Origin of the sequence: Pantoea sp. 22096 (assembly GCF_052045955.1) — a bacterium.
GTDB classification, from domain to species: Bacteria; Pseudomonadota; Gammaproteobacteria; order Enterobacterales; family Enterobacteriaceae; genus Pantoea; species Pantoea alfalfae.
This window is the reverse complement of the sequence record NZ_JBQEPW010000001.1, coordinates 344724-402394: the sequence shown is the minus strand read 5'-3', so window position 1 is coordinate 402394 and position 57671 is coordinate 344724. Positions and strand designations below refer to the sequence as shown.

38 protein-coding genes and 1 tRNA gene (2 of these 39 cut by a window edge) are annotated in these 57671 nt (G+C 57.2%); 19 read left to right on the top strand and 20 right to left on the bottom strand.

The window, feature by feature from the left end; translation table 11 throughout:
* The 3 genes from ACTJKZ_RS01775 to ACTJKZ_RS01765 form a co-directional block, all read right to left on the bottom strand.
* Nucleotides 1–296, bottom strand: the 5' portion of a protein-coding gene (locus tag ACTJKZ_RS01775; protein ID WP_161732210.1) for an amino acid permease. The gene continues 1171 nt to the left of window position 1, outside the view; only the first 296 of its 1467 coding nucleotides appear in the window; it begins with the start codon at nt 294–296; its stop codon lies off the left edge, out of view.
* Between the two features lie 117 nt (nt 297–413).
* Nucleotides 414–1280: a DNA-binding transcriptional regulator YeiE gene (yieE, locus tag ACTJKZ_RS01770; protein WP_222925215.1), complete on the bottom strand. Its 867-nt coding sequence runs from the start codon at nt 1278–1280 to the stop codon at nt 414–416.
* A gap of 9 nt (nt 1281–1289) precedes the next feature.
* The gene (locus ACTJKZ_RS01765) at nt 1290–1664 is read right to left on the bottom strand and encodes a YkvA family protein (protein WP_440829135.1); all 375 of its coding nucleotides are present in this window, start codon (nt 1662–1664) and stop codon (nt 1290–1292) included.
* 106 nt (nt 1665–1770) lie between these two features.
* Between ACTJKZ_RS01765 and ACTJKZ_RS01760 the strand changes: the two genes are divergently transcribed.
* Together ACTJKZ_RS01760 and nfo are read left to right on the top strand one after the other, a co-directional pair.
* A complete protein-coding gene (locus ACTJKZ_RS01760; RefSeq protein ID WP_161732206.1) occupies nt 1771–2826 on the top strand; it encodes a YeiH family protein in 1056 nt (351 codons plus the stop codon).
* A 51-nt stretch (nt 2827–2877) separates the two neighbouring features.
* Entirely contained in the window at nt 2878–3723 is an 846-nt protein-coding gene (gene nfo, locus ACTJKZ_RS01755; protein WP_440829134.1) for a deoxyribonuclease IV, read from the top strand.
* 462 nt (nt 3724–4185) lie between these two features.
* Here the strand turns inward: nfo and fruA are convergent, their stop codons facing one another.
* The 4 genes from fruA to ACTJKZ_RS01735 form a co-directional block, all read right to left on the bottom strand.
* Nucleotides 4186–5898, bottom strand: coding sequence for a PTS fructose transporter subunit IIBC (gene fruA, locus ACTJKZ_RS01750; protein WP_260058893.1), 1713 nt, complete (start codon nt 5896–5898; stop codon nt 4186–4188).
* Nucleotides 5899–5914: 16 nt separating this feature from the next.
* Entirely contained in the window at nt 5915–6853 is a 939-nt protein-coding gene (gene fruK, locus ACTJKZ_RS01745) for a 1-phosphofructokinase (protein ID WP_161732200.1), read from the bottom strand.
* Nucleotides 6850–7980 (bottom strand): fused PTS fructose transporter subunit IIA/HPr protein, encoded by a 1131-nt coding sequence (fruB, locus tag ACTJKZ_RS01740; RefSeq protein WP_222925210.1) that lies wholly within the window; start codon nt 7978–7980, stop codon nt 6850–6852. Before fruB ends, fruK begins: the two co-directional genes overlap by 4 nt.
* A gap of 272 nt (nt 7981–8252) precedes the next feature.
* Nucleotides 8253–8507 (bottom strand): YkgJ family cysteine cluster protein, encoded by a 255-nt coding sequence (locus ACTJKZ_RS01735; RefSeq protein WP_090959387.1) that lies wholly within the window; start codon nt 8505–8507, stop codon nt 8253–8255.
* Nucleotides 8508–8670: 163 nt separating this feature from the next.
* Here ACTJKZ_RS01735 and yeiP point away from each other — a divergent pair, with 163 nt between their 5' ends.
* The 9 genes from yeiP (at nt 8671) to yejF (ending at nt 19497) form a co-directional block, all read left to right on the top strand.
* A complete protein-coding gene (gene yeiP, locus ACTJKZ_RS01730) occupies nt 8671–9243 on the top strand; it encodes an elongation factor P-like protein YeiP (protein WP_003854146.1) in 573 nt (190 codons plus the stop codon).
* A 75-nt stretch (nt 9244–9318) separates the two neighbouring features.
* Nucleotides 9319–10287, top strand: coding sequence for a CobW family GTP-binding protein (locus ACTJKZ_RS01725; protein WP_253419343.1), 969 nt, complete (start codon nt 9319–9321; stop codon nt 10285–10287).
* A gap of 45 nt (nt 10288–10332) precedes the next feature.
* Entirely contained in the window at nt 10333–11040 is a 708-nt protein-coding gene (locus ACTJKZ_RS01720; RefSeq protein WP_161732194.1) for a phosphatase PAP2 family protein, read from the top strand.
* Between the two features lie 513 nt (nt 11041–11553).
* Nucleotides 11554–12129 (top strand): bifunctional murein DD-endopeptidase/murein LD-carboxypeptidase, encoded by a 576-nt coding sequence (gene mepS / locus ACTJKZ_RS01715; RefSeq protein ID WP_013358530.1) that lies wholly within the window; start codon nt 11554–11556, stop codon nt 12127–12129.
* 222 nt (nt 12130–12351) lie between these two features.
* Nucleotides 12352–13914, top strand: coding sequence for a cyclic di-GMP phosphodiesterase (locus tag ACTJKZ_RS01710; RefSeq protein WP_222925208.1), 1563 nt, complete (start codon nt 12352–12354; stop codon nt 13912–13914).
* Between the two features lie 44 nt (nt 13915–13958).
* Nucleotides 13959–15767, top strand: a complete 1809-nt coding sequence (locus tag ACTJKZ_RS01705) for an extracellular solute-binding protein (RefSeq protein WP_440829133.1) — start codon at nt 13959–13961, stop codon at nt 15765–15767.
* 11 nt (nt 15768–15778) lie between these two features.
* The gene (locus ACTJKZ_RS01700) at nt 15779–16873 is read left to right on the top strand and encodes a microcin C ABC transporter permease YejB (RefSeq protein ID WP_253419354.1); all 1095 of its coding nucleotides are present in this window, start codon (nt 15779–15781) and stop codon (nt 16871–16873) included.
* Nucleotides 16870–17892: an ABC transporter permease gene (locus tag ACTJKZ_RS01695; RefSeq protein ID WP_161732188.1), complete on the top strand. Its 1023-nt coding sequence runs from the start codon at nt 16870–16872 to the stop codon at nt 17890–17892. Before ACTJKZ_RS01700 ends, ACTJKZ_RS01695 begins: the two co-directional genes overlap by 4 nt.
* On the top strand, nt 17893–19497 hold the full coding sequence (gene yejF, locus ACTJKZ_RS01690) for a microcin C ABC transporter ATP-binding protein YejF (RefSeq protein ID WP_222925204.1): 1605 nt from the start codon (nt 17893–17895) through the stop codon (nt 19495–19497).
* Here the strand turns inward: yejF and ACTJKZ_RS01685 are convergent.
* The 3 genes from ACTJKZ_RS01685 to rsuA all read right to left on the bottom strand — a co-directional run bounded on the left by ACTJKZ_RS01685 (nt 19484) and on the right by rsuA (nt 22061).
* Nucleotides 19484–19804, bottom strand: coding sequence for a hypothetical protein (locus ACTJKZ_RS01685; RefSeq protein ID WP_098052788.1), 321 nt, complete (start codon nt 19802–19804; stop codon nt 19484–19486). The genes yejF and ACTJKZ_RS01685 overlap by 14 nt on opposite strands.
* Before the next feature lie 291 nt (nt 19805–20095).
* On the bottom strand, nt 20096–21292 hold the full coding sequence (locus tag ACTJKZ_RS01680; RefSeq protein WP_161732183.1) for a Bcr/CflA family multidrug efflux MFS transporter: 1197 nt from the start codon (nt 21290–21292) through the stop codon (nt 20096–20098).
* Nucleotides 21293–21341: 49 nt separating this feature from the next.
* Entirely contained in the window at nt 21342–22061 is a 720-nt protein-coding gene (gene rsuA / locus ACTJKZ_RS01675) for a 16S rRNA pseudouridine(516) synthase RsuA (RefSeq protein WP_161732182.1), read from the bottom strand.
* A 155-nt stretch (nt 22062–22216) separates the two neighbouring features.
* On the opposite strand from rsuA, the gene ACTJKZ_RS01670 reads away from it, so the two are divergent.
* Together ACTJKZ_RS01670 and rplY are read left to right on the top strand one after the other, a co-directional pair.
* A complete protein-coding gene (locus ACTJKZ_RS01670; protein WP_253419366.1) occupies nt 22217–23971 on the top strand; it encodes a DEAD/DEAH box helicase in 1755 nt (584 codons plus the stop codon).
* Nucleotides 23972–24134: 163 nt separating this feature from the next.
* Nucleotides 24135–24419 (top strand): 50S ribosomal protein L25, encoded by a 285-nt coding sequence (gene rplY, locus ACTJKZ_RS01665; protein ID WP_013358540.1) that lies wholly within the window; start codon nt 24135–24137, stop codon nt 24417–24419.
* A 120-nt stretch (nt 24420–24539) separates the two neighbouring features.
* Here rplY and yejK read toward each other — a convergent pair whose 3' ends face one another.
* Nucleotides 24540–25544, bottom strand: a complete 1005-nt coding sequence (gene yejK, locus ACTJKZ_RS01660; RefSeq protein ID WP_161732180.1) for a nucleoid-associated protein YejK — start codon at nt 25542–25544, stop codon at nt 24540–24542.
* Between the two features lie 158 nt (nt 25545–25702).
* Between yejK and ACTJKZ_RS01655 the strand changes: the two genes are divergently transcribed.
* The 5 genes from ACTJKZ_RS01655 (at nt 25703) to ACTJKZ_RS01635 (ending at nt 29289) form a co-directional block, all read left to right on the top strand.
* Nucleotides 25703–25930, top strand: a complete 228-nt coding sequence (locus ACTJKZ_RS01655; RefSeq protein ID WP_010248348.1) for a YejL family protein — start codon at nt 25703–25705, stop codon at nt 25928–25930.
* A 22-nt stretch (nt 25931–25952) separates the two neighbouring features.
* Nucleotides 25953–27707 (top strand): LPS biosynthesis-modulating metalloenzyme YejM, encoded by a 1755-nt coding sequence (gene yejM, locus ACTJKZ_RS01650; protein ID WP_161732179.1) that lies wholly within the window; start codon nt 25953–25955, stop codon nt 27705–27707.
* 73 nt (nt 27708–27780) lie between these two features.
* Nucleotides 27781–27857, top strand: a tRNA-Pro gene (locus ACTJKZ_RS01645).
* A 439-nt stretch (nt 27858–28296) separates the two neighbouring features.
* Complete coding sequence (locus ACTJKZ_RS01640) at nt 28297–28500, top strand: hypothetical protein (protein WP_161732178.1); 204 nt, start codon at nt 28297–28299, stop codon at nt 28498–28500.
* A 72-nt stretch (nt 28501–28572) separates the two neighbouring features.
* Entirely contained in the window at nt 28573–29289 is a 717-nt protein-coding gene (locus tag ACTJKZ_RS01635) for a 4'-phosphopantetheinyl transferase family protein (protein WP_253419372.1), read from the top strand.
* A 156-nt stretch (nt 29290–29445) separates the two neighbouring features.
* Here ACTJKZ_RS01635 and ACTJKZ_RS01630 read toward each other — a convergent pair whose 3' ends face one another.
* The 3 genes from ACTJKZ_RS01630 to apbE all read right to left on the bottom strand — a co-directional run bounded on the left by ACTJKZ_RS01630 (nt 29446) and on the right by apbE (nt 32881).
* Nucleotides 29446–31098: a multidrug ABC transporter permease/ATP-binding protein gene (locus ACTJKZ_RS01630; protein ID WP_161732176.1), complete on the bottom strand. Its 1653-nt coding sequence runs from the start codon at nt 31096–31098 to the stop codon at nt 29446–29448.
* 95 nt (nt 31099–31193) lie between these two features.
* Nucleotides 31194–31835: a DNA oxidative demethylase AlkB gene (gene alkB, locus ACTJKZ_RS01625; protein WP_222925202.1), complete on the bottom strand. Its 642-nt coding sequence runs from the start codon at nt 31833–31835 to the stop codon at nt 31194–31196.
* Nucleotides 31835–32881: an FAD:protein FMN transferase ApbE gene (gene apbE / locus ACTJKZ_RS01620; protein ID WP_440829132.1), complete on the bottom strand. Its 1047-nt coding sequence runs from the start codon at nt 32879–32881 to the stop codon at nt 31835–31837. The genes alkB and apbE overlap by 1 nt, the downstream gene beginning before the upstream one ends.
* Before the next feature lie 432 nt (nt 32882–33313).
* Here apbE and ACTJKZ_RS01615 point away from each other — a divergent pair, with 432 nt between their 5' ends.
* The gene (locus ACTJKZ_RS01615; RefSeq protein ID WP_150010500.1) at nt 33314–33508 is read left to right on the top strand and encodes a hypothetical protein; all 195 of its coding nucleotides are present in this window, start codon (nt 33314–33316) and stop codon (nt 33506–33508) included.
* 26 nt (nt 33509–33534) lie between these two features.
* Here the strand turns inward: ACTJKZ_RS01615 and ompC are convergent, their stop codons facing one another.
* From ompC to ACTJKZ_RS01585, 6 genes are all read right to left on the bottom strand, one after another.
* Complete coding sequence (gene ompC / locus ACTJKZ_RS01610; protein ID WP_161732173.1) at nt 33535–34653, bottom strand: porin OmpC; 1119 nt, start codon at nt 34651–34653, stop codon at nt 33535–33537.
* Nucleotides 34654–35251: 598 nt separating this feature from the next.
* Nucleotides 35252–36421 carry an HlyD family efflux transporter periplasmic adaptor subunit gene (locus ACTJKZ_RS01605; RefSeq protein ID WP_161732172.1) on the bottom strand — a complete coding sequence of 390 codons (1170 nt, stop codon included), beginning with the start codon at nt 36419–36421 and terminating at the stop codon, nt 35252–35254.
* On the bottom strand, nt 36418–38562 hold the full coding sequence (locus tag ACTJKZ_RS01600) for a type I secretion system permease/ATPase (protein WP_440829131.1): 2145 nt from the start codon (nt 38560–38562) through the stop codon (nt 36418–36420). Before ACTJKZ_RS01600 ends, ACTJKZ_RS01605 begins: the two co-directional genes overlap by 4 nt.
* A gap of 16 nt (nt 38563–38578) precedes the next feature.
* Complete coding sequence (locus ACTJKZ_RS01595) at nt 38579–39934, bottom strand: TolC family outer membrane protein (RefSeq protein WP_222925462.1); 1356 nt, start codon at nt 39932–39934, stop codon at nt 38579–38581.
* A 304-nt stretch (nt 39935–40238) separates the two neighbouring features.
* Nucleotides 40239–42155, bottom strand: a complete 1917-nt coding sequence (locus tag ACTJKZ_RS01590) for an Ig-like domain-containing protein (protein ID WP_440829130.1) — start codon at nt 42153–42155, stop codon at nt 40239–40241.
* Nucleotides 42156–42500: 345 nt separating this feature from the next.
* Nucleotides 42501–57671, bottom strand: the 3' portion of a protein-coding gene (locus ACTJKZ_RS01585) for an Ig-like domain-containing protein (RefSeq protein WP_440829129.1). 2832 nt of this gene lie beyond the right edge of the window; only the last 15171 of its 18003 coding nucleotides appear in the window; the start codon falls outside the window, past its right edge — the gene reads right to left on this strand; the stop codon is at nt 42501–42503.

Sequence of the window (57671 nt, the reverse complement as noted above, 5' to 3'; positions counted from 1 at the left end):
CCGAGTGCGAAACCAAAGCCCTCCTCGACATATTTTGCGCCGTAGGTGGCGAAAGAACCGGATACGGGCATGAAGGCAGCCAGCTCACCGAGACTGGTCATCAGGAAGTAGACCATCAGGCCGATCAGCATGTAGGAGAGCAGTGCCCCGCCAGGGCCAGCCTGAGCAATCGTTGCGCCGGAAGCGACAAACAGGCCGGTACCGATGGAGCCGCCGATGGCGATCATCGTAAGATGACGGGCTTTTAACGCACGTCGTAATGCAGGTTGTTGTGTTGTTTTTGAGTCATTATGCATGTGTTAACGCTACGCTGGGTAAAAATGAGGCGCGATTGTAGCAGCCAGACCGCCTCTGTATAGCTGATGCCATGCTGTTATAAGTTAAGTTCATGATCGCGCCCGAATTATTAGCAATCACTCACGGCAATAGGACAAAAAGCGCGTCAGTGCCTTTGAAATATGCTTCTGCCGGTGATGGATGCGATAGAGCGTCCGGGTCAGACGCGGCAACGGAATCGTCAGTTCTGTCAGCGTGCCCGCCTCCAGCAGATCGGCAATTACCCGGCGCGACAGGCAGCTGATCCCCATGCCGTGCCGCACTGCATGCTTGATCGCTTCTGAGTTGCCGAGCTCCATACCCAGCTGAAAACTCGGCAGGTGTGACAGCAGCAGATAATCGACGATTTCCCGGGTGCCGGAGCCACGTTCACGCAGAATCCACGGCGCTTCTGCCAGGGTTTTCAGCGTCACCGACTGTTGCAGAATCGCGGCATCGGGCGCGGCAAATACCACCAGCTCATCTTCCAGCCAGGGTTCGCTGACCAGTTCGGTCATATGGCACGGCCCTTCAATCAGGCCGACATCCACGCGGAAATCGGAAACCGCCTGAATCACATCCTGACTGTTACCGACGCTCAGCTCCAGCGGCAGACCAGGAAAGTCACGACGATAGGCCGCCATCATGCCCGGCAGCAGATAGTTACCAATAGTGCTGCTGGCGAAGATGCGGATCGCGCCGTTATCCTCTTTGAATAGCTGCTCAATTTCGCCCGCCTGCTCCAGCAGCCCGACCGCACGCGGATAGAGCAGTCGCCCATGCTCATTCAGCACCAGCCGTTTGCCGACCCGATCAAACAACTGCACCCCGAGCTGACTTTCCAGATCGGCCAGCGCCGCGCTGACCGCCGACTGTGACAGCGCCAGCAGTTGCGACGCCTGAGTAGTGGAACCGCTTTTCAGCACTTCGGTAAACACTTCGATTTGCCGCAGCGTAATGTGCATCGTCGCCTCTTAACTCAGTGAATGCCTGACAAGGTAAATAATTAACGCCAGCCAGATCAGCCCAACCACGACCAGCCAGCCTGCCATCTTTTTGCCGCGCGAACGCTGAGACTGTGCGCGTTCGCTGCTGCTGATGCGCACCTCTTGTGGCAGCAGCCGCAACAGAATCATGATGCCCGTGGGAATAATCACCGCGTCATCCAGCAGACCAACAAACGCGATCACATCCGGGATGAGATCGATCGGGCTGACCCCATAAGCAACCAGTCCCAGCATGCCCAGCTTGTTCCACCAGGGTGTGCGCGGATCGCGAAAGGCGAACCACAGCACGAACACATCTCTTTTGATCAGCGTCGCCCAGCGGCGCAGACGCGAAACTATCATGATCACTGCCTTATCGTTTATTCTGGTCAATTATAAATATATTATCAATTTCACTTTTAAGCCAGTCGCCCTCATGATCATGACTCAACGACGAGGAGTGACCATCATGACCGAACTGAGCATCCCTAAAACGCATCATCCCGTTACGCTCTGGTTCCCTGGTCTGCTGCTGACGGCTGCGATTGCCGGGGCAGCCAGCTGGCTGGCGCAGCAACCGGCGATTGCAGCAGCAGGGCTGGGTTCACTGACCCTGGCGATTATGCTGGGGATTCTGGTTGGCAACAGCGTCTATACACCGCTGGCGTCGCGCTGCGACAGTGGCGTGGTGCTGGCTAAACAGAAGCTGCTGCGACTGGGGATCATCCTGTTTGGCTTCCGCATTACCTTACAACAGATTGCTGACGTCGGTTTAAGCGGCATCCTGATTGATGCGCTGACGCTGAGCAGCACCTTTTTTGTGACCTGCCTGCTGGGCATCCGGCTGCTGAAGCTGGATCGCGATACCGTCTGGCTGATTGGCGCAGGCAGCAGTATCTGTGGGGCTGCGGCCGTACTGGCGACCGAGCCGGTGGTGAAAGCGGCGTCGTCAAAAGTTGCCGTGGCTATCGCGACCGTGGTGCTGTTCGGCACCCTGGCCATCTTTATCTATCCGCTGATGTGGCCGCTGGCGCATCACCTGTTTCCGGGGCTGAGTGCCGCGCAGTTTGGGGTCTTCACCGGTTCCACTATTCATGAAGTCGCGCAGGTGGTAGCCGCCGGGCACAGCATCAGCCCGGAGGCTGAGAACAGCGCCGTGATTGCCAAAATGCTGCGGGTAATGATGCTGGCGCCGTTCCTGCTCTGCCTGAGTGCGGTAATCCGCGGCAAACGCAACGCGAGCAAAGCGCGTCAGCCAGTGACCTTTCCCTGGTTCGCCCTGCTGTTTATCGCGGTCGCGCTGTTTAACTCGCTGCAGCTGTTGCCTGCGGCGTTGGTGGCCACGCTGAATGAGCTGGCGGGTCTGCTGCTGGCGATGGCGATGGCCGCGCTGGGCTTAACCACCCGTTTCGGGGCATTGCGTGAGGCGGGCGTTAAACCGCTGTTGCTGGGCGCGCTGGTGTTTGTCTGGTTGATTGCGGGCGGCGGCACCATCAATCTGCTGGTGCAACATTTCATGGGCTAGCGGCATCGGGTATCATGCCGTTTCACCCGTGCATAGCCCCAGGAGAAAGGCATGAAATATATTGGCGCACACGTGAGTGCGGCAGGTGGTGTGGATCAGGCCGTGATCCGCGCCCATGAAATAGAAGCCACCGCCTTCGCCCTCTTTACTAAAAATCAGCGTCAGTGGAAGGCCGCCCCGCTCTCCACAGAGGTGATTGATGCTTTTCGCGCCGCCTGCGAGACGTACAAATTCAGTTCGCAGCAAATCCTGCCGCACGACAGTTTTCTGATTAACCTCGGTCACCCGGTTGAAGAGGCGCTGGAGAAATCCCGCGCGGCCTTTATTGATGAACTGCAACGTTGTGACCAGCTCGGCCTGACACTCCTGAACTTCCATCCCGGCAGCCATCTGCATCAGATTGATGAAGAAGCGTGCCTGAAGCGGATTGCGGAGTCGATCAACATCGCGCTCGATCAGACACAGAACGTGACTGCCGTCATTGAGAATACCGCGGGTCAGGGCAGTAACCTGGGTTTCCGCTTCGAGCATCTCGCCACTATTATTGAGCATGTCGAAGATAAGTCGCGCGTCGGCGTCTGCATTGATACCTGCCATGCGTTTGCCGGCGGTTATGACCTGCGCACCGAAGCGGACTGCGAAGCGACCTTTGCAGAGTTTGAGCGTATTGTCGGCTTTAACTATCTGCGCGGCATGCACCTGAACGATGCCAAAAGCGCCTTTGACAGTCGCGTTGACCGCCATCACAGTCTGGGTGAAGGGAATATCGGTAAAACGGCGTTTAGCTGGCTGATGAAAGATCCGCGGTTTGATGGTATCCCGTTGATTCTTGAAACTATTAATCCTGATATCTGGAAAGATGAGATTGCCTGGCTGAAAGCCGAACAGCAGGGATAGAAAAAGGGAGCCAGCTGGCTCCCTGAGATTTTTGACAAAGTCTGGCCTGGTTGCTGTAAGACTGAGCTTGCACAGGGAACACGGTCAGATCGGAAAGACGCAAAATCCGTCATCCATGACACGCTCGGCCCGCGCGATTACGCACCTCATCCCTGAGGTGCGCCCGTTGCCGGGCCAACGCGTTGCGTTGTTCAAAAACGCCTGGCGTTTTTATCCGGGCGGCGGGACGCTTTCCTCCTCTGACCGTGTTCCCTGAGTTTTAGCTAATTCATCGCTGCCAGATGCACCCTGATAAGAATTTGTGAGTAGTCTGAGGAAGCCAGCTGGCTCCCTGGCCCGCGATGCTTTACTCCAGTCGTATGCTCCCGTCGCTTTAATTTCGGGAACCGTCTGTAAAAACAAACAGGGAGCCATCCGGCTCCCTGTTTGTTTTTACTTCAGCAGATTATGCACTTCAGCACATCAGGCTTTCGCCAGCTGCTCTTCCGGACGTTTCAGAACCGCATAGCTCAGACCTGCAATCGCGGTGCCGATGATAATCGCCATCAGATAACCGATAACCGGCGTAATTGCGCCAGGGATCAGCAGGACGAACAGTCCACCGTGCGGTGCCATCAGTTTTGCGCCAATCGCCATGGAGATCGCGCCGGTAACCGCGCCACCGACGATGCAGCAAGGCAGTACGCGCATCGGGTCACGGGCAGCGAACGGAATCGCACCTTCAGAGATAAAGCAGAGACCCAGAACCAGTGCCGCTTTACCGCCTTCCTGCTGACCTTTGTTGAATTTACGACGGGCAACCAGCGTAGCCAGACCCATCGCCAGCGGTGGCACCATACCGGCGGCCATGATGGCGGCCATCGGTGCATACGTCTGCGAACTCAGTAAGCCGACACCAAATGCGTAAGCCACCTTGTTCACCGGCCCACCCATATCGGTACACATCATGCCGCCCAGAATGGCACCCAGCAGGACTGCATTCGCCGTACCCATGTTGGCCAGCCAGTGCGTCAGGCCATTCATGATGCCCGCAACCGGTTTGCCCACTACGTAGATCATCAGCAGGCCGGTGATCAGGCTGGCGAACAGCGGAATAATCAGTATCGGTTTCAGCGCTTCCATACTCTGCGGCAGTTTAACTTTGCCGCTGATCAGCTTCGCCGCATAACCTGCAATGAAGCCCGCGATGATACCGCCTAAGAAGCCCGCATTGATGCTGGTGGCGATCATACCGCCAATCAGACCAGGCGTCAGACCCGGACGGTCAGCGATGGAGAAGGCGATAAAGCCGGCCAGCACCGGAACCATCAGGGCGAAGGCGCTGCCACCACCGATTTGCATCAGTGCAGCGGCAAGGGTGCCCTGCTCTTTAAAGGCTGTGATACCAAAAGCGAACGACAGGGCGATGCTCAGACCACCCGCGACCACCATCGGCAGCATGTAAGAAACACCGGTCAGCAGGTGACGATAAGCCCCTGCTCCGCCTTTCTTCTCTTCTTCACTGCTATTGCTCTGCCCGGCCGCTGCCGCTTTGTACGGCTTCGCTTCTGCTACTGCTTTATCCAGTTCCTGCGCGGTTTTCTTCAGCGCCAGACCGGTTGAGGTGCGGTACATTGGCTTACCAGCAAATTTCGCCAGATCGACTTCGATATCAGCAGCGACGATCACCAGATCGGCAGCTGCCACTTCTTCCGGGGTAATCGCATTACCGGCACCCACGGAACCGCGCGTTTCAACTTTCACCCACCAGCCGCGACGGGTCGCTTCAGCCTGAATGGCTTCGGCAGCCATAAAGGTGTGTGCCACGCCGGTCGGACAGGCGGTAACGGCAACCACGCGTTTCGGCGCGCCATTCTGAGCCGGTGCCGCAGCCGATGCGCCAGCCGGTGTGGCCACCGCAGCGGTTGCCTGCCAGGTTTTGGCTTCGGCTTTCGCCCGGTTCAGGAAAGTTTCCGGCTCGCGAACTGCCAGCTGGATATCGCCCAGCCAGACCGCTTTGCCGTTCAGCGCCGCATCGTCCGGCACGTTTTTGCCCAGCACGATCGCCAGTTCCGCGTCGGCAGGGTTATCAGTCAGAGTCAGGCCCGCAGCAGGTGCGGCAGCAGCCAGACGTTGTTGCGCCATATAAGCGGAAGCCAGTCCCAGTACAGGGTCTTTAATCAGCAGCGTTTTCATTATCGCTCTCCTGCTGTCAGTTAACGGGTTGTAAGTCGACGCGCGCCATCATTGCGGCCAACTGAGTACGATCGGAAACGCCAACATTGCTCTGGCTGACGGCCATCGCCGCCACGGCCGTCGCAAGACGCAGCGTGTGTTCGCTGGATTCGCGCATCAGCAGGCCATAAATCAGGCCGCCAACCATGGAATCACCTGCACCCACGGTGCTGACGACTTCACACACCGGCGGTTTAGCAATCCATTCACCAGAGGCGTTGACCCACAGCGCACCTTCTGCGCCCAGCGAAATCACCACATGGGCGATGCCCTGCTCGCGCAGTTCGTGCGCCGCACCAATCACATCCTGCAGCGTTGGCAGTTTGCGACCAGCCCAGATTTCCAGCTCACGACGGTTAGGTTTAACCAGCCACGGTGCGGCTTTCAGGCCTGCCACCAGCGCCTCGCGGCTGCTGTCAAAGATGATGCATGGGCAGTGGGTGCGCAGTTCGGTCATCCAGCGGGTAAAGGCATCGTGATCGACACCTTCCGGCAGGCTGCCGCTGACGCAGACCATATCGAACTGGCCCAGCCAGGTCAGCGAGTCGCTCGTAAAACGATCCCAGTCCTGAGCGGTGACCTGAAAACCGGAGAAATTCAGATCGGTCACGTCGCCGGTCTGTTCAGTGAGTTTAACGTTGATACGGGTACGGCCTGGCACCACCTGGAAACGGTTAGCAATGCCCAGCTCGCTGAACAGTTGCTGGAAGCCATCCTGATTCTCTTTACCCAGGAAGCCACCCACGGTGACATCGATACCCAGATCTTTCAGGACCTTCGCAACGTTGATGCCCTTGCCCGCAGCATGCAGCCCGGTGGTTTTCACCAGGTTGACTTCACCGCGTTCAATTTCAGGGGTATATCCCACCAGATCATATGCCGGATTCAGCGTGATGGTGGCGACGCGTCTGCTCATGATGCCCCCTCACCCAGACCGCTGGTGATCGCTTCTTCAATCGCGTTCAGCGCCTGCTGTGCATCGTCACCGCTGGCGGTGAAGCGCAGGCGATGGCCTTTTTTCACGCCCAGCGCAACCACTTTCATCAGGCTGCGGCCATTGGCAGGTTTACCGCTGCCGTCGAGGTTGGTCACAGTGATGTCGCTGTTGAACTGCTTGATTACGCTAACCAGTGCGGTACCCGGACGGGCATGCAGGCCATGTTCGTTACGGATGGTGTATTCGGCGGTCAGTACCTCAGCCTGCTCATCCACTTCGCTGGTCAGCAGCGCGTAGACGCCTGCCGCATCGGCTTTCAGCAGACGATCGGCTTTGCCCTGCTGTAGTAATGCGCTGAGGTAACCCAGCACTTCCAGCGGACGCTCATCGGTTGCCGACACGCTGATTAGCAGCGCAGCCTGTTCGCCCTGATGCTCGAAGGCATGTTCAGCGCGGCTGATGGCCACGCCACTGCGCAGGTTGCCGAGGCTGCTGTCGCTGAGCCAGATGCCCTGTCCCAGGTTCAGCGGCGTCGTTGAGACCACGTCTGCGACGTAGCTGGCATCCACCACGCCCGCGGACTGCAGCCGACCGGCGTTCATCGCCTGGAGGGTGATCAGATCGCTGGCGGCGACGTTGAGCGTAATTAATGAAGTGTCGAAGCTGAATTCAGCGGCTTGTTTCTCGCCCATCAGCAACGCACGAAGGTCTTCAGCAGAGGCAGTTTTAAGCTGTTCGGCAATGGAGTCATCGCTCAGAACGTGCGTCAGCTGACGCAGCAGCGCCAGATGTTCATCTGACTTAGCAGCAATACCGATAGCGACATAGGCGGTCTGATCGTCGCCCCAGGCAATGCCCTGCGGGAACTGGAACACCTGAACACCGGTTTTCAGCACCAGATCGCGGGTATCGGTGGTGCCATGCGGGATAGCGATGCCGTTGCCAAGGAAGGTGGAGGTCTGCTGTTCGCGCGCCAGCATGCCGTTGACGTAGCCTTCCGTCACATTGCCAGCCGCGGTTAACGCGGCAGCAACCTGACGAATGGCCTCTTCTTTGTTCTGGGCGCTGGCTCCGGTATGGATGGCCTGCAATTCGAGCTGGAACATAATTCTCCTCGCTTGCTGAGATTGAATCGTTTCAGCCAGTGGGGATTTTTTTACGCCATGCTGTTGAAAACAGGTGGCGCAGTCACCGCTGAAACGTTTCAGGGATTGTGGTACAGCAATTTTCCCGAGGCAAGAAAATGCGCAAATGGCGTAACAGATTTTTGACGTTACGCACATTTCGGGGTGGTTAAGGGGAATAAAAAGTGAACAGGCTGACGCAGATGCTGTAAACCAGAGATGAGTGGACCAGAAAGTTCAGCAGCGTCAGCGCCTCAGGGCGCGGTATCTGCTTCGAGTTGCAGCAGATAGGTCATCGCCTGATGGCGCGAATCGCCGCACATGCTGTGTGCAGGTTGCAGACCTGCGCAGACGGCTGGACGCAGGGGTGAGCCAAACAGTTTGCAGCGAAGTGTGTCATCAAGCTGAACACAGGGCGTGTTGGCGGGCTTGCCGTCAGGCATGCCAGGAATCGGCGAGGAGATCGAAGGTGCTGTGCAACAGGCACCGCACTGGCTACGGCATTGCATGCTGTGCTCCGGCAGAGAAAGTCGCGGCGACAATAGCAGTCCACCACACTAATTGCCATGAAAGCCGCGGTCTGACACAAAATTTCGCATCCACGATATTGCCAGTTTTCACCGGCGCGAGTAACGTTGCGCGCACTTCACTCTCAAGATAGCGAGAACAGCAATGCCAAAAGCCAACGAAATTAAAAAAGGGATGGCCGTCACGCACAACGGTAAACTGCTGCTGGTTAAGGATATTGATGTCCAGAGCCCCAGCGCACGCGGTGCCGCCACCCTGTATAAAATGCGCTTTACCGATGTCCGCACCGGTTTAAAAGTCGAAGAGCGCTTCAAGGGCGACGAGATTATTGATGCGATTTCGCTCAGCCGCCGCAGCGTGACCTTCTCTTATATAGATGGTGACGAATACATCTTTATGGATGATGAGGATTACACCCCTTACTCCTTTAAACAGGAGCAGATTGAAGAAGAGCTCCTGTTTATCCCTGAAGGCGGCATCCCAGGCATTCACGTACTGACGATGGAAGGTCAGGTGCTGGCGCTGGAACTGCCACAAACCGTAGACATGGAAATCGTGGATACCTCACCCGGCATTAAAGGCGCTTCCGCCAGCGCCCGAACGAAACCGGCCGGTATGAGCACGGGTCTCTCTATCCAGGTGCCGGAATACCTCAGCAACGGTGATCGCATCCGCATTCATATTGCTGAACGCCGCTACATGGGCCGTGCAGACTAACCACTCAACTGCTGCCAGTCGTGATAGTGTTATAGTATTACATTACCACGCTATTCTCAGGCAGGAGCAGGCCCCATGACGCGCGTTAATCTGATTACCGGTTTTCTGGGCAGCGGCAAAACTACGCTGCTCTGCCATCTGCTGGCAGCCAGACCGCCCGAAGAGAAGTGGGCGGTGCTGGTCAATGAGTTTGGCGAGATTGGGATCGACGGTGCACTGCTGGCCGATCGCGGTGCCACCCTGAAAGAGATCCCCGGCGGCTGTCTCTGTTGCGTTAATGGCCTGCCGATGCAGGTCGGGCTGAATATTTTGCTGAAGAGCAAACCGGATCGGCTGCTGATTGAGCCAACCGGCTTGGGTCATCCGCGTCAGGTGTTGCAGATGTTAAGTGCGCCGGTTTATCAGGCGTGGCTGCAACTTAATGCGACCCTGACGCTGCTGGATGCCCGTCAGCTGTCCGATCCTCGCATCCTTGCCAATGAAAACTTCCGCGATCAGCTCGCTGCTGCCGATATGATTATCGCCAACAAGCGCGATTGCTGGGGTGAGGAGGACCGTCAGCGCCTGGCTGACTGGCAGCAGCAGATGCAGCCTCTGCGTCCATTAATACAGACAGAATTTGGTCAGATCCCCCTTTCCCTGCTTGATACGCCTTATCAGCCACGCGATCTTCCCCTGCCGCATCATCATCATCCGTCTAACCCGACCAGCGGCCTCGCGGCGTTACGACTGGACGGCGAAGCGCGCTGGCGCCGGGCGCTGAACCACGGTCAGGGTTACAGCGCCTGCGGCTGGATTTTTGATGCTGATACGCGGTTTGACAGCAGTGCGCTGCTGGAATGGGTACGCCAGGCACCGGTTGATCGCATTAAAGGTGTGATGCGCACGAAAGAAGGCACTCTGCGTATCAATCGTCAGGCAAATGAGCTGCAGAGTGAAACACTCCCCTCACCGCCATCCGATAGCCGCATTGAGATCATTCATTTTCAACAGGCTGACTGGAATCGACTACAATCGGCATTGTTGAAGTGCCGTTTACGCTGACAGAGGTATTGTCGGCGGTTATTTTTAATAATAATGAGTTTAACTATGCGCGTAACTCGCCTTATTACTATCCTGCTGCTTAATGCACTGGGCGTGATGCTATTTCTGTCATGGTATCTGCCGCCAGAACATGGCTTCTGGTTCGGCGTCGATAAATCTATATTCTATGGCTTTAACAATCAGATGGTGAGCCATCCGCTGTTCGCACTGATCGTCGCTATCACCAATTTTCGTGGATTTGATGCGGTGTCATTGCTGGCAATGGGCCTGCTTTATCTGTCGATCTGGCGACGTGAAACGCCACACGCGCGGCGGCGGATGCTGGCTATCGGTATCACTATGCTGCTTACCGCTGTAGTACTTAATCAGCTGGGCCACCTGTTGCCGGTGAAGCACTCCAGTCCGACGCTGTTCTTCGAGAATGTGCATCGCGTCAGCGAACTCACCGGTATTCCCGCTAAAGATGCCTCGAAAGACAGCTTCCCTGGCGACCACGGTATGATGCTGATTATTTTCGCCTGCTTTATCTGGCGTTATTTTGGTTTTAGCCGCTTCTTAATTGCCACGGCTATTGTGGTGATATTTTCACTGCCGCGCGTCATGGCGGGTGCACACTGGTTTACCGATATTGCCGTCGGTTCAATGTCAGTGATATTAGTGGGTCTGAGCTGGTGGCTATTAACGCCAGCCAGTGACGTGCTGGTAAACTGGTTTTATCGCAAATTACCGGGGAAATATAAGCCCGTGACGTAAATGTTAAGCGCGGACGATTTAATCGGCCTGGTCCTGACCGTCCGCGCTTATAAAAAACAGCCCACCACTATTAGCCTGCTAATTAAATTGACGAAAAGAAAAGGTTATGACCCTGCTGGCTGGTTAAACAGTCACCAATATTCTCTGTCAATAAAGAAAACGCTAAAAACAGAAGCTATGCCCTGAATTGACGCCCCTTTCGCTGCCTGTTCTCATCATCATTTCACCACAATTGTTGCTAAAGTAGTCAGGGTGTTACGGTTTGATTTCACATCAAAAAAACCTATATAAAATTGATTAAAAGCACTCGCCACGGCGTCTGTAATCAGTTAACCTCAGTCGCAGTGAGGCTACAGCGGCAGAAAATTCGGATTTTTTACCGTAAAAATGTGTCCATTAACACATTTTAGTAATTAAGGATTTGTCTTAGGCTGTTTCGCTTATTAATCTCCCTGTTTTGTCATCTGGCTGGCGACAATTTTGTCGTAAGGAAATCGAAGGAAAACCCGAATAATGGTCAAGTCTCAACCAATACTGAGATATATTTTGCGGATCGTGCCCGCACTGGCGCTGGCCACACTCCTCTCAGCTTGTAGCAGTACCCATAGCAGTCAAAACGCGAATAACGAGAATCATGAAGTTAACAACCACAATGGTTTTTTACTTCAGGCGTCTCAGGATGAGTTTGAAGAAATGGTGCGTAACGTCGACGTTAAGTCGCGCATCATGGAACAATACGCCGTCTGGAAAGGTGTGCGCTATCGCCTCGGTGGCGATACCAAACGCGGAATCGATTGTTCCGCCTTTGTACAACGCACCTTCCGCGATCAGTTTGGCTTAGAATTACCGCGCTCGACCTCTGAGCAGCAGGACACCGGTAAAGAGATTACCCGCAGTAAACTGCGTCCTGGCGATCTGGTAATGTTCCGTGCCGGCTCAACAGGCCGTCATGTGGGTATTTATCTGGGTAACGACAATTTTGTTCATGCCTCCACCAGCAGTGGCGTCATGATCTCCAGTCTCAATGATGACTACTGGAAAAAGCGTTACCGTGAAGGACGCCGTGTATTAAGTCGTAACCCGACCTGATTATCACTTTCGATCTTCTCTCAGCCAGAGAACATGAAACGCTGCTTACGCAGCGTTTTTTTTCGTGCCTTATTTTTAGCACCAGCCGCTATATAAGATAAAAGCATTGTATTTCAGATTAATAACGAGACATTTCGGACACTCTCGTTATATTCTCGGTCGCTTAAACCGAAGCAGTCGTGTGCAATAACATAATAATAATTTGATCAGGGGAAGTTCCTCATGCCACTGTCGGGGGCGCTAAGGCGCCATGCCACCTATCCTCGCCGAATCGCATGGAGTAGCGCGATGGTCGGTGGCGTATTCTTTCTTCTGTTTGCCGCCCTGTCATTTCACCAGACCTGGCAGAAGCGCGAACGACAGCACCAGCAACTGCTGGAGAACAGCCGAACAGCACTACAGCAAACACTCTCCAGTCTGCTCATCAGCACCCTCAGTCCTCTGCTTCCGTTCACCCACACTGCCTGTCATACCATTAATCGTGAACTGACATCGCGCGCCGCGTTTGCCGGTAATCTCCGCGCCATCCTGCTGGTTAACAATGGCAATGCCTTTTGCTCGTCGGCCACCGGCAGTTTTAGTCTGCCGCTTAATGTTATCGCACCCAATAGTGATACCTCACGCGATATTGATCTGCAGCTCATGTCAGGCACGCCGCTTCAGCCAAATAAACCGGCGCTGGGATTGTGGATTAAAAATCCTGGCCGTCAGCAGTCAGGTGTCTTCGCGACGCTGAATATCAGCCTGGCTCCCTACCAGCTGCAGATCTCCGGGCATCCGGAAATTACTGGTATGGCGCTGATGGCGCAAAAGAGTGCCTTAACCAGCTGGCAGCCTGGCGTGATGAAAAATAAAAGTCTGCCGCCGCCGCTGTATCAGCAGGCGCTGACAGGCTATCCGCTGGAGTTTGTGTTGTTCGGTTCGGTTCTGGCGTTCAGTGATTATCAGAATATCCTGCTGTGCAGCCTGCTGCTGTCACTGCTGGTTTCCGGCGGCTGCTGGCTGCTGTTATCTGTTTATCAGCGTCCGGGGAAAGAGCTGATTCGGGGCATGAAGCGCGGCGAGTTTCATGTTGAATATCAGCCGCTGGTTACTTCCCATGATGGTCAGCCTTATGGTATGGAAGCGTTACTGCGCTGGACCCATCCGACCGAAGGCCCGATCCCGCCCGATGTGTTTATTCAGTATGCCGAGTCGCAGAACCTTATTATTCCTCTGACCCGGCATCTGTTTCAGCTGGTTTCACGTGATGCTCATCAACTGTGTCATACCATTCCCCGTCATGCCTGCCTCAGCCTTAACATCTCTGCGTTGCATCTGGCTGACAGCGGTTTCCGGCAGGATGTGCTGCGCTGGCTTGATACCATGCCTGCGGCTCACTTTAATTACGTGTTTGAGATTACCGAGCGCGCCATGGTGCGAGATGAAAACGTCGGAGAACTGTTTGACTGGCTGCATCAGCAGCATATCAACATTGCTATTGATGATTTTGGTACCGGCCACAGTGCGCTGATCTATCTGGAACGTTATGCGTTTGATTACCTGAAAATCGATCGTGGCTTTGTCCAGCGCATCGGCACAGAAACCCTGACCTCGCCGGTGCTGGACACCGTGCTGCAACTGGCGAAGAAGCTGAATCTGAAAAGTGTGGCGGAAGGGGTAGAAACCGGCGAACAGGCCGCCTGGCTGATCCATCGAGGTGTAACCCATCTGCAGGGTTATATCTTCAGCCGTCCGCTGCGACCAGAAACACTGATAGACTATTTCCGGCGTCATAACGCCTGAGACTCTCTGGCCCAAATCGCGCCGGATATTTAACAGGAGAGAGCATGCTTTTTCGCTTAGGATTTCTGCTGCTGTGCGGCCTGTTCAGCGCCCCACTGCTGGCGGCCACGGTCCTGCAAACGTTCGCCTTCACCCAGGCGGGCGAAGCGAAATATCCGCCCGGCTTCAGCCATTACGATTACGCCGATCCCCGCGCGCCTAAAGGCGGTAGCATCACTATGGCGGTAGTGGGCACTTATGACAACTTTAACCGTTACGCCTCGCGCGGCAATCCGGGCATTAACACCGGCACGCTTTATGACGGGCTTTACACCAGCTCAGACGATGAACCGGGCAGTTATTATCCGCTGATTGCTGAATCAGCACGCTACGCCAGCGATTTTACCTGGATTGAGATCCGCCTGAATCCCCGCGCCCGGTTTCATGACGGCACGCCAGTCACCGCCCGCGACGTAGCGTTCACTTTTCAGAAGTTTATGACCGAGGGCGTGCCTCAGTTCCGCGTCGCCTATCGTGGCGTGACCGTCAGGGCGCTGGACGATATCACGGTCCGCATCGAGGCACAGAAACCGGATAAAGATCTGCTGCTTGGATTACTGACGCTACCGGTTATCCCCGAGTCGTTCTGGCGCGATAAGAAGTTTAACGAGCCGTTAAGCGCACCGCCGCTTTCCAGTGGGCCTTATCGCATCACGCGCTGGAAGCTGGGCCAGTTTATTGAGTTCAGCCGGGTAAAAGATTACTGGGCTGCCGATCTGCCGGTGAATCGTGGACGCTTTAATTTTGATCGCATGCGCTATGACTACTATCTGGATGACAATGTTGCGTTCGAAGCCTTTAAAGCGGGTGGCTACGATCTGCGTGAAGAGACATCGGCGAAGAAATGGGCGACCCAGTATCGTGGCCGCAATTTCGACGATGGCAGCATTGTAAAAGAAACCACGCCCAATGAAGCCGCTATCGATACCCGCTGGCTGGCATTCAACAACGAAAAACCGCTGTTCCACGATCGCCGGGTGCGCCAGGCGTTGTCACTGATGTTTGATTTCGAGTGGATGAATAAAGCGCTCTATTACGGTGCCTGGCAGCGTGCCAGCAGCTATTTCCAGAATACAGAGTATGCTGCCCACGGGGTGCCGGATGCACAGCAACGGGCGCTGCTCGAACCCTGGCGCGCGCAGCTGCCTCCTGCGCTGTTCAGCCAGCCTTACCTGCCACACAAAACCGATGGCAGCGGCTATGATCGCGCCAGTCTGTTAAACGCGTTTGAGCTCCTGAAACAGGCGGGCTGGCAGATCAAAAATCGCCGACTGGTTAACAATAAAACCGGTCAGCCGTTTACGGTCGAACTGCTGCTGCGCGGTGGCACCAGTACCGAATGGGCATTACCGTTGCAGCACAACCTTGCGCGGCTTGGCATTACGCTGAACCTGCGGCAGATCGACAGCTCACAGTACCTGCGGCGCTGGCGTGAAGGCGACTATGACATGATTGCCACCGTTTACGGGGCGATGCCGATCCCGACTTCCAGTCTGCAGATCCTCTGGCAGTCCGACTACATCACCTCGTCGTGGAATACCGCACGGGTCAACGATCCTATCGTCGATCACTTTGTGAAACAGATTGTCGCGCATCAGGGCGACCCTGCCGCGTTGCGGCCGCTGGCACAGGCGCTGGATCGGGTGCTGCTGTGGAATGCGTATATGATCCCGATGTGGTACAACGCTGAACAGCGGCTGGCGTACTGGGATAAGTTTTCTCACCCTGTCCGCAAGCCTGCCTACAGCACCGGGCTGGAAAACTGGTGGTACGACACTAACAAAGCCGGACGCCTGCCGGCCAGCAAACGCTAAGGAGATGACCGTTGGCCGCATACTTTCTGCGCAGATTGCTGCTGATTATCCCGACCTTATGGGCGATTATCACGCTCAACTTCTTTATTGTGCAAATCGCGCCCGGCGGACCTGTCGACCAGGCGCTGGCAAATATTGAGTTTGGTCAGACAACTGGCCTGCCCGGCAGCGGCGCGGAGAGCGCCAGTTCACGCGCCAGCATCAGTCATATTAATCCTGCTGATAATCAGTACCGTGGCGCGCGCGGGCTGGATCCCGAAGTGATTGCGGAGATTAAAAAGCGTTACGGCTTCGATAAACCGCTATGGCAGCGCTACGGCGAGATGCTGTGGAACTACCTGCGTTTTGACTTTGGCGACAGCCTGTTTCGTAGCGCCTCGGTAATCGGGTTGATTAAGGAGAGCCTGCCGGTCTCGATCAGTCTGGGATTATGGAGCACGCTGATCATCTATCTGGTGTCGATTCCACTGGGGATCCGCAAAGCGGTGCGCAACGGCAGCGCCTTTGATGTCTGGAGCAGCGCGTTTATTATCATTGGCTACTCCATTCCGGCTTTTCTGTTCGGCATCATGCTGATCGTACTGTTTGCCGGTGGCAGCTACCTTGACTGGTTCCCGCTGCGCGGGCTCACCTCGGCGCAGCACGACACGCTGCCCTGGTATGGCAAAGTACTGGATTACTTCTGGCATATCGCCCTGCCGGTACTGGCAACGGTGATTGGCGGCTTTGCCACACTGACCATGCTGACGAAAAACGCCTTTCTGGATGAGATCCGCAAGCTCTATGTCGTCACCGCGCGCGCCAAAGGGGTGCCGGAACGCCGAATTCTTTATCACCATGTGTTTCGCAATGCGATGCTGCTGGTCATCGCCAGCTTCCCCGCTACGTTTATCAGCATGTTTTTTACCAGTTCGGTGCTGATCGAAGTGATGTTCTCGCTCAACGGACTCGGCCTGCTCGGCTATGACGCGACGCTGCAACGTGACTATCCGGTGATGTTTGGCACGCTCTATATTTTCACGCTGATCGGTTTGCTGATGAATATTCTCAGCGATCTGACTTATACGCTGGTCGATCCGCGCATCGATTTCGGGAGCCGCTCATGACGCGCTCTCCACTCAATCAACAGCGCTGGCAGCGCTTTCGCCATAACCGGCGCGGCTACTGGTCGCTGTGGATCTTTCTGGTTATTTTTCTGCTGTCACTCTGTGCCGAACTGATCGCCAATGACAAGCCACTGCTGGTGCATTATCAGCAGCGCTGGATGGTGCCGCTGCTGTTTGACTACAGCGAAACCGACTATGGCGGCGTACTGGCGACAGCGGCGGATTATCAGGATCCCTGGCTGCGGCAGCGCATCGCACAGAACGGCTGGGCCTTATGGGCTCCGGTTCACTTCAGCGACAGCACCATCAATTTTGCCACCGAGGTGCCGTTCCCCTCTCCGCCCTCGGCGCAGAACTGGCTCGGCACAGACGCCAACGGTGGCGACGTACTGGCACGGCTGCTCTATGGCACGCGCATCTCCCTGCTGTTCGGCGTGCTGCTGACACTTATCTCCAGCGTCATCGGAATTGTGGTTGGCGCGGTGCAGGGTTATTTCGGCGGCAGAATTGATCTGATTGGGCAGCGGATGATTGAAGTCTGGTCTGGTATGCCGTCGTTGTTTCTGCTGATCCTCCTTTCCAGCGTCATTCAGCCCGGTTTCTGGTGGCTGCTGCTGGTCACCGTCGCATTCGGCTGGATGAGCCTGGTAAGCGTGGTCCGGGCCGAGTTTTTGCGTACCCGAAACTTTGACTACATCCGCGCAGCACAGGCGCTGGGGGTCAGCGATGCCCGGATCATGCTGCGTCACATGCTGCCTAACGCGATGGTGGCTACCCTGACCTTTCTGCCATTTATTTTGTGCGGTTCGATCACCACGCTCACCTCCCTCGACTTTCTCGGTTTCGGTCTGCCGCTGGGTTCACCCTCGCTGGGTGAGTTGCTGCTGCAGGGCAAAAATAATCTGCAGGCACCCTGGCTGGGCCTGGCGGGCTTTTTCACCCTGGCGATCCTGCTTTCGCTGTTGATTTTTATTGGCGAAGCGGTGCGCGACGCCTTTGATCCGGGCAAAGGAGCCTGAATGACGACGCCACTGCTTGCCATCAATCATCTCTCGGTCGCCTTTCGTCAGGGCGAGCAGCTTCGTCAGGTCGTGGATGACGTTTCACTGCACATCGACGCGGGCGAAACGCTGGCGCTGGTGGGCGAGTCGGGTTCCGGCAAAAGCGTCACGGCGCTGTCGGTAATGCGACTGCTGCATGAGGCAGCGGTGGTTTATCCCCGCGGAGAGATTCTGTTTAACGGTGAAGATCTGCTGCGTGCCCGCGAACAGCGTCTGCGTGCTATTCGTGGCAACCAGATTGCGATGATTTTTCAGGAGCCGATGGTATCGTTGAATCCGCTACACACCGTAGAGAAGCAGCTGTATGAAGTGCTGTCGCTGCATCGTGGGCTGCGTCGTCAGGCGGCACGCGGTGAGATTATCAGCGTGCTCGATCGGGTCGGTATCCGTCAGCCTGCCGCCCGGCTCAACGATTTCCCCCACCAGCTTTCCGGCGGGGAACGCCAGCGAGTGATGATCGCTATGGCGCTGCTGACCGAGCCGCAGTTGCTGATTGCCGATGAGCCCACCACTGCACTGGATGTGACGGTGCAGGCGCAGATTCTGGCGCTGCTGCGTGAACTGCAGCGGGAGCTGAATATGGGCATGCTGTTTATCACCCATAACCTGAATATCGTGCGTCAGCTGGCGGATAACGTCAGCGTGATGCGTCAGGGTCACATCGTGGAACAGAATCGCTGCCAGATTCTGCTGAACCAGCCGCAACATCCTTACAGCCAGCAGTTGCTGGCTGCCGAGCCGGAAGGAAAAGCGCTACCGCTCCCTGCAGATGCGCCTGTCATTCTTCGGGTCGGGCAGCTTCAGGTCAGTTTTGCGCAGCGGCGCGGACTGTTCCGGCGGCAGGCCAGTGAAAAGCAGGTACTGTCCGGACTAAGTTTCAGCCTGCGGCGTGGCGAAAGTCTGGGTCTGGTGGGCGAGTCCGGGTCGGGTAAAAGCACCACCGGCCTGGCGCTGTTGCGGCTGATTGCCTCACGTGGCGAAATCTGGTTTGACGGCCAGCCGCTGCATCAGCTGTCGCGCCGGCAACTTCTGCCACTGCGTCAGCGCATTCAGGTAGTGTTTCAGGACCCGAATTCTTCTCTCAATCCGCGTATGACGGTGCAGCAGATTATTGCTGAAGGTCTGGCGGTGCATCAGCCTGAACTCAACAGTGCGCAGCAGGCGCAGCGCGTGATTGCGGTGATGGAGGAAGTCGGGCTTGAAGCAGAAAGTCGCCATCGTTATCCGGCCGAATTCTCTGGCGGTCAGCGACAGCGGATTGCTATCGCGCGGGCACTGATTCTGGAGCCAGAGCTGCTGATACTGGATGAACCCACCTCATCGCTGGATCGCACGGTGCAGAAGCAGATTCTGACACTATTACGCCGCTTACAGCAGCAGCGTCAGCTCAGCTATCTGTTTATCAGTCACGACCTGGATGTGGTTCGCGCCCTGTGTCATCAGCTTATCGTGCTGCGTCAGGGGGAGGTGGTTGAACAGGGAGAGTGTGAAACGTTGTTTGCGTCACCGACAACTGTTTATACTCGCGAGCTGCTACAGTCGGCGCAACTCAGCCTGCGATAAAGGTCTCCGCAATCGCCACGCCCTGATTTTTCAGGCAGCAGTTAGTGGCGCTTTCGTCGCGACGCTGAATAAACAGGCAGGGCTGCCCTTCACATTCGGCCACTTTGCAGTCGACCTGAATATCCGCCAGCACCTCTTTCAGCTGCTGCAGAATCTCCCATGCCGGAATGCCGTCATGGCTGATCAGTCGCAGCGCCACGAACTCCTGCTCATCCAGCGTCGTGTCATCGGATTCAATGGCACTATGGTGATCGCTGGCCCAGCGAAAACGCTGTGGCAGACGATGCACAATTGAAAGTTGCAGCATAGGTTACTCTCCCGGATGAGTTTATGTCGCAACACCGACCTTCCCGGCTGAAAACGGGTTGATCCCCGCAGAGTCAGGACAGGGATGGCAGGCCCGTCTAGGCGGATTGCAGAAGCGCATTTTTGCGACTTACATCGCACTTCAGCCTATATGTACCGCGTTCACACGACGTTAACAATCATTTTAGCTGCATTGTGGTTACTTTTTTAACTAAAATTTTTCACAATAAAGAAACAAAACCGGCGAGATGTGCATCACTGCGGATAAAGGCGGGAAAACCACTGCGCCCGATTAACGGGCCGCAGGGCGGGAACGTGAAGCGTAGAAAAAGAGCAGCAGAGAGATTGTTGCGCAGAGCGCGATAGTACCGACCATCGGCCAGGCGCTGTTAAAACTTACCAGCGACAGCAACGCCCCCACAAAAGCACCAACGCCAAAACGCAGCGTACCCGCCAGGGACGAGGCCGTACCCGCCATGTGGGGAAACTCATCCAGAATCACCGCCATCGCATTCGATGAGACCATCGACACGCAACCGATAAACAGCGCGATCCCCATCACCAGCGGCAGGAAGCCGAGGCTGAAGGCGCTGACAATCAGCAGCCAGATCCCCATGCAGAATTGTATCAGCAGGCCCAGACGGAACATCGCCACCGGACCAAAGCGGCGTACGGCGCGGCTGTTAATCAGCGTCAGCAGAAAAAGAAACACCACGTTGAGGCCAAAATAGTAGCCAAAGTTTTGCGGTGAGACGTGATTAAGCTCGATGTAGACAAAGGGACCGGCATTGAGAAAGGTAAAGAGTCCGGCAAAGGAGAAGCCGCTCGCCAGCATGTAACTGAACGCCCGCTTGTGGCGGAACAGCGTCACGAAATTACCCAGCGTAGTGCGCAGGTGAAACCGCTGTCGCTGCTCCGGCTTCAGGGTTTCGCGGATCTGCGTGGTCACCAACACGGTCGTCACCAGTGCCGCACCCGCGAGCGCCCAAAAGATAGCGTGCCAGCTCCAGAGCACCAGCAGCCAGCCGCCGATGATCGGCGCCAGCAGCGGCGCAATGGTGGTAATCAGCATCACAAAGGACATCATGCGGGAGAAGTCCTCTTTCGAGTAACTGTCACGCATCAAGGCATTGATCACCACACTGGCTGCGGCAGCCGACAGCCCGTGAAGGAAGCGCATCAGAATCAGCTGGTCGATACTCTGCGACAGCGCACAGGCCGCGGCGGCACAGGCAAAGATCAGAGTCCCGAGTGCAATCACTGGCTTGCGCCCATAGCTGTCTGCCAGTGGCCCATAAATAAGCTGGCCAATCGCGAAGCCAAGAATATAGAGGTTGAGCGACATCTGCACGCTACCGGCTGAAACGCCAAATTCTCTTGCTATCTGGGGCATCGCAGGCAGATACATGTCGATCGACAATGGCATCAGCATGGCTAACAAACCAAGGATAACCACCAGTCCTGTTGGTGAATTCTTTTCCTTACGCACACCCTCTCCTGCACGAATGAATCAGGTACGAGCCGCCTGGCCCGCCCGGTTATTTTGCCTTCAGCTCTTTTGGCAGACCGATGCTGGCGATCTCGTCTTCCGTCAGCGCCCGGTATTCGCCCGGTTCCAGATCGTCGTCCAGCGCAATGTCACCGATACGTTCGCGATGCAGCTCAATGACCCGGTTACCGACGGCGGCAAACATCCGTTTCACCTGGTGATAACGGCCTTCGCTCAGGGTCAGCCGCACGTCTGTGGGGGTAATCACCTCCAGCTGTGCCGGTTTCGTCAGGCTCTTCTCATTGTGGAGCTGCACGCCCGCGGTAAACTGCGCGGCCGTGTCGTCACCGAGCGGCGATTCCAGGGTGACGCGATAGGTTTTCTCGCAGTGATGACGTGGCGAAGTAATGCGGTGTGACCACTGGCCATCATCTGTCAGCAGCACCAGCCCGGTGGTGTCAATATCAAGACGCCCTGCCGCGTGCAGTTTGAATGACATTGGCTCTTCGATGAAATAGAGGATAGTCGGATGATCGGGATCGTCGGTTGAGCAGACGTAGCCCTGCGGTTTGTTCAGCATAAAGTAGCGTGGGCCGGTGAGCATCTGCAGCACGTTGCCGTCGTAGGCGACTTCGTGATCGGGCAGCAGTTTAAACGCGGTATCGCGCACCACTTCACCGTTGACGGTGACACGCTGGCCACGGATCTCGCGATGAGCGATAGCGCGGCTGATTTCCAGTTGCTGAGAGATGAATTTGTCGAGTCGCATGAATTCGTTTTGCCTGTTACTGCGGAGGGAATCTGAAACGGCCTGGTTAACCGTTGAAAATGTGCGGGAAGTATAACGTGATCCGCGCCAGCCTGACAGCGCGTTTACCGCCCTTTCATGGCATAATTACCACCAGTTTTATAAAAGTGAGCAACATGTCTTTTACCTTACGTCCCTATCAACAGGATGCGGTGAATGCCACCGTGGCGCATTTCCGTCGCCATCAGGAGCCTGCCGTCATTGTGCTGCCAACCGGTGCCGGAAAAAGTCTGGTGATTGCCGAGCTGGCACGGCTGGCGCGTGGCCGGGTGCTGGTGCTGGCGCACGTCAAAGAGCTGGTGGCGCAGAACCACAGTAAATATCAGGCCTACGGGCTGGAGGCGGATATCTTTGCCGCCGGACTGCAGCGCAAAGAGAGCCAGCGCAAAGTGGTGTTTGGCAGCGTACAGTCGGTGGCGCGCAACCTCGACCTGTTCGACAGCGCCTTCTCGCTGGTGATCGTCGACGAGTGTCACCGCATCGGCGATGACAAAGAGAGCCAGTATCAGCAGATCTTCAATCATCTGCGTCAGCACAATCCTCAGCTCCGTTTACTCGGCCTGACCGCCACGCCCTTCCGTCTGGGTAAAGGCTGGATTTATCAGTTCCACTATCACGGCATGGTGCGTGGCGACGAAAAGTCGCTGTTCCGCGACTGTATCTATGAACTGCCGCTGCGCTATATGATCAAGCATCAGTTTCTGGTGCCGCCGGAGCGGCTGGATATGCCAGTAGTGCAGTATGATTTCAGCCGCCTGACAGCACAGTCTAATGGCCTGTTCAGCGAAGCCGATCTGAATCGCGAACTGAAACAGCAGCAGCGCGTGACGCCCCATATCATCCGTCAGATTGTGGCGTTCGCCGAAGATCGGCTAGGGGTGATGATTTTCGCCTCAACGGTGGAACATGCGCGTGAAATTCTGCAGCTGCTGCCTGAAAACAGCGCGCTGGTCTCCGCTGAGACGCCCCCCCGAGAGCGTGATGCCCTGATTCTGGCGTTTAAAGCGCAGCAGCTGAAATTCCTGGTGAACGTGGCGGTGCTGACCACCGGGTTTGATGCCCCGCACGTGGATCTGATTGCGATCCTGCGCCCGACAGAGTCGGTCAGCCTCTATCAGCAGATCGTCGGCCGCGGGCTGCGGCTCTCGCCCGGTAAAACCGACTGTCTGATCCTCGATTACGCCGGTAATCCGCATGACCTCTTTACGCCCGAAGTCGGCGCGCCTAAAGGGGCCAGCGACAATCAGCCGGTTCAGGTTTTCTGTCCCGCCTGCGGTTTCGCCAATACCTTCTGGGGCAAGGCGACCGCTGATGGCATGGTGATTGAGCATTTTGGCCGACGCTGTCAGGGCGTGCTGGAAGATGATGAGGGTGAGCGCGAACAGTGTGATTTCCGCTTCCGCTTTAAAAGTTGCCCCGACTGCGGCGCAGAGAATGATATTGCCGCCCGGCGCTGTCATCAGTGCGACAAAATTCTGGTCGACCCGGACGATATGCTTAAAGCTGCCCTGAAACTGAAGGATGCGCTGGTGCTGCGCTGTGGCGGCATGACGCTGGAACAGGGCCGCGACGCCAAAGGTGAATGGCTGAAGGCAACCTATTTTGATGAGGAAGGTACCAGCGTCAGCGAACGGTTTCGTCTGCAGACACCCGCCCAGCGTAAGGCGTTTGAACAGCTCTTTATGCGCCCGCATCAGCGCGCGCCCGGCGTACCGCTGGGCTGGCAGACCGCCGCTGACGTGCTGGCGTTGCAGCCATTGCTGCGTCATCCTGACTTTGTCGTGGCGCGCGCCAAAGGCCAGTTCTGGCAAATCCGCGAGAAAATGTTCGATTATCAGGGTCGTTATCGCCGCGCCAATGAGCTGCGTTAATGGACGACACAGGCAATCCGGACCCCGGCGGGCGGGTATATCGTTTGCTACCACCCGGCATAACGGCTATACTGCCGCCCGCTTTTGCATGTGCATCAGCGGGATTGAATAACCTGCCTGTTACTGGGTCGCCTGTAGCAGGATTAAATAAAGAGAGATATTAATGCTCACTATCAATGCAGTAGAACGTAAAGAGCAGGGTAAGGGTGCGAGCCGCCGCCTGCGTACAGCAAACCGTTTCCCGGCCATCATCTACGGTGGTTCTGAAGCGGCTGTTGCCATCGACCTGGATCACGACTCCGTAATGAACCTGCAAGCTAAGCCAGGTTTCTACGACGAAGTGCTGACCCTGTCAGTTGACGGCAAAGAAACTAAAGTGAAAGTTCAGGCTGTTCAGCGTCACCCGTTCAAGCCAAAACTGTTCCACATCGACTTCGTTCGCGCTTAATCGCGAATTATGTTGAAAAGTAGAAGGGCCGGTTGAAAAACCGGCCCTTTTATTTTGTCGCTGCCAGGTGAAGATTATCGTTGCGGGCAGGAAATGAAAGCCGGGCTAAGCCCGGCTTTTTTATTTGCTGCTGGTACGGCGCTGAAGCTGATCGCGCAGATTAGGCGGTGTGCCCTTAATCGTCAGGGTGTCCGTGGCCGGATCCCAGAAAATGCGTTCGCCCAGCAACATCGCATCGAAATTCAGGGTCAGTCCCCCGCCGCTTCCGGCAAACTTTGTCAGCTGGCGCAGCGTGCTGCGATCCGCAGGAAAACTCTCTTCCAGCTCATAGCCCTGCTCCTGGGTAAAGGCCTGGAAGGTTTTTTCGCCCAGCGGAGGCAGTTCGCTCGACAGATCTTCCAGCGCAATCTCCTCGCCCGCCTGTAACTGCTCATTGCAGTAGCTGTAGACCTGCTGGCGATAGTTCTGCCGCTCCTGCTTATCCAGTTCCGATTCATTGCAGTAGTCATCGACCGCCTGCAACAGACCGCGGTTCTGCGCCTTAGTGTCTAATCCCACTTCGGCACCGAGGAAGTCCATAAAGAAGTCAGCGACCTTACGACCAACGCGGCCGCGCAGGAAAGTCAGGTAACGGGTCGATTCCGGGTTGGTTTCCCATTCGGTTAAGTCGATACGCGCCACGATGTCCGCATGATTAATATCGAGATAATGCGTGCTGCTGATATCCAGCTGCTCATTGACGCGCATGCTGGACTGGCTGTTCAGCACCGCAATCAGCAGGTACTCCACCGCCAGATAGCGATAGTGAATAAACAGCACCACGCCGCCTTCCGCAAACGGATATTTTGCCAGCTCGTCGCGCAGACGACCGGTCGCGGCACGGCTAAAAGCGAGAAAATCATCGTTGCCCTTACGGCAATTACGCAGCGCTTCTGCCAGTTCACTCTCAGTGTTGAACAGGCCATAGGCTTTGCTTTTTGCGCTATAAACCCGGTGTAACTCCTCCACCATCGCGTTGACCGTGTTGGTGGCAGGCAGCAGCGAATCGCGCAGCGCCAGTTCAAGCTGGTTTTCATCGCGTTTAATTAACTGATGCAGGGCAATCTGGTCGATATCCAGACTCATGGTAGACTCTCCTTTTAGCACAGGCGCGTATTCAAACACCGCCAGCATCGGCTTTCAACTCCATGCTGAAAGCGAACGCGGTGCTTTCGATAAAATTGCGGTAAAAAGTGCGCTCTTCCGGTAATATATCGCCTTTTGAAATGAGCTTAGACGACGATATGGCACAATCATCACGCTACAGTGACGAACGCGTGGAACAACTCCTCGCGGAAATGGCCCAAATCCTGCACAAGGACAAAGCCCCCACCGATCTCTCCCTGATGGTACTGGGAAATATGGTGACCAACTTAATTAACAGCGATGTCGCTCCGGCGCAACGTCGTTCACTGGCACGATCTTTCGCCGATGCCCTTCAGGCATCTGTGCGCGACGACAACGCCCATTAATTGGCTGATTTGACTTCATAATATGGTAACCAACCGGCAGCGCTACCGCGAAAAAGTCTCCCAGATGATCAGTTGGGGGCACTGGTTTGCTCTGTTTAATATCTTATTCGCGCTGATTTTAGGCAGTCGCTACCTGTTGGTCGCCGACTGGCCTTCTTCACTGGCGGGGCGTATCTACGCCTATACCAGCTGGGTTGGTCATTTCAGTTTTGTCGTGTTTGCCGCCTATCTGCTGATTATCTTCCCGCTGACCTTTGTAGTGATGTCGCAACGGCTGATGCGGGTGTTGTCCGCGGTGGTCGCTACCGCCGGGCTGACGCTGGTGATGGTCGACAGTGCGGTATTCAGCCGTTTCCACCTGCACCTGAATCCGGTGGTGTGGGAGCTGGTCATTAACCCCGATCAGAGCGAGATGGCGCGCGACTGGCAGCTGATGTTTATCAGCGTGCCGCTGATTTTCCTGGTCGAGATGCTGTTTGCGACCTGGAGCTGGCAAAAGCTACGCAGCCTGAATCGCCGTTCATTTGGCAAGCCTGTCGCCGCCCTGTTTATCAGCGCCTTCTTTGCCAGCCACCTGATGTATATCTGGGCTGATGCCAACTTCTATCGCCCGATTACCATGCAGCGTGCCAATCTGCCTCTCTCCTATCCGATGACCGCCCGCCGCTTCCTGGAACGTCACGGCTTGCTCGATGCGCAGGAGTATCAGCGTCGGCTGATTCAGCAAGGCGACCCGGAAGCGGTGGCGGTGGAGTATCCGCTGAGCGATATTACGTTCCGTGATGCCGGCACGCGTAACAATCTGCTGGTGCTGACGGTTGATGGTCTGAACAACGCTACGCTGGCCAAAGCGCTACCGCAACTCAATCAGTTCGCCAGCGAAAACGTGCGTTTCACGCAGCACTACAGCGCGGGTGATACGCCGGAGAAAGGCTTATTTGGCCTGTTCTACGGTATCTCCTCCAGCTATATGAACGGAATTCTGGCCTCCCGGACGCCGTCTGCGCTGCTGGGTGCATTGAGTACCCAGGGTTATCAGTTTGGCCTGTTCTCCTCCGAAGGCTTTAATCCGCCGCTCTACCGGCAGGCACTACTGACCGATTATTCACTGCCTGCGACCAACAGTCAGCCCAACGCCAGCACGGTGGCGCAATGGCAGAACTGGCTGGAGAAACAGAACGGTTCACAGGCACCCTGGTTCTCATGGATTGCCCTGAACGGCCCTGATGTGACCGGCGACAGTGCTAAAGCCCGTCAGCGCAGCTACCTGCGTCAGGCTCCGGCTGTTGATGAACAGATTCAGGCGGTACTTAACAGCCTGCAGGCGCGTGATTTACTGAAGAACACCGTCGTGGTGATCACCGCGCAGCGTGGTCTGGCGCTGGACGGCAATCCTGACAGTGCCGGAAACCGCCAGACATTGCAGGTGCCGTTAGTGATTCACTGGCCTGATACCCCCGCGCAGACTGTTGATCGCCTTTCTGATCATCAGGATGTGATGGCGACGCTGATGCAGCGCCTGCTGCATGTGCGCACCAATCCGGTGAATTACTCGCAGGGTGAAGATCTGTTTGCAGCGCGTCGTCGCCATGACTGGGTCGCCAGCAGTGAAGAGAATAAACTGGTCATTACCACGCCGCAGGTGACGCTGGTACTCAACAACAACGGCAGCTATCGCGCTTATGATGCGCAGGGCAACGCGCTGAAAGATCACAAGCCAGAACTGGCGCTGCTGTTGCAGGTACTCACCGAGGAGAAGCGGTTTATCGCTAACTGATTAATTATCAGGCAAATAGTTTGCAGGTATCTTGCATTAATGGTGATAACCAGTAGACTAATCCTCCAGAGTTCGGCACGTAGCGCAGCCTGGTAGCGCACGGTCATGGGGTGTCCGGGGTCGGAGGTTCAAATCCTCTCGTGCCGACCAAATTCCCCAAAAAGCAGCCCAAAAGGCTGCTTTTTGCGTTTCTGTCATCAGACCTTCACTTTCCTCGCACCTTCCGCAATCCGATCTATACTTAAAAGCATGTGGGTAACAAGAGGAGAGTTCATGACATTCATCGAAAAAGACGATCCAACAGAAGCACCCGAGTCTGGCGATAAGCAACCTTCTCCGCCAGACGAAAAGTAACCCACGAGGCCGCGTCTGACGCGGCTTTTCTCTGTCACGACTTCCCATGGCTTAACATTCAGATTAATCCCGAACGGGGTTAGCATTCTTCATGAAATCATCAGGTTATCGCTTGCAAAAAAGCCTGACCCGCTTCACAAAAGTAGTCGCCCGCTGCGCTTTTTCATCAAACTGAAACAAAAATGTCACAGAAAATAACTACCCTGAACTTCCCAGAAATTGACGGATAATTTTTATGGCGATCAAAGCGAAAAGCCTGAAAGATGCAGAAGCGTTACTTCATTCAGGCATTAGCAAAGTGGAACTGGCGTATGACATTGGCAGCGACGATTTCTTTCGTCTGGCGAGCCACTGGTGCAACCGGGGTGCACGCATCAGCAGGGGTCACCACCATTTCGTTGTTTCTCTCAAGAGTTTTGCCATTCCTCCCAACGACTGATTGCGGCGGGCTGCTTGCCCAGAACCATCGCGCCTGATTAAATGCCTTTTTAGGTTCTGATGATGGTTTCGCATGCGCTATCCCGACCTGCCGCTGCCGCCTGTTGCAGGCGGCTTTATCCTTTCCTGTCATCTTAACCACAGCGATCCTTTGCTGGCGGTGAGTCACTTTGACCCACAAAAATATCATGACGCGCTGGCTGTCGAATGGCGTATTCCGCTGCCTGCCCGACTGCAGCAGGCGGTCAATAAAAGACGTGCGGAATATCTCGCCAGCCGATTACTTGCCCGGTCAGTAATGGCAGAACTGGGCATTGATGATTTCATTCTGACTAACGCGCCTGACCGATCTCCCTGCTGGCCCGCTGGCATTCAGGCCTCACTGTCTCACAGTAGTGGTGTCGTCGTGGTGGCGGCTACGCGTCAGCCCTGCGCTATCGGGGTCGACGTCGAGCAGCTCATGTCGGAGACCACCGCGCAGGAAACGGCCGGCCTGCTGATGAATGAGCAGGAACAGCAGCTGTTGCAGACACTGCCCGTCTCCTTCAGTGCGGCCGCTACCCTGCTCTTCTCGCTCAAAGAGAGCGTATATAAAGCACTATGGCCACAACTGCATCAGCCGATGGACTTTCTGGATGCGGCACTGGTGTCCGTAGATTTCGCGCAGCAAAGTGCCACGCTGCGCCTGACTCAGCACTTCGGCGAGCGTTTTGTGAGGGGTACGTTACTGGAAGCGGACTTTATGTGGCAGGAAAATCAGGTGATCACCCTGGTCTCGCATCGGCTTTAAAAAAACCGGCTAAACAAGGGTATTTAGCCGGGGTAAACACAGACGAAAGAAGACGTTTCAGGATGGCAGAAACTGACGTTTCTGATGATTGCTAAAGTAGCCTGTCTGACGCGCAGCACGCCAGTGCGCTTTTCTGCTAAGTTTTGCCAGTTGCCGTCAAAGTCCGGTGTCGGTGCGCTTTACCGAGTCGAGTGTGGCGAGATCGCGCTCATTACCGGTCAGCTCCGTTAACTGACCTTCGCGCATCTCCAGCAGCCGATCGGCATGAATGAAGTAGTGATCGTCATGACTGATGGCAAACACCGTTTTACCCGCCTGCTGCAACCACGGCAGCAGCTCACGATAAAAGATGCGGCGAAAATGGGGATCCTGATCTGCCGCCCATTCATCCAGTAACAGCACATCGCGCTCTTCCGCCACCGCCAGCAGCAGTGCCAGTCGTTTACTCTGCCCTTTAGATAGCCGCAGGTTCAGCACTTTGTTGCCTTCAATCTTCAGTTTGTCCTGCATCTTCAGCCGCTCCAGCCACTGCTGCACCAGCGCCGGATTGGCTGCCACGCCTTCCCGCCCGATCAACCGGTCAAACAGATGCAGGTCGGTGAAGACCGCCGAAAACTGACTGCGCCACACATCCAGCTCCTCTGCCGTGATCGCTTTACCATCCAGCAGCAGCGTGCCGGACTGCGGCTGATACAGCCCGGTCAGCAACATCGCCAGCGTCGATTTACCGCTGCCGTTGCCGCCAATCAGGAACACCAGTTCCCCCCGGCGCAACGTCAGGTTAATCGGCCCGACCTGAAAACCGTTATCACCATAATGGAAAGAGACGTCGCGCAGCTCCAGTGTCTGCCAGTCAGAGACGGGAGATGGCGCGTGAAACCCGGGCTGATAGGGGGCGAGGTCAAAGGCGTTGAGCTTACGGAATGCGACCTGGGCACTGAGCAACGTCGGTAACGCACCCACCGCCGAGAGCAGCGGCGTGCGTAAGAACAGCAGCGTCAGGGAAAAGGTAGCGGCGACGGCGGTATTAGCCCAGCCCAGGCTGTTGGCCATAAAAAAGACCATGCCGATAGCGCCTAACGTCATGATATTCGACCAGTTAACCGCACTGAGATGGTATGTATCTGCGCGTACAATATGGTGACGCCAGGCACGGGCATCCTCCTGATACACGGTGTCATAGACCTGCTGTGCACGGGAGCGGTTAAGCTGCAGCTCTTTGCGCCCTTCAATCACCGTCTGGTAATCGCGATAAAGGTTGTCTTCGATTTCCCGCAGCTTTGCCATGTGCTGGTAGACGCGTGAAACCAGCATCCAGCCGCCCACCAGCGTGACACCCAGCCAGAGACTGGTCACCAGCAACATTTTTGGGGACAGCCAGGCGAGATAAAGTGCCGAGCCAAGCGTAATGATGACGCCCTGAAACAGCTCCGGCAGGCGCACAAAGGCCAGCGTAATCGCCCGCACATCGCTGGTCAGTCCTGCCAGCAACTGCGCGCTGCCAAGTTGCTCGATGCGTTCAACCCGGGAATCGAGGATACGCTTAATAAATTCGCCGCGCAGTCGCCAGACAAACTGATGGCCGAGCATCGTCAGCGCCAGCTGCGAGGCCAGCGTCACCGCCATCAGCACCACCAGCTGCAACAGAAACTGCGGCAACACCGCAAAAGAGGTGTTAATGGCGACAATCATTTCGCGGTTGATAAAGGCGATCATGCCGATACCCAGCACGGCGCTTAACAACGTCAGCGCAATCACCCCGATAAAAGGCCAGCGGAACTGGCGAAAAACAACGCTTAACAACGTCATGCAGGCAATCCATCAGCTAAAAATAGCCTGCAGTGTAATGGGATGCCAAATGATAGCAATAGTTATTCTCACCACGCCGTGACCGGCGTGACGGGTCAAAAGGCGCGGCGAAACGTCAGGTTATAACGCCAGGGACCGGCCAGCGGATGAACGCCTGGCTTCAGCGGCAGAATGCCGTGGTAGCGCAGGCGCGACGGCCCGCCCCATACCACAATATCACCGTGTTCCAGCAGCACACGCTGAGTTGTGTCACCACGCTCGAAGCCGCCAAACTGGAAAACCGCAGGCAAGCCCAGCGACACCGAAACGATAGGCTGGCGCAAATCTTTCTCATCTTTATCCTGATGCAGTGTCAGCTTCGCGCCCGGTTCATAGCGATTAAGCAGGCAGGCATCCGGATTAAAATCAGCAAATCCTGCCTCTGATGCTGCCTGCTGTGCCAGAGTACGAAACAGCGGCGGCATTGGTGGCCATTTACGTCCGTTGAGGTTGTCCTGCTGCTGATAATTGTAGCCACGTGAATCCACCGACCAGCCAAAATCGCCGCAATTGGTCATCGCCACCGACATGCGATGACCGCCGGGCGTAATGCGATGGGCAAACGGGTTCTGTTCCGCAATTGTCAGGATCTGTTGATAAAGCGCTTCTGCATCTTCGCGCGCGCGACGCCGCAGGATCATGGCACCTTCAGCCAGCGGCTCCTGCCAGGGGTGCTCTTCACTAAAAAGATCTAACATCAGGGTTCTCCGGATTTTTCGGGGATCAGGAAAGCAGCAAACTGCGGCGACATCCAGCTGACAAATTTATCGCCCTGCTTACTGATCAGATAGACCGCCAGATGCTCTTTTATCGCCAGCGCTTTGGCTTTTTCGGTACCGAGTACCATCAATCCGGTATCCCAGCCGTCGGCTTCCAGTGCCGTAGTGGCGATCACCGTGGCGGAAACCAGTTTATGCTCAATGGGCCGTCCGGTAACGGGATCGATCACATGAGAAATGCGCTTGCCATCCAGTTCATAATAGTTGCGATAGCTGCCGGATGTGCTGATACCGTGTCCCTGCAGATCAACGCGCGCCTGAACCGCATTTTCGCGATCGGTCGGTTTCTGAATCGCTACGCGCCACGGCTGCTGCTGCGCATTCAGACCACGACTCAGCACCGCGCCCCCGACCAACACCAGATAGTTGTTGATGCCGAGTTGCTCCATCAGGCGCGCCAGATGATCGGTTGCGAAGCCCTCGCCCACTGTTGAGAGATCGACATAAAGGTCAGGCAGATCTTTCTGCAGCCACTGCGCGTCTGCACCCTGCACCACCCGCAGATGCTGCAACCCGGTCTGCGCCCGGGCGGTGGCGATCTGTGCAGCATCCGGCGTATGAGCTGGCTGTCTGGTCGGGCCAAAACCCCATAAGTTAACCAGTGGCCCGACAGTAATATCCATCGCCCCGCCGGTTTTACGGCCAATTCGCAGTGAGGTGGTGACAATATCCGCCATGTTTTCACTTACTGCCCACGGTGACAGATCCCGGCTCTGATTGAAGCGTGATAACACGGAATCGGCTTTCCAGGTTGAGAGTTCAGCATCGTCCGCATCCAGCTGCCGCTGGATGCGCTGCTGCAGCTCCGCTTTACGTTCGATCTCCACACCCGCCAGGCTCACACGCCAGACGGTTCCCATCGTTTTTCCTTCCAGTACCAGTGCGGTTGTTGCTGCTGGCTTATCGCAGGCTGCTAACATCAGTACTAACGTCACTATAAACAGCAGATTAATCTGAGAACGCATCCTTCCTCGCATGTAACACTTTATTAGTCTCTGCTACAAAGCATAAACTTCGGGTAAATTAGCTTAAATAGCGTTGAATATTTTTCTGAATCACGAGAACATTCACTGGTCATCTATCCTGACCCCGCCTCCCGACAGGCGATAAACATTATTTCAAAGTAAGGAGCTACAGATGATTTATGCGATTCTCGTTATGGCCCTGGGCCTGTTTATTTACGGAAGTTATAAAGTGGTCGAACAGCGTCGTCATCGTCATATGACACCTTCACGGCCGCGCCATTAACAAGCCTGACTGCACCTGATTGGGGCAATGCCTCTCTGATGCGTGCGGCAAGTGTATCAAAACGGGCGCGCCGTCTGTGGCTGTGAGAGCGGTAAAGCTGGCATGAATTCTGCACTGTTGAAACAGTGTTTATCTCTGAGAGGTGCAGAATGAAAAATTCACAGAAGTGGCCGTCGGCATGGCATCACTGGCTGAGCTTTTCAGCCTTTACGCTGGCAGGTGTCGCATTTGAAGGTGCGCGATTCGGCAGTGTTGTGTCGTCGGTAACGACAGCACCGGAACCCACGAAGTGGCAAAAGGCTGAAGCGCTCAGCCCGGAAGGCGATGCAGGAGCGCAGCGGTAACTGCGCTCCCTGACAACTCAGAACGTTTAGAACTGGTAAACCAGACCCAGTGCCACCACGTCGTCGGTATTGATACCGGCTGCGTCGGTGAACGCGTTGTCGTCCAGCAGGTTGATCTGGTAATCAACATAGGTAGACATGTTTTTGTTGAAGTAGTAGGTCGCGCCAACATCGATATATTTTTTCAGATTCTGTTTGCCCCAGTTCTGAACATCGGTGCCGCGTGAGGTGACATAGGCCAGGGATGGACGCAGGCCGAAGTCGAACTGATACTGTGCAACCAGTTCCCAGTTATCCGCTTTATCCGCATAGCCGTAAGCTGAAGAGGCGTCACTGCTGTCACCAAAGCGGGTCGCATTGTAAGCACGCGAGTACATCGCGGCCAGATAGACATTGTTTGCGTCATATTTCAGACCGCCCGTGTACACTTCCGCTTTATCGCCGCGACCAAGAATACCTGATGTCGCGCTGTTCTGATCGTTGGTACGGTCAGACTGGAAAGCCGCGGCACCAATGCCAAAGCCCTGACCCAGATCATACGTGGTGCTCAGACCCCAGCCGTCGCCATTCTGACCCAGTACGTCACGGCCATTTGCAGATTCGGTGTTGTTGCCATTCTTGCCCTGATACTGCACGGCGAAGTTCCAGCCATCCACCAGACCAAAGAAGTTATTATTGCGGTAGGTCGCCATGCCGTTGCCACGCTGATACATAAAGTTATCTGCGCCATAGGTATCGCCACCAAACTCGGGCAGCACGTCGGTCCATGCGCCGATATCGTAAGCTACGCCGTAGTTACGACCGTAGTCGAACGAGCCCGCATCCCCAAATTTTACCCCGGCAAAGCCGACACGCGTGAAACTATCAGCAGTGCCTTCAGACTCGGCGTTGTTCAGCGCAGCCTGATATTCCCACTGACCGTAACCGGTCAGTTGATCGCTGATTTCGGTTTCGCCTTTGAAGCCGAAGCGCACGTAGGATTGGTCGCCGTCAGAGCTGTCGTTGTCAGAGAAGTAGTGCAGACCGTCAACTTTACCGAAGAGGTCTAATTTGTTGCCGTCTTTGTTATAGATTTCAGCTGCGTTTGCTGATCCTGCTGCAACCAGCAATGCAGGGATCACCAGGGAGAGAACGCGACGTTTCATTTTATTACCCTCTGTTATGTGCCTTTATTATTTGCCACTGCGAACTGAATGATTAAAAATTCAGCCGGCAGGCCATTGTTGTTATATAACGGGCAATAATCCACCAGGAAAATGCTACTAAATTTCCAAAACTGTTTCATAGATCGAAACAGTTATTTCTTAATGTAAATATCGGGGAACTAATAACCAGCACAGATCGATAAAAATCAGCGCACGAATCGTTAATCTCAATTCGTATTGTTTGTTATCAACAGGTTGCATCAGAGCTTTATGAAGCACTGAATGATAAAACTTTTACGGCATCTGGTAATAGAATAGTCCCCGCTATCATCATTTATTCCATTATTACCTTCATTCTCCCCGAATGAGATGTACAACTTATTATTTCCCGCCGGACACGTTGTCCGGCATTTTTTTGCCTGAAATTTGCCGTTCCGTTATATCTGCGTAAACTTTCTTAAGCTGATTAAATTAACTCTGCCCCAGTTCCGCACAGAGTGCTAAATTTCGCACGCTTTGCGCCCTGAATGATGAAATATCCGCCATGTTAATTTATCACCGTAATTAAGCAGGCGGAGAGTGGGGATGGTGCTGATTTTCAGCGCTCGCGCAGCGATTCTTTGACTTTATTCAGCGGCTTAATCAGATAGTCCATGACCGATTTCTGACCGGTTTTAATCTCCACGTTAGCCACCATACCCGGCACAATCGGAAATTTTCGTCCGGCACGGTTGGTCAGCTCTGCTTTCTGAGTACGAACGTAAACACGATAGTAATATTGATCGCGTTTTACCTCATCCTGCAGGGTATCGGGCGATACCGTTTCAACTTCGCCGGGCAGATCACCATAGATAGAAGAGTCATAGGCGGTCACTTTTACGGTGGCGGCCAGACCGGGGCGGATGTACGCGATATCACGTGGATTGATACGCGTCTCAATCAGCAGCTGATCCTCCAGCGGCACGATCTCCATCAGTTTACCGCCCGGCTCCAGTACGCCTCCGACCGTGGTGACCTGAATATCTTTGACGATGCCGCGTACCGGCGAGTAGAGCGTGGCACGCGTCAGCTGATCTTCTTTGCCCGCAGCAACCTGCAGTTGTGCATCCAGTTCGGCATTGTTTTTCACCTGCTCTTCATGGGCGCGCACCAGATAGTCGTTACGCGCCTCATCAATTTTACCGCGCAGATCGCTGACCTGACGGCGCAAACGAATCACCTCGACCTGCCCTGCCGCACCCTTAGCCACCAGCGGTTCCGTCAGCCGCAGTTCATCCTGTACCAGTCTCAGCGACTGCTGCAGGTTACTGATGGTTTCGGTGAGATTACGACGACGCGACTCGTAGAGCTGCCGTTCGCGCGTGACCAGGTTCGGCTCCTTCAGGGTTTCGGCGCTGAACGTAAGCGGCGTGCCTGACAACTCCGCCTCAAGCCTTTCGGATGAGGCACGCAGCGTGCGCACTTTGGCCTGTGCTTCGCCGAAGTTGGACTGGAAGCGCGTCGGATCGAGCGTGGCCAGCACCTGCCCTTTCTCAACAATATCGCCCTCATGCACATTCAGCTGTTTGACGATGCCGCCGTCCAGGCTGTCGATCACCTGCGCGCGGCTGGAAGGTGTTACCTTGCCGATGCCGACTGTCACCTCATCCAGAATGGCGAAGTGCGCCCAGATGAGAAAAATTGCCAGTGCGGCGGTGCAGAGCCAGATAATCGCCGATGTCCGGCGCTCATGACGGGCAAGATCTTTATCAACAATAACCAGACTCATGCAGCATCTCCTTTCCCTGGCGTCGCTGGCGTCGTCGCACGGCGCAGGATCTCGTCACGCGCACCATCGGCCACAATCCGGCCGTTATCCATCACCACAATACGGTCGACCATCTTCAGCAGCGCCGGCCGGTGCGTCACCAGCACCAGCGTCCGGCCACTGATCCAGCCCTGTAGCTGACGGATCACATGCTCCTCCAGCTGTTCATCCATGGCCGCAGTCGGCTCATCCAGCAGGACGACCTGCGGCTGCCGCAGGATCATACGACTCAGCATCACCATCTGACGCTGCCCGCCTGACAGTCCGCGTCCGCCTTCATTAATAATGCGATCCAGACTGGCGGCATCCTGCTGGACCAGCGACAGTGCGCCGCTGATGCGCAGCGCCTGCAGCATCTCCTGTTCGCTGGCGTGGGGATTACCCAGCATCAGGTTCTGCCGCAGCGTGCCAAAGAAGAGACGGGAGTCATGCGACAGCCAGCCGAGCTGACGGCGTAAATCGACAGGATCGATACGCTCAATATCGACGCCATCGACAATCACCTTGCCCTGAGTGGCCTGCGCCTGACCGGCCAGGATCTTCAGCAGCGTCGACTTCCCTGCCCCGACTTTACCCAGAATGGCAATCTTCTCGCCGGGCTTGATCTGCAGCTGCTGCACGTTGAGCACATTCTTTTCATTCTCTTCGTCATAGCTGTAATGGACATTGCGCAGATCGTACTGGCCGGTAAGCGTCGGACAGTGCGCCAGCGTAGCGGCTTCAGGCTGATCGAGTGGCTTTTTCAGCAGCTCATCCAGCCCTTTCATCGCCATCTTGGCGTGCTGCCAGCGTGAGAAAACCATCGTCAGCTGCATTAACGGGGCGATGGTACGGGATGAGAGCAGGCTACAGGCGACCAGCGTACCGGTGGTGATTTGAGAATCGAGCACCAGATAGACACCAAACACCAGCATTCCGGCATAGGTGAGCTGCTGCACGGTTGACGCCCAGCCGGTAAGACGCGCGCCCCATAACCGCTGCTGATTGCTGATTGAAGCGCTGACTTCGTGGGTCTGTTCCCATTGACGCTGAAAATAGGGTTCCGCCTGTAGCGCCTTGATATCCTCAATCCCCTCGATGGTCTCCACCAGCACCGCATTGCGCAGCGCGCCCTCGCGCAGCCCCTCTTTGGCCAGCTTCGCCATCGGAATCTGCACCAGCAGGCCGGGAATGACGATCAGCGGGATCGCCGCCAGCGGGATTAGCACCAGCCAGCCCCCCACAAATGACATGATAAACAGGAACAGGATGACAAACGGCAGATCGGCTGCTGCACCCACCGTGGTTGAGGTTAGCAACTCGCGCACCTGGTCGATCTCACGCAGCTGCGAGATAAAGGAGCCGGTCGATTTTGGCCGCGCCTCATTTCGGATACTCATCGCCCGGGCAAACAGCATGGCCGAGACTTTGAGGTCGATGCGTTTACCCATCAGGTCTGATACCTGGGTGCGCATCAGCCGGATCACATACTCAATGGCCGCGGCGATCAGCACCCCGACAAACAGCACCCACAGCGTGGATTGCGACTGCGCCGGAATCACCCGATCGTAGACCTGCATCGAAAAAAGAATACCGGCCAGCGCCAGCACGTTGCTGATCACTGAGGCCAGCGAGATCTCGGTAATACGGCGCCCCATGCCGCGAAAGTTTTTCCAGAACCAGTGCGGCTCATAGGGCTGAACGAATTCGTCGATACGCGCATCCCGGCCACGCGCCGCTACGCCTATCACCCCGACATCGCCCTGAGCACGTGCCAGCAGTTCCGATAAGGCGCTTTCACGCACCACATCGCCGCCTTCACTGAGCCAGTAGCGCGCGCTGCCGTCGGCATCAATGCTCTCCAGCACCGCCACGCTGGCATTTTCCAGCACCAGCACTACCGGAGTGATCTCCTGACGCCAGCGCAGTTTGTTCTGCGGCACCATGGTCAGATGCAATCCCAGCAGCCCGGAGAGCCGCTCCAGCTGCTGGGACACCGGCAGATGTTCAAACCAGCGCATCTGCTGACGCAGGGTTTTGCCATCGGCAGGTTTACCGAATCGCGCGGCGACGCGCAGCATGGCGGCAATCCAGTTATCGGTATTCAGGGTTGATGTACTCATTATTAATGCCTTATCGCTATTGCAGCGAAGGAAGGAGATCGCCGCTGCTTTGCTGGCGATCGATACCCATGATATCGAGCAGATTGTCTACCGCGGCGGCATAGCGCACGGTGGCATCCCAGCCGTCATAAAGCGCGGTGATACGTGAGCTGTCAGCCTGAAACACATCCTGTTCCACGCTCAGCAGATCGTTCAGGCTGCGCTTGCTCAGGCGATATTCATCGGCGTAGACATTTCGGGTATGGTCGGCGCTGGCCAGCTGCACTTCCCCGGCAGCCTGCCGTTGCTGCGCGCCAATCATGTCGGCATAGGCGGTGGAGGCATTCTGATTAATGGCGAGTTTGGCCTGCTGAACTGCGGCCTGCGCCGCTTCACGATCGCCCTCCGCTGACGCGGTTCTGGCATTGACCATGCCGCCCTGATAAAGCGGCGCTTCCACCTGCAGCTGCACTTCATCATCCCAGTAAGACGCACGATCGTTTTCATAGCGGGTCCGGCCCGCCTGCACTTTAATCGTCGGCCAGTGACCGGACTCTGCCTGGCGCACCCGTTCACGGGCGGCTTCCTGTTTCGACTGCGCGCTGCGCACCGCCGCGCTGCTTTCATAGGCGATTTTGTCGAGGGTGATCTGCTGCTTAAGCAGCGCCTGTGGCAGTTCCGGCAGCGTGGCGGGAACCACGCCGGTCAGCACAGTCAGCTGCGCGGTGGCGGAACGGTGCTGGGCACGATATTGCTCAAGCGTGGCCTGCATTGCGGCGATGCGGGTTTCCGCCTGCAAAACATCTGACTGCGAGTTGAGTCCGGCATCGGCGCGCAGTTTTGCAATATCCCGAACCCGCTGCAGCGAGGCGATATTGGTGTGCGCCGTTTCAGACAGCGCCTGATAGCGTTTGACTTCAAGGTAGGCCTGCAGCGTATCTTCCGCCACGGTAGTCATCGAATCAAACAAGCCGAAACGATAGGCATCTGACAGCGCATGCTGTTCATCGATGGCGCTGCCGGTGCGGCCAAAATCATAAAGCAGTTGACTGAGTGTGATACCGCCGGAGCCATTATTGTTCAGACTGCCAGCGGAGTCGGTCTGGTGAGAGCGTCCCGCGGCACCCTGCAGTGAGATCTGCGGATACCAGGCGCTGCGGGCGGCATCCATATCCCCCTTGCCGACGTGGATCTGTGCCGCCGCTTCCGAGATTTTCGGATTGCGGGCGAAGGCCCGGAGAATGGCGTCGCGCAGCGTTAAGCTGGCAATCTGTTCTTCGGTCGGCGCAGCACGCCAGTTAAATTCGGCTTTAGGTAACGGTGCGGCAAAGGCCGCGTGCACTGCCACGCCACTCAGGGCGCACAACAAAAAAGTTAATCGCGCTTTGTTCATCATCAATACCAGCAGGGGTTCTTATCATCATGGTGTTTTTCCTGGTGAACAAAGCGAGCTAAAAGGAGTATGTCTCAGAGCCAGACAGCGTTATTGCTTTATTTTTTTTATGGTTTGTTAGCGGGACGCCAAACGACATTTAACATTATTAGATCATATCCCGCGCTTATTCCTGCTAAAAATAGATGAAATCATTAATATTTCTCCTGAACGGACGAAAAACAACCATCAGACAAGTCCATGCCAATCCAGACAGGCTTAACAAACCTGTCCGGAAGGCAGTGCTTTTACTAATGTGTCGGCGTCAGACTATCGGCTGTGCTGCAGGATGCTGCAGCAGATGGTCGGCAAGGGTATAAGGAACATCGGAGAAGAGATGGCTCTCCTGCGGAACAGCAGAAGCCGTGGAGGTGTGCGCAACGTACGCAGTCTCTGCCTGCTGAGTGAGAGTGACGGTTTCAAGCACATTATCCACCGTCTGGTCCGCCATCAGGCTGGCCGTTTCGGTATGCGATGCCACCTGCACCGTCTGACTGGCCGTGGCCAGATTACCGGCGCTGTCTTTGCCGCTGACCGTCATCTGGTACTCACCATTATCCAGCGGTGCCAGCTGTCCGGCCAGAATAGTCAGCGCCCAGCCACCATCCGCTTTTACGCTGGCGCTGTAGTGCTGATCGCCCAGCGTTAATTCTACCAGGCTGCCCGGTTGCAGATGGCTGGAGCTACCCTGGATCAGATGCCAGCTGTTGACATCGGCAGCATCAATTTTATTGTCACCAAAAGCCGTATCCAGGGTCAGCGTCGGGCGCTGATGCACGGCTACGGTAAAGAGTTTATCGCTGGTCTGGGTGTCGCTGTTGCCATATTCATCCCAGCGGTGAAAGATGGCGGCGACCGGGCCATCCGGCAGTGCCAGCAGCTCGCTGGAGGTCAGTGTTACCATACCTTTGGCATCAGGCTGGTAGGTTTTACCGTTGATCTCCAGGGTGTTGGCACCTTCAACGTAGAAGCTCAGATCGTGCTGCGCCTCCTGATAGTTAAGCGTCATGTCACCGCCGATATCCATTTCGGTGTAGATCGGAATAAAACCGGTGTGGATATTCAGCTCATGCGTGACGTCAAGGTAGTTTTTGGCCCCGTCGATCGACCAGGCACGAATTTCTCCAACGTTGATAAAAGCGGGCACATCCGCTGCCGGGATTACCACCTGCCAGTGTCCATCTTCGCCTATTGTGGCGGCATAATCTTTCTGGTTGGCACCGGTGATCACCAGCCGGTGACCCGGCATCACGGTAGAGAGCGTGCCGCTCAGCAGCAGATCCTGCTGGGTTTCCGCCAGATTAATGACGTCGTCCGACGTGACCTTATCAAAGGTGATGATGGGCACGCTACTCAGGTGAGTAATCAACGTCAGATCGTGATATTCGGTCGCGGTTTTTCCATTGGGATCGGTCGCCGTGACTTTCAGACTGTAGACGCCATCCGCCAGCGCTTTCATATCACTTTCCTGGAAAGAGCCATACCACTTGCCATCACGTCCCATGACGGCGGTGGTCGTTTGCGTGCCCAACGTTAATTTCAGCACCGACCCCGCCGGCAGGTGCGTTGCGCTACCGCTGATTTCAACGCCGTAAATGCTCTCAGCAATATTTACCGCGTTGTCGCCACTGATCGTGTCCACTGTCAGTGTCGGTTTGATGGTGCGGTCAACATAGAGACCAAAATCGACGTCGGTTGTGGTGCTGTGGCCCGCTTTATCGGTAAGGGTCAGCGTCAGCGAGTGATTGCCATCCGGCACACCTTTTAGCGCCTCAGCCGGCATGGAAGCGTTCCAGTAGCCCCACTTGTTAACGGTGCTGTGCCAGCTCTGGTCGTTGAACGTCAGTGTGACCGTTGAGCCTGCTTCGCCTTCCGCCCGGCCGCGCAGATGTACCGGTTTTTGCGCCTCCCAGCCGGCAATAACACCATCCATAGCAAGAGGTTCATAGGGGCGTAGCGCAACAGGAGGGGGACTCTCAACCGCGCTGACAGCCAGGGCACTGTAGTTGAGCGGGCTGCTATGCGGTGACTCCGCAGAGAAAGGGGTAACAGGCAGAGAGAGACTCTGCGTTGTGACTGGCGCAATGGCGGGCAGCGCGCTGTCGGCGACGGCAAAGTCGCTCACCGCCGTCTGGAAAATGGATTCGAACCGGACGGAACGAAGCGTATCGCGTGTTGACATAGGTAACCTCAGTTCAGAACAGAAATGCAGACCAAAGGGCCCGGATAAACCGGACGTTAAGACTGTCGATAGGTAGTGGGTCAGCTGACGCTGCCCGTTTTCGCTGGTCGGAACTGATTACCCGCAGGTAACAGGGATGATGAAAGAGGACGCTGATAAAAGCGACAAATGGAGCCAGAATGCTGATTTACGGCGTAACGCCGTTTGCTGCGCTTACCCTAATCTTTCATTCTGCTAATGGATAGTGGCGATAATCTGGAAAGTGAAATTATTACGTGACTAAAATAAAAAAAGCGGGTGCTTACGCACCCGCTTCTCAGAGCGACCTGACAGACGTTGCTGTGACTACGCCACGTGGACCTGCAGGTTCTGCTGCACCAGCACATCACCCAGGGTGTTTTCACTGCTCAGCGCCGAGTTGTGGTAGATCTCAAAGACTCTGCCCTCCACCGTGCGCTCGCCGGTCACTTCCCAGATACCGCCGTTGCTGTTCGCCAGTGTGACCTGACTGCCTTCTGCGCCTTTGATCAGCAAATCATCACTCTGTTTGTCCGTAATATTGAGTGCCTCATTGAGATCGAGTTTCACGGAGTTGGTGCCGGTTTTACCCAAATCAAGCACTTCAATGTGTTCAACTTTCAGGCCCAGCGCGGTGAGATCCAGATTGAGATACTCACCATTCAGCACCAGAGTATCGGTGCCTGCGCCGCCATCAATATGGGTAAAGTTAAGATCGCTGACCGTCACGGTATCTGCACCGCTGCTGCCGATCACCGAAGCGCCCTCTGCCGTACTGCCATCGGCCAGCGTAATCACGACGCCGCCAATGGTGTAGCCCACCTCCTCTGCCGGTGCCGCCGCCACAGCGGTGTCACTGGCTACCACGGTTTCACTGCTGCTGACCGGCGTCACCGTATCCGCTTCGGTAATCAGCGTCGAGGCCACGGCTACATGGGCGCTGTTATCGTCGCTGCTGGTACTGCTGCTATGCTGCGTCTCCACGCTGGCACTGGCGACGGTAACGCTGTCGTCCGCTACCGAGAAGAGTGCCACCGACTCGGTTGCCGCCAGCGTTGCCGGCAGCAGCGAACCCAGCAACAGAGTGTTGGTGGTGGTGTAGCTGTTACCGGCCACGTCAGTGATGGAGACTTTTGCCAGCGTGTTCAGCGACAGCAGCAGGCCACCCACCGACAGCAGTGAGGGTGAGAAGTTGACCGCGTAACGCCCCAGCGCATCGGTGGTGGTGTTCAGCGTTGGCCCGTTGCTGCCGTTGGAAAGCAGCAGCGTCACGCTGACTTTCGATCCCTGCGCTGCATTCAGCGATCCCCCCTGCACGACCAGACCGGTAAGCAGAGAACCGACGATGCTGAGCACCGGATCAACCCCGACCAGCGGCTGATTATGGGACAGCGCAGTAAAGCTGCTGGTGCTGGTCGCGGTATTGCCCCCAATATCCGTCACCGTCACGGTCAGTGGATGGCTGCCATCTGCGATCCCTTTCAGCGTCGCTGACGGCACGCTGATGCTCCATGCCCCATTCGCGCCGATGGTCGTGGTAAGGACATTGCCTGCCACGTTAACCGTTACCGTACCGCCCGCCGCGTTGGTACTGGTTCCTCTGATGGTTTCAGCCGTATTGGCTTCCGCGATGTTGAGATAACCATCGCCACCAAAGAAACTGTTCACACTGACGGTCGGCATGGTGTGACTCACCACACCCAGCGACGCCGAGGTGGAACCGTTGCTGCCCGCGCCGTTGATGACGCTGGCCGTCACGGTCTGCAGACCATCCGCAATGGCGGCGAGGTTGGCCGCCGGTACAGAGAGGCTCCAGTTGCCGTTACTGCTCACCGTGGTGCTGTAAGTCTGGCCACCCAGCGTAACGCGTATTACCGATCCTTCGGCGTTGCTGGCGGTGCCTGAAATAGTCTGCGCGGTTTTGACATCGGCTGCACTCAGCGCATTGTCGCCAAACAGTGAGGTAATGGCGACCACAGGCGTTGACTGACTGATAACACTCAGTGTTCCGCTGCTGTTCGCCACGTTACCGTAGGCATCTGTGCCGGTCACCGTCACGGTTTTACTGCCGTCAGTGATCGCGGCAAGATCCGCTTTCGGCACGCTGATGCTCCAGTTGCCGCCACTCACCACTTTGGTGGTATAGGTCAGGCCGTTCAGCGTGGCGCTGACGGTCGAACCGGCCGACAGACTGGAGGTCCCGCTCAGCGTCTGGTTCGAGGCCAGATCGGCGGCACTCAGGACGCCATCGCCGAACACCGTATTCACCGTCAGGGTTGGCTGCACCAGCCCCAGTGACACGCCTGCGCTGGTGCTGCTGACGTTGCCGACCGGGTCAGTGACCGCCGCGCTGACGGTGAAGTTACCGTTCAGCAGTGTCGAGAGCACAGCTGGCGAAACGGTGGTGGAGAAGGTGCCATCAGCGTTGACCAGCACGGTGGCTGTTGTGTTGCCAATGGCCAGCCTGACGCTGCTGCCCGCTGCCACGCCGGAGACCGTGCCGCTGATGGTCTGGGTAACCAGCGATTCCGCCAGGTTCAGCACGCCATCACCAAACAACGGATTGAGCGTAACCTTCGGCAGATTGTGAATACCTACCAGCGCGCCGGCAGTGGTGCTGCTGGTGTTACCGGCGCTGTCGGTGACGCTGACGCCGACGGTCAGATTGCCATCCGCAATTCCCTGCAGCAGCGCAGGCGTCAGTGAGACGTTAAAGTTGCCGCTGGCATCGGTTGCCGTCACAAACTGCTGTGAACCCACCGATACGACAACACGCGATCCCGCTTCTGCACCACCGACGACGCCGCCAATCACCTGGGTTACCAGCGCATCCGCTACGTTCAGCAGACCATCACCAAACAGCGGATTTACCGTGATGGTTGGCAGCAGCGTATCGACGCGAATACCGGCGCTGGTGCTGGCGGTATTCCCCGCTGCATCCGTTACTGACGCGCCGACCGTCAGATTGCCCTGCGCCAGGGTGCCCAGGATATCCGGCGTCACCGTGGCGCTGAAGGCGCCGCCCGCACCCACGGTCGCGGTCAGCTGGCTGTTGCCCACTGAAAGCGTCACCACACTGCCCTGCGCAACGTTGTTCACCACCCCGCTGATGACCTGGCCGGTGGCGATATCAGCCAGATTCAGCACGCCATCGCCAAACAGAGAGGTCAGGGAAATGGAGGGTGTCTGGGTAAAGATGCCAATCGACGCGCTGTTCGAGGCGACGTTACCCGCCGCATCCCGGACGCTGACGCCCAGCGTCAGATTGCCATCAAGCAGTGAGGTGAGATCGCTGCCCGGCAGGCTAACGCTCCATGCTCCGCCCGCCTGCACTGTCGTGCTGTAAGTTTTACTGCCAAAGGTCACCGTCACCTGTGAACCTGCAGCCGCATTACTGATTACGCCACCTACCAGCTGTCCGGCAGCCGCTTCCGCAATGTTCAGCAGGTTATCGCCGCCAAACAGCCCGGTGAGCGCGCCCACCACCGGCACCGCATCAACAATCGCCGTCACGGTTTCACCCACCGTGCGGGTGTTGCCTGCCGCATCGGTCAGGGTGACGTTAACCGCAAGATTGCCGTCCGTGACCAGATCCAGCACCGCAGGTGGCACCACGATGGCCCATTTACCATCCTGACCCACCGAAGCAGAGAGCGTGGAGCCGCCCAGTACCACCGATACCGTGGCCCCGACACCTGCCGACGTCGCCGTTCCCGAGATGGTCTGCGCCACCGTGGTATCCAGCGCACTGAGCGTGCCGTCGCCAAATACCGAATCAACCACCAGCGTCAGCGCACTGTTAACTACTTTGTTGACCGTCAGCGTCGCGTCGGTCTGGTTACCGGCTAAATCATTCACCCGCACGCCAAACACCAGCGCGCCGTCAGTGAGGCCCGACAGGACATTCGGTGCAAGATCGATGCTCCAGCGGCCATCTGCACCCACCGTTGCGGTAGCGATCGGCGCGGCATCGCCCAGGTAGAGGCCGATGGTCTGGCCTTCTGCGCCCTGTGCGCTGCCTGTCAGTACCTGACTGACGGCCAGATCAGCGGCGTTAAGCACGTTATCACCCGCCAGCGCGTCAACCTGCACCAGCGGCGCGGCAGTATCCACCGTCACCTGCTGTGTCACGGTCGTCACGTTACCGGCGACATCCGCCAACTGCGCGGTGATCACCGGCGCGCTGCCATCGGTCAGTGCCTGCATCGCGCTGGCAGGAACGGTGGTGGACCAGGTGCCGTTACTCTGCACTACGGCGCTGTAAGTCTGGTTGTTGAAGGACACAACCACCGTACGGCCTGCTTCACCGACATCGGCGGTGCCGCTAATTGCCTGGCTGGTGGCGTTTTCATTACCATTGACCTGATTATCACCCGCAAAGGCATTAATCGTCAGAGCCGGTGGCGTCAGATCAATCAGCACATTACCGCTAACGGTGACAGGGGTCGTGCCATCAGTGGCATTTACCGTGATGGCGACGCTGCCGTCCGCATTGCCAAAGGCAGTGACTGGCAACGCAGCCGTTGACCAGTTGCCCGATGCATCCAGCGTAGTGGCATAGGTCTGACCGTTAATAGTGACCGTCACTGAACCACTCGTGCCGAGGTTAGCCGAAGTACCGCTTAACACCACGCCACCCGCCACATCCTGAGAACTGATGATATTGTCGCCTGACACCGTACCCAGCGTGACCAGCGGGCCTGGCGGTGGCGTCAGATCCACCGTCAGCGGGACACTGCTGGTTGCGGTATTGCCTGCCAGATCGGTCACGGCCAGCGCCAGGGTGGTCGATGGCGTAAAGGTGGCCATCTGCTCCGGCGTCAGCGTCACGCTCCAGTTGCCGTTACCGTCAACTATTGCCGTGCCGAGGGTTGTGGTATTCAGCGACACCGTGACGACGGCACCGGTCTCAGCGCCTGACGCGGTGCCGCTGAGGATCTGCGGCTGAATGCTCTCGGCGTAGTTCAGTGCGTTGTCGCCAGTAAAGGCTGTGAAGCTAAGCACCGGCGGGGTTTTATCGAGCACCAGCGAACTGTTAATGGTCGTGCTGTTGCCCGCTGCATCCGTTGCCGTCACGGTAACCGGATAGGTGGCATCCGGCAGCGCTGAAAGCTGCGCCTGTGTCAGTGGCACTGTCCAGTTGCCATTGGCATCCACTGTTGCAGGGTAAGTCGTGCCGCCCAGCGTTAACTGCACCGTCTGATTCGCGCCCGCCTCACCGGTGGTGCCGCTTAGCGTAATGCCTGTGTCAACATCGCCGCTATTCACATAGCCGCCGAGGAATTCCGGATTGACCGCAGGCTGCGGCGCGCTGAGATCGGAGGTGAACGGCAACTGTGTTGATGCGCTGTTACCCGCCGCATCCACGACGTTAAGCGTCAGGATTTGCGTCCCGTTACCCAGAGAACTCAGCGCGTTGCCAGGAAGGTCAACGGTCCAGTTGCCGTTGCCATCCACCGAGCCGGAATAAAGACTGCCATTGAGATCAACAGTGATGCTGACCGCCTGATTATCCCCCACGCTGCCGGTGGTGCCGGTCAGGGTGATACCTGCCGCGGCTTCACTGATATTCAGGACGTTATCGCCGCCAAACGCGCCAGTATTGAAGGTTGGGACAGGCACAGCCACTTCGGTTACCACACTCAGGGCCGTCACATCACTGTTACCCGCAATATCGGTGGCGGTCACGGTAATGGTATGCGTGCCGCTGGTGAAGGTGGCTAACTGTGCCGGCGACAGAGCCAGCGACCAGCTGCCATCGTTCTGCACCGTGGCGGCCAGCGGCTGGTCGCCATTAAAGCCGGCGATCAGCACCGATACCGTCTGTCCTGCACCCGTAATGCCGGTAGTGCCACTGAGGATTTGCTCTGTTCCCGCTTCGGTGGCGTTCAGCGCACCGTCACCAAACGGCAGGTTCAGCGTCACGTCCGGCAGCGCATTGACGGCCACCAGCACAGTGCCACTGGTACTGGCACTGTTGCCGTTCGCGTCGGTGACGGTCACGCTCACCGGCCAGTTGCCATCCGGCAATGACTGCAATACAGAAGGCGGCAGATCCAGCGACCAGCGCGAACCATCCGCACTGAGCGTAGCGGAATAGACCGTGCCATTAACGGCTACCGTAACCGAGGTGGCATTATCAATGTTTACCGTACCGGTCAGGGATCCGCCTGCAGCGGCCTCTTCAGCATTGATACGGCCATCGATAAATGGCGTATCCAGCGTTGGATTAGCAATCGGCGTAATCGCGGCGACGAACGTTTTGGTCGTTTCAATACTGTTACCGGCCCGATCCGTGGTAATCAGGGTCAGCGTGTGTTCACCGGTTCCCAGATTGGCGATGAACTCTGGGGGCAGGCTGGCAGTCCAGTTGCCATTGGCATCGACCGTCACCGACAGCGGGATATTGTCATCGCCTACCGTGACGCTCAGGGTCTGGCCCGGCACGACGGTGGAGGTGCCGGTTACCAGCTGAACGGAACCGGCTTCGCTGATATTAATGATGTTATCGCCGAACAGTGTCGTGTCGAAGGCGGCTGAAACAGGATCACTCTGCAGGATCTCAACGCCTGCGGTAACCTGCGCCGGATTTCCTGCCGCATCCGCGGCGGTGACGACTACCTGTGTCAGTCCATCGTCCAGGCCCGTCAGTGCGCCTGCAGCCAGGTTCAGCGTCCAGTTACCGCTGGCATCGGTGGTGGTGCTGAAAGTCTGTGTGCCGACGGTGATATTCACTACGCTGCCTTCCGGCAGATTAGTACTGTCACCACTTAGTGTTAACGCGCCTTCGGCATCGGCTGCACTGACCAGCGCATCGCCAAACGGCGTGTTCAGGGTCAGCGCTGGCAGGGTATTAAACGCCACATCCAGTGTGGTGGTGGTGTCGGTGGTGACATTGCCCGCCGCGTCAGTGACCGACACGATGATGACGTTAGGGCCGTCTGCCAGTTGCTGCACGTCGGCTGTGGGAATGGTGAGGGTCCAGTTCCCGTCAGCATCCGCCGTGGCCGTGTAGCTGACATTATTCATCGTCACCGTTACCGTCACCGGCAGGGCGCCCGTGGTGGTGCCGTTGATGGTGAGATCCTGCAGCGACTCCGCCAGATTAAGGGGGTTACCCGCGCTGACCGTAATATCTGCCAGTACAGGCGGTGTGGTGCTGAAACTGACCTCCTGCGTGGCGACGGCCGGGTTACCGGCAACATCACTGGCGGTGACGGTAAAGGTTTGCGTGCTGCCCGGCGCAACGTTGATGAAGGCTGCAGACGGTACCGTCACCGTCCAGTTGCCGTCAGCATCAATCGTGGTGCTGTAATCAGTACCGTTAAACGACACGGTCACCGGCGTTCCTGCCGCCAGCAGGGTACTGCTGCCGCTGACCGCGACATCCGTGGTGGCCTCAGTCGCATTGATCACATCATCGCCTGCCACCACGTTCAGAGTCAGCGTTGGCTGAACCAGCGCGCTGGCCAGCACGACCAGGCTGGCGCTGGCGCTGGCCGGATTGCCAGACGTATCCGCTGAGACGACAACCAGCAGTTGATCGCCATCCGGCAGATTGCCCAGATCGGCAGCCGGAACGATTACGGTCCAGCTGCCATCCGCAGCCACCGTGCCGCTGTACTGAATGGCGTTCAGCGTTACCGTGACCAGCTGGCCTTCCAACAGATTGGTGCTGGTGCCGCCGATGCTCAGATCCTGCAGCGACTCGGCCTGGTTAAGGAAGTTATCGTCACTGATTGTCCCGATGGTCAGGGTCGGCAGATTCAGGCTGTCAGCATCACGCGTCAGCGTCTGGGTCACCGTGGTCAGGTTACCCGCCGCATCTCTAATCGTCACATCGACCGGATAGCTGCCATCCGCCAGCCCCTGTACGACACCGGCAGGCAGAGTCACCTGCCATGTGCCATCAGAGAGGACCCGGGTGGTGTAATCGGTATTCTGGAAACTGACGGTGACCGTCTGTCCGGCATCCGCGACTGAGGCGGTTCCGCTAATCGCGACTGCTTCCAGCACCTCAACTGAATTGATAACGTTGTCGCTGCCGATAGGATTGATGCTTAACGGAGGCGGTGTGAGATCGACCGTGACGGCGCTGGTCAGTGAACCGCTGTTACCGGCGGCATCGCTGGCGTTGACCACCAGGGTCGTCACGCCCTCACCCAGTGCCTGCACCTGCGCTGGCGTTAAGATCAGCGTCCAGTTGCCCTGCGCATCGACTGCAGCAGGGTAGTCATTATCGCCCAGCGTCACGCTGACGGTCTGACCCTCGCCCGCGACGCCGGTGCTGCCGCTCAGCGTCTGACTGACCGTCGTTTCAGCCTGGTTAAGATAGCCATCGCCAAATGGTGTATTAATGCTGACCGACAGGGCACCGGTTGCGACGGTGATTTCACGCGTCTCCGTAACCGGATTGCCCGCCGCATCACTGACCGTCACGGTCAGGGTATACGCACCGGCCGGAATCCCTGCCAGGGCACCCGCGGGCAGCGTCAGACTCCAGACGCCATCCTGGGTGACGGTGGTGGTCCAGATCTGGTTGTTAAGGGTAAGAGTGACCTGCTGACCGGCTTCGGCATTACTGCTGCCGCTGAGCACAATCGGCGCGGTGCTTTCAGCGATATTGACGCTGTTGTCGCCCGCAACCGGATCAAGCGACAGGGTCGGTGGCGTCAGATCGACCGTGACGCTGCCCTGGCTGCTGCCCGTGTTACCCGCCGCATCCTGTACGTTAACGGTGTAGTTAAGCGTCTCTTCCGGCAGAACGGCCAGCGCGGAGGCTGGCACGCTGGCCTGCCAGTTGCCATTGCTGTCGACCGTGCCGTTGTAGGTCACGCCGTTGAGAAGCACGCTCACCGTCTGGCCGTCACCTGTCACACCTGTGGTGCCGCTCAGGGTTTGTGACGTGGTGATGTCGCTGCTGTTAAGCAGACCATCGCCAAAAGCAGAGACGATCTGCGGTGCTGGCAGCGTCGCCAGCACGCTGAGCGCGGCTTCGCTGCTCAGGGTCGCCCCGCCGCTGTCCGTCGCGGTGACCGCGACGGTGTAAGGCCCGTCGGCGAGCGCCGTCAGTGACTCAGCCGGAACGATCACACTCCAGCGACCACTGGCCGAGACCTGCGCGGTGTAGCTGATGTTGTTAAACAGCAGCGTGACCAGACTGCCTTCAGGCACATTCGCCGAGGTGCCAGTGACAATCAGCGGCTGACCCAGCTCCTGTGCATTCAGATAGTTGTCCTGACTGATGGCATCCATCGCCAGGCCAGACGCATTGCTGTTAATGTCAAAGGTAAGATTAGTGGTGGTGGTGTTGCCCGCCACGTCGCTGACCGCCACGGTGAAACTGGCGCTGCCATCCGCAATCGCCGCCAGCGCACCGGCTGGCACGATCAGGCTCCATGCTCCGCTCGCCTGCACGGCGGCGCTGTAGACCGTGCCATCAAGGGTCACGGTGACCAGCTGGCCCGCTTCGACGTTGGACGTGGTGCCAGTCAGACGCTGATCGGTGAGGCGTTCCGCACCATCGACCACATTATTACCGGCAAAGGCATCCAGCGTCAGGGTCGGCAGCGTGCCAGCCTCTACTTTCAGCGCCAGATCGCGGCTGGTGGTGCTGGCATTACCTGCTGCGTCGCTGGCGGTCACGGTCAGAGGATAGGTGCCGTTGCCCAGCCCGGTATAAACCGTGGCGGGCAGATCCAGCGACCAGTTGCCGTTGACGTCTGCGGTGGTGCTCAGGCTGGTGCCGTTGAAGCTGGCCACAATCAGTGCATTGGCTTCACTGCTGCCGGTCAGCGTCAGCGGCTGCTGACTCTCAGCGGCGTTGATAATGCCATCGGAAGGGGTGATGAAGTTCAGTACCGGTGGCAGGGTATCCACCACCAGGTTGCCGTCAGCCTGGCTGCTGTTGCCTGCCACATCACTGACCACTACGGTGTAAGGCGTGGTGCCCTGTGGTAGCGCAGAGAGCGCCGCTGGCGGAACCGCGACCTGCCAGTTACCCGCTGCGTCGACCGTGCCGCTGTAGTTAGTGCCGCCCAGCGTGACGATAACCGTCTGGCCGTCACCGGGCACGCCAGTGTTACCGGTGATCACGCCGCCGCTGAGGGCTTCCTCGCCGTTGAGAATGCCGTCATCAAAGGCCACGCCTGGGGTGGCCACCGGCAGTGTGCTGGCCACCACCGTCAGGATAACGTCGCTGGTGGCAAGCTGTTGTCCACTGCCATCGCTGGCTGTGGCGGTAATCGTCTGCGCGCCATCGGCCGCGCCGTTAAAGGTGCCTGCCGGTAAGGTCAGGCTCCAGCTTCCATCGGCCGCCACGCTGGTGCTGGCTGTGGTGCCGTTGGCAAGCACAGTAATAATGCTGCCATCAGGCAGGCCGCTGGTGCTGCCGCTGACCACAACGGCACCGCCCAGCTCCTGGGCATTGAGGTAGTTGTCGTCGCTGATCGGTGCCAGCGCGATCGATGGCAGCGTGTTGTCCACACTGAAGTTAAGCGGGCTGCTGGCACTGTTGCCGACGACGTTGATCACGCTGACGTTCAGCGTCTGACTGCCCTCGCCCAGCTCTGCCAGTGCGCCCGCAGGCAGCGTAATGCTCCAGTTGCCGCTGGCCCCGACCACGCCGCTGTAGTCGGTGCCGTTCAGGGTGATGACGACCTGCTGGCCCGCTTCGACGTTACTGCTGCTGCCGCGCACCGTAATCGGCTGTAACTGTTCGGCGGCCGTGACGATACCGTCACCGGCAAAGGCGCTGCTATCGACAGTCAGCACAGGCAGCACGTCCGGCGAGGTTGCCACATTCAGCTCAACCACCTGGCTGCTCTGATTCCCGTTAGCATTGATTTCGGTAACGGTGAGCGGATTCGTGCCCTGAGGCAGCGCCGCCAGATCACTCGCGTCGATTTGCAGCGTCCACTGCCCATTTACGCCGACGGTGGTGCTGTAGAGCTGGTCACTGAGCTGGACCGTGACAATGTCGCCGTTCTGACCGCTGCCGCTGACGACCAGCGGCTCCGCCAGTTCAGCGGTGCTCAGCGCGTTGTCACCGCTGACCGGGGCGACCACCAGCGGAGGCGGCGTGGTGGCAACCGTCAGCGCACTGTTCTGGCTGCTGCTGTTGCCAGCCGCGTCGGTGACGGTGACCACCACCGGATAGCTGCTGCCGTTGGTCAGACCGGCAAGCGCAGCAGGCGGCACGGCCAGTGCCCAGTTTCCATCAGCATCAACCGTGCCGGTATAGGTGACGCCATTCAGCGTCACACTGACGCGGTCGCCATCACTGCCTGCGCCGCTGAAGCTGAAGCCAGCAGCCTGCTCCGCGATGTTCAGCACGCCATCGCCAGCGGGCGCATTAATGCTAAAGTCGGGTGCGGTGGTAGCCACGGTGACCGGCAATGGCGTGGTAGCAACGTTGCCACTGACGCTGGTAACGGTCACGTTGAGATCGTAACGGCCATCAGTCAGCTGCTGCAGATCGGCAGCGGGTACGGTGGCGGTCCAGCTGCCATCCGCGGCAACCGTGGCGCTGTAGGTCTCACCATTCAGCACAAAGCTGACGCTGCTGCCCGGGGCGACGGTGCCGCTGACGGTCAGATCGGTGACTGTTTCAGCCGCATTGATAATGCCATCGGTGGCAATCGGATTAACGGTCAGCGCCGGTACCCCGGTATCCACCGTTATCGGTTCAATGATGCTGGTGCTGTTACCCGCGACATCGCTCACCGTTACGGTAACGGGATTGCTGCCCTGCGCCAGTGCCTGTAGCGCATCGGGCGACAGCGTGACGCTCCAGTCACCATTTGCCGCTACCGTTGCCGGATAGCTGATGCCACCCAGGGTCACGCTGACGGCCTGGCCAGGCTGGACAGAGCCGGTCAGCGTCTGCGCTGTGCTGGCTTCCTCAGTGTTGAGAATGCCGTCAGTGAAAGGTGTGTTGATTTGGGGTTCTGCCAGCGGCGTCGTTGCCACCAGCAGCGTCTGGCTGGTCTGTACATCCCCTGAGGAGACGGTAACGGTGGTATTACCCTGCGCCAGGTTCGCCAGGTCGGCGGCGGGCACGGTCAGGGTCCAGCTACCGGTTTCATCGGTTGTGGTGCTGTACAGAGTGCCGCCCGGCACCAGCGTCACGCTGATTGGGCTGTTAGCCGGCAGGTTTGCGGAACTGCCGCTGAGGATCAAATCGCTCTGCGCATCCAGCACGTTGAGTGCGTTGTCATCACTGATCGGGGCAATCGACAGCGACGGCACGTTGGTGGCGATCACGGTGAACTGCCCCTCGGCAGGCAGTGCCGGATTTCCGGCCACGTCGGTAATCGCCACGGTAAAGGTTTTATCGCCTGCGGCACCCAGCGATCCGGCGGGCAGAGTCACGCTCCAGCTTCCGTTCCCCAGCACTGCGCCATCATAAGACTGACCGTTAATGGTCAGTAATACCGGCTGACCGGCCGGTACGCCAGTGACGCTACCGGTGACCAGAATGTCCGTGAGCTGTTCCGCGCTGTCGACCTGGTTATCGCCGGTCACAGGATCAATAGTCAGTGCCGGTGACGTTGCCGCCAGCACCGTGACACTGGAAGCGACGGTCGTGCTGTTGCCATAAGCGTCGCTGATGACCACGTCAACCGGGTAGAGAGCGTCTCCCAGCTGACTGATGATGGCAGCGGGTACCGTCACGCTCCATGCGCCATTGGTGTCAACCGTGGCGGTGTAAGTCTCGCCATTGAAACTGACTGCCACCGTGTCGCCCTGCGTCCCTCCGCGTCCGTTGATGGTGAGATCCTGCGTGTGTTCAGCGATGTTGATATAACCATCACTGCCCGGCGTAGAGACGTCCAGCAGTGGCGGCGTGGTCGCGAAAATCAGCGAGCTGCTGGCTGGCGTGGTATTGCCATCCGCGTCCGTCGCCACGATCGAGACCAGTTGAGTACCGTTGGGCACACCCGCCAGATCGGCAGCCGGAACGTTTACACTCCAGTTGCCATCCTGCGCCACTACGGCGCTGTAGGTCAGGTTATTCAGCGTGACGCGAATGATGTCACCTTCGTCGCCGGTTCCGCTGACAATCAGCGGCTGCTGCGCGTCGCTGATGTTGATCACGCCGTCAGCGTCCAGAGGATTCAGGGTTAAAGCAGGTACTTCGGTAGCAACCCGCAGATCGGTATCCTGCGTGCTGCTGTTACCGGCCGGATCGGTCACGGTCACGGTGACCGGATAAGTCTGGTTGGTCAGCGTGGCAAGATCGGCAACCGGGACGGATGCACGCCAGCTACCGTTTTCGTCCACGATAGCAGCATACGTTTTACCATTTAACCCGACCGCTACACTGTCGCCCGCGGTGCCGGTTCCGCTGATCAGCAGCGGCTCAGTGAGTTCATTATTGGTCAGAACGCCATCCCCGCCCGGTACGGTGACGGTGGCAACCGGCGGCTGCGTGCTGACTGCCAGCGTCTGCGCCTGGGTGGCGATATTGCCGCTGGCGTCGGTCAGGGTCACTACCAGCGTATAGCTGCTGCCATCTGACAGCGCCTGCAGCGCCGCTGGCGGCAGATCGACTGTCCAGTTGCCCTGCTCATCCACGGTTGCGCTGTAAATGACGTTGTTCAGCGAGACCGTTACCCGTTCGCCCGGCAGCGCACCTGAACCGCTGACCGGCACGCCTGCAGCTACTTCCGTGCTGTTAAGGATACCATCACCGCCTGCGACTTCCGCCACAATCAGGTTCGGTGGCAGCGTGTCGACACTGAAGCTCTGCGTCTCCTCCACGCGGTTGCCCGCCTCATCAATCGCGGTGATGGTCAGGCTGTTAGCGCCCTGCGACAGTAAGGCGAGATCGGCGGCAGGCAGCGTCAGGTCCCAGCTGCCGTCGTCATTGACCGTGGTGCTGTAGGTTTTGCCGTTGAGTAGTACTTCGACCAATTGGCCCGCCACCGCTTTACCGGTGCTGCCACCGATCAGCAGATCACTGCCCGCTTCGGTCTGATTGAGAATGCCATCGGTAATCGCGCTTTCATTCAGCGTGATTTGCGGCAGTGTGGTGGTGACCACATTCAGCTGAGCGGAGTCGGTCAGCAGCGCACCACTGGCGTCGGTTGCGGTGACGGAGATCAGTTTCACACCGTCGGTGATACCATTGAGATCGCCCGCCGGAACGGTAACGCTCCAGAAGCCGTTACTGCCCACCACCGCACTGTAAGTGTTGCCGTTGAAGTTAAGCTGCACCGCCTGGCCCGGATTGACGCCCACCGCCGAGCCGCCGATGATCAGATCGCTGCTCAATTCCTGCAGGTTAAGGAAACCATCAACGCTGACAGGTTCACTGATAGAGACCACGCCAGGTTCACCGGCTGCCGGCGCCACGTTGATGTCACGGCTGTCAGTGGCTAAAGCACCGGCTACCGACGTGACGCTAACCGTGATGGCCGTGGAGCCTGCCGCCAGGGCACTGAGCGCCGCAGACGGGATCTGCGTGCTCCAGCTGCCGTCCGGGTTGACCAGCGCACTGTAATTCTGACTCCCCAGGGTAATGGTGACCGTCTGGCCCGCCTCCACGTTGCTGGTGCTGCCGGACAGCGTCTGATCGACGGCCTTCTCGCTGTTATCCACCAGATCGTCACCGGCAAACAGAGCGATCGTGACTGTCGGCGTGCCCGGCTCCGCAGGCGCTTCCACCGCGATCACCCGATCTTCGCTTACCGTTACGCCTGCCTGACTGGTGACCGTGGCCGCGATGGTGGCACTGCCCGCCGCCAGGGCCGTCAGCGCGCTGGCAGGAATGCTCAGGCTCCAGCTGCCATCCGCGCCAACCGTGGCGCTGTAGGTCTGATCACCCAGCGTGACCGTAACAATCTGACCCGCCTCAACGTTGGTGGTGGTACCGCTCAATAGCTGATCGCTGGTTTTCTCGTCGTTACTCAGGACATCATCACCGGCAAACTGATCGAGCGTGATCACCGGCTGGCCCGGCTCAGTAACTGGTGGTTCCACGGTAATTCCCAGCGTATCGCTGACGGTGGTGCCAGCCGCATTGCTGACCGTCACGACCAGCGAGGCTGCGCCCGCCGCCAGCGCACCGAGTGCATCGGCAGGGATAGCGATATTCCAGCTGCCATCGGCGCCGACCGTGCCGCTGTAGTTCTGGCCGCCCAGCGTCACCGTGACAATCTGTCCCGCTTCGACATTGGTGGTGCTGCCGGAGACCGCCTGAGCGTCCAGCTTCTCATCGTTGGTCAGGACGTTGTCGTCAGCGAAGGCATTGATGGTTAATGTCGGGGTACCTGGCGCAGTGCCCGATGACTCCACCAGGAAGTCGCGGGTTTCGCTGACGGGGGTGCCGGGCTGATTGTTAACCGTAGCGTTCAGGGTCGCACTTCCGGCTGTCAGCGCGGCCAGCGAGCTGGCCGGAATCGTGACGCTCCAGCTGCCATCTGCGCCAACCGTGGCGGTGAAGGTTTCTCCGTTCAGCGTGACAGTAACCTGCTGCCCCTCAGCGATATTGGT

What these genes read in the sequence shown, in the direction of transcription:
- ACTJKZ_RS01635 (WP_253419372.1), top strand. Translation starts at nt 28,573, where the DNA reads ATGCGCTATCCCGACCTGCCGCTGCCGCCTGTTGCAGGCGGCTTTATC.
- ACTJKZ_RS01600 (WP_440829131.1), bottom strand. Translation starts at nt 38,562, where the DNA reads ATGAGTACATCAACCCTGAATACCGATAACTGGATTGCCGCCATGCTG.
- ompC (WP_161732173.1), bottom strand. Translation starts at nt 34,653, where the DNA reads ATGAAACGTCGCGTTCTCTCCCTGGTGATCCCTGCATTGCTGGTTGCA.
- yejF (WP_222925204.1), top strand. Translation starts at nt 17,893, where the DNA reads ATGACGACGCCACTGCTTGCCATCAATCATCTCTCGGTCGCCTTTCGT.
- ACTJKZ_RS01760 (WP_161732206.1), top strand. Translation starts at nt 1,771, where the DNA reads ATGACCGAACTGAGCATCCCTAAAACGCATCATCCCGTTACGCTCTGG.
- ACTJKZ_RS01595 (WP_222925462.1), bottom strand. Translation starts at nt 39,934, where the DNA reads ATGAACAAAGCGCGATTAACTTTTTTGTTGTGCGCCCTGAGTGGCGTG.
- ACTJKZ_RS01670 (WP_253419366.1), top strand. Translation starts at nt 22,217, where the DNA reads ATGTCTTTTACCTTACGTCCCTATCAACAGGATGCGGTGAATGCCACC.
- rplY (WP_013358540.1), top strand. Translation starts at nt 24,135, where the DNA reads ATGCTCACTATCAATGCAGTAGAACGTAAAGAGCAGGGTAAGGGTGCG.
- yeiP (WP_003854146.1), top strand. Translation starts at nt 8,671, where the DNA reads ATGCCAAAAGCCAACGAAATTAAAAAAGGGATGGCCGTCACGCACAAC.
- fruK (WP_161732200.1), bottom strand. Translation starts at nt 6,853, where the DNA reads ATGAGCAGACGCGTCGCCACCATCACGCTGAATCCGGCATATGATCTG.
- nfo (WP_440829134.1), top strand. Translation starts at nt 2,878, where the DNA reads ATGAAATATATTGGCGCACACGTGAGTGCGGCAGGTGGTGTGGATCAG.
- ACTJKZ_RS01605 (WP_161732172.1), bottom strand. Translation starts at nt 36,421, where the DNA reads ATGAGTCTGGTTATTGTTGATAAAGATCTTGCCCGTCATGAGCGCCGG.
- yieE (WP_222925215.1), bottom strand. Translation starts at nt 1,280, where the DNA reads ATGCACATTACGCTGCGGCAAATCGAAGTGTTTACCGAAGTGCTGAAA.
- ACTJKZ_RS01640 (WP_161732178.1), top strand. Translation starts at nt 28,297, where the DNA reads ATGGCGATCAAAGCGAAAAGCCTGAAAGATGCAGAAGCGTTACTTCAT.
- ACTJKZ_RS01705 (WP_440829133.1), top strand. Translation starts at nt 13,959, where the DNA reads ATGCTTTTTCGCTTAGGATTTCTGCTGCTGTGCGGCCTGTTCAGCGCC.
- ACTJKZ_RS01655 (WP_010248348.1), top strand. Translation starts at nt 25,703, where the DNA reads ATGGCACAATCATCACGCTACAGTGACGAACGCGTGGAACAACTCCTC.
- apbE (WP_440829132.1), bottom strand. Translation starts at nt 32,881, where the DNA reads ATGCGTTCTCAGATTAATCTGCTGTTTATAGTGACGTTAGTACTGATG.
- ACTJKZ_RS01630 (WP_161732176.1), bottom strand. Translation starts at nt 31,098, where the DNA reads ATGACGTTGTTAAGCGTTGTTTTTCGCCAGTTCCGCTGGCCTTTTATC.
- ACTJKZ_RS01710 (WP_222925208.1), top strand. Translation starts at nt 12,352, where the DNA reads ATGCCACTGTCGGGGGCGCTAAGGCGCCATGCCACCTATCCTCGCCGA.
- alkB (WP_222925202.1), bottom strand. Translation starts at nt 31,835, where the DNA reads ATGTTAGATCTTTTTAGTGAAGAGCACCCCTGGCAGGAGCCGCTGGCT.
- ACTJKZ_RS01685 (WP_098052788.1), bottom strand. Translation starts at nt 19,804, where the DNA reads ATGCTGCAACTTTCAATTGTGCATCGTCTGCCACAGCGTTTTCGCTGG.
- yejM (WP_161732179.1), top strand. Translation starts at nt 25,953, where the DNA reads ATGGTAACCAACCGGCAGCGCTACCGCGAAAAAGTCTCCCAGATGATC.
- ACTJKZ_RS01615 (WP_150010500.1), top strand. Translation starts at nt 33,314, where the DNA reads ATGAAAAATTCACAGAAGTGGCCGTCGGCATGGCATCACTGGCTGAGC.
- yejK (WP_161732180.1), bottom strand. Translation starts at nt 25,544, where the DNA reads ATGAGTCTGGATATCGACCAGATTGCCCTGCATCAGTTAATTAAACGC.
- ACTJKZ_RS01725 (WP_253419343.1), top strand. Translation starts at nt 9,319, where the DNA reads ATGACGCGCGTTAATCTGATTACCGGTTTTCTGGGCAGCGGCAAAACT.
- fruB (WP_222925210.1), bottom strand. Translation starts at nt 7,980, where the DNA reads ATGTTCCAGCTCGAATTGCAGGCCATCCATACCGGAGCCAGCGCCCAG.
- ACTJKZ_RS01695 (WP_161732188.1), top strand. Translation starts at nt 16,870, where the DNA reads ATGACGCGCTCTCCACTCAATCAACAGCGCTGGCAGCGCTTTCGCCAT.
- mepS (WP_013358530.1), top strand. Translation starts at nt 11,554, where the DNA reads ATGGTCAAGTCTCAACCAATACTGAGATATATTTTGCGGATCGTGCCC.
- ACTJKZ_RS01720 (WP_161732194.1), top strand. Translation starts at nt 10,333, where the DNA reads ATGCGCGTAACTCGCCTTATTACTATCCTGCTGCTTAATGCACTGGGC.
- ACTJKZ_RS01590 (WP_440829130.1), bottom strand. Translation starts at nt 42,155, where the DNA reads ATGTCAACACGCGATACGCTTCGTTCCGTCCGGTTCGAATCCATTTTC.
- ACTJKZ_RS01765 (WP_440829135.1), bottom strand. Translation starts at nt 1,664, where the DNA reads ATGATAGTTTCGCGTCTGCGCCGCTGGGCGACGCTGATCAAAAGAGAT.
- ACTJKZ_RS01735 (WP_090959387.1), bottom strand. Translation starts at nt 8,507, where the DNA reads ATGCAATGCCGTAGCCAGTGCGGTGCCTGTTGCACAGCACCTTCGATC.
- rsuA (WP_161732182.1), bottom strand. Translation starts at nt 22,061, where the DNA reads ATGCGACTCGACAAATTCATCTCTCAGCAACTGGAAATCAGCCGCGCT.
- fruA (WP_260058893.1), bottom strand. Translation starts at nt 5,898, where the DNA reads ATGAAAACGCTGCTGATTAAAGACCCTGTACTGGGACTGGCTTCCGCT.